At 46.3% G+C, this 45840-nt stretch carries 43 protein-coding genes; 36 read left to right on the top strand and 7 right to left on the bottom strand.

What is annotated here, in order from left to right; translation table 11 throughout:
* Positions 1-129: 129 nt before the first annotated feature.
* The 3 genes from K8R76_09065 to K8R76_09055 all read right to left on the bottom strand — a co-directional run bounded on the left by K8R76_09065 (position 130) and on the right by K8R76_09055 (position 3944).
* Positions 130-2241, bottom strand: coding sequence for an adenylate/guanylate cyclase domain-containing protein (locus K8R76_09065; protein MCD4848328.1), 2112 nt, complete (start codon positions 2239-2241; stop codon positions 130-132).
* A complete protein-coding gene (locus tag K8R76_09060) occupies positions 2231-3370 on the bottom strand; it encodes an HD domain-containing protein (GenBank protein ID MCD4848327.1) in 1140 nt (379 codons plus the stop codon). Before K8R76_09060 ends, K8R76_09065 begins: the two co-directional genes overlap by 11 nt.
* 85 nt (positions 3371-3455) lie before the next feature.
* Positions 3456-3944, bottom strand: a complete 489-nt coding sequence (locus tag K8R76_09055; protein MCD4848326.1) for a hypothetical protein — start codon at positions 3942-3944, stop codon at positions 3456-3458.
* 70 nt (positions 3945-4014) lie between these two features.
* Between K8R76_09055 and der the strand changes: the two genes are divergently transcribed.
* From der to K8R76_08875, 36 genes are all read left to right on the top strand, one after another.
* The gene (der, locus tag K8R76_09050) at positions 4015-5316 is read left to right on the top strand and encodes a ribosome biogenesis GTPase Der (protein ID MCD4848325.1); all 1302 of its coding nucleotides are present in this window, start codon (positions 4015-4017) and stop codon (positions 5314-5316) included.
* A gap of 7 nt (positions 5317-5323) precedes the next feature.
* Positions 5324-5947 carry a glycerol-3-phosphate 1-O-acyltransferase PlsY gene (gene plsY / locus K8R76_09045; GenBank protein MCD4848324.1) on the top strand — a complete coding sequence of 208 codons (624 nt, stop codon included), beginning with the start codon at positions 5324-5326 and terminating at the stop codon, positions 5945-5947.
* Positions 5944-6738, top strand: coding sequence for an ABC transporter permease (locus K8R76_09040; GenBank protein ID MCD4848323.1), 795 nt, complete (start codon positions 5944-5946; stop codon positions 6736-6738). The genes plsY and K8R76_09040 overlap by 4 nt, the downstream gene beginning before the upstream one ends.
* 4 nt (positions 6739-6742) lie before the next feature.
* Positions 6743-7939 carry an ABC transporter ATP-binding protein gene (locus K8R76_09035; GenBank protein ID MCD4848322.1) on the top strand — a complete coding sequence of 399 codons (1197 nt, stop codon included), beginning with the start codon at positions 6743-6745 and terminating at the stop codon, positions 7937-7939.
* Between the two features lie 8 nt (positions 7940-7947).
* The gene (locus K8R76_09030) at positions 7948-9246 is read left to right on the top strand and encodes a glycosyltransferase family 39 protein (protein MCD4848321.1); all 1299 of its coding nucleotides are present in this window, start codon (positions 7948-7950) and stop codon (positions 9244-9246) included.
* Positions 9230-10603, top strand: a complete 1374-nt coding sequence (locus tag K8R76_09025; GenBank protein ID MCD4848320.1) for a B12-binding domain-containing radical SAM protein — start codon at positions 9230-9232, stop codon at positions 10601-10603. The genes K8R76_09030 and K8R76_09025 overlap by 17 nt, the downstream gene beginning before the upstream one ends.
* Positions 10600-11325: a ChbG/HpnK family deacetylase gene (locus K8R76_09020; GenBank protein MCD4848319.1), complete on the top strand. Its 726-nt coding sequence runs from the start codon at positions 10600-10602 to the stop codon at positions 11323-11325. Before K8R76_09025 ends, K8R76_09020 begins: the two co-directional genes overlap by 4 nt.
* Positions 11307-12749 carry a glycosyltransferase family 39 protein gene (locus tag K8R76_09015; GenBank protein MCD4848318.1) on the top strand — a complete coding sequence of 481 codons (1443 nt, stop codon included), beginning with the start codon at positions 11307-11309 and terminating at the stop codon, positions 12747-12749. Before K8R76_09020 ends, K8R76_09015 begins: the two co-directional genes overlap by 19 nt.
* Positions 12742-13770 carry a glycosyltransferase family 9 protein gene (locus K8R76_09010; GenBank protein MCD4848317.1) on the top strand — a complete coding sequence of 343 codons (1029 nt, stop codon included), beginning with the start codon at positions 12742-12744 and terminating at the stop codon, positions 13768-13770. Before K8R76_09015 ends, K8R76_09010 begins: the two co-directional genes overlap by 8 nt.
* A complete protein-coding gene (locus tag K8R76_09005) occupies positions 13751-15202 on the top strand; it encodes a B12-binding domain-containing radical SAM protein (GenBank protein ID MCD4848316.1) in 1452 nt (483 codons plus the stop codon). Before K8R76_09010 ends, K8R76_09005 begins: the two co-directional genes overlap by 20 nt.
* Entirely contained in the window at positions 15199-16179 is a 981-nt protein-coding gene (locus tag K8R76_09000; GenBank protein MCD4848315.1) for a glycosyltransferase, read from the top strand. The genes K8R76_09005 and K8R76_09000 overlap by 4 nt, the downstream gene beginning before the upstream one ends.
* Positions 16176-17567 carry a sugar transferase gene (locus tag K8R76_08995; protein ID MCD4848314.1) on the top strand — a complete coding sequence of 464 codons (1392 nt, stop codon included), beginning with the start codon at positions 16176-16178 and terminating at the stop codon, positions 17565-17567. Before K8R76_09000 ends, K8R76_08995 begins: the two co-directional genes overlap by 4 nt.
* Positions 17564-18337, top strand: coding sequence for a hypothetical protein (locus K8R76_08990; GenBank protein ID MCD4848313.1), 774 nt, complete (start codon positions 17564-17566; stop codon positions 18335-18337). The genes K8R76_08995 and K8R76_08990 overlap by 4 nt, the downstream gene beginning before the upstream one ends.
* A complete protein-coding gene (locus K8R76_08985) occupies positions 18337-19599 on the top strand; it encodes a hypothetical protein (GenBank protein MCD4848312.1) in 1263 nt (420 codons plus the stop codon). The genes K8R76_08990 and K8R76_08985 overlap by 1 nt, the downstream gene beginning before the upstream one ends.
* A complete protein-coding gene (locus K8R76_08980) occupies positions 19596-19979 on the top strand; it encodes a hypothetical protein (protein MCD4848311.1) in 384 nt (127 codons plus the stop codon). Before K8R76_08985 ends, K8R76_08980 begins: the two co-directional genes overlap by 4 nt.
* 23 nt (positions 19980-20002) lie before the next feature.
* Entirely contained in the window at positions 20003-21064 is a 1062-nt protein-coding gene (ugpC, locus tag K8R76_08975; GenBank protein MCD4848310.1) for a sn-glycerol-3-phosphate ABC transporter ATP-binding protein UgpC, read from the top strand.
* Between the two features lie 199 nt (positions 21065-21263).
* Positions 21264-22337: an undecaprenyl/decaprenyl-phosphate alpha-N-acetylglucosaminyl 1-phosphate transferase gene (locus K8R76_08970; protein MCD4848309.1), complete on the top strand. Its 1074-nt coding sequence runs from the start codon at positions 21264-21266 to the stop codon at positions 22335-22337.
* On the top strand, positions 22334-25363 hold the full coding sequence (locus tag K8R76_08965; protein ID MCD4848308.1) for an O-antigen ligase family protein: 3030 nt from the start codon (positions 22334-22336) through the stop codon (positions 25361-25363). The genes K8R76_08970 and K8R76_08965 overlap by 4 nt, the downstream gene beginning before the upstream one ends.
* A 319-nt stretch (positions 25364-25682) precedes the next feature.
* Positions 25683-26108 carry a hypothetical protein gene (locus K8R76_08960; GenBank protein ID MCD4848307.1) on the top strand — a complete coding sequence of 142 codons (426 nt, stop codon included), beginning with the start codon at positions 25683-25685 and terminating at the stop codon, positions 26106-26108.
* Positions 26109-26142: 34 nt separating this feature from the next.
* The gene (gene nusA, locus K8R76_08955) at positions 26143-27528 is read left to right on the top strand and encodes a transcription termination factor NusA (protein ID MCD4848306.1); all 1386 of its coding nucleotides are present in this window, start codon (positions 26143-26145) and stop codon (positions 27526-27528) included.
* A gap of 114 nt (positions 27529-27642) precedes the next feature.
* Entirely contained in the window at positions 27643-29781 is a 2139-nt protein-coding gene (infB, locus tag K8R76_08950; protein ID MCD4848305.1) for a translation initiation factor IF-2, read from the top strand.
* A 16-nt stretch (positions 29782-29797) separates the two neighbouring features.
* On the top strand, positions 29798-30142 hold the full coding sequence (gene rbfA / locus K8R76_08945; protein ID MCD4848304.1) for a 30S ribosome-binding factor RbfA: 345 nt from the start codon (positions 29798-29800) through the stop codon (positions 30140-30142).
* A complete protein-coding gene (gene truB / locus K8R76_08940; GenBank protein ID MCD4848303.1) occupies positions 30139-30999 on the top strand; it encodes a tRNA pseudouridine(55) synthase TruB in 861 nt (286 codons plus the stop codon). Before rbfA ends, truB begins: the two co-directional genes overlap by 4 nt.
* 4 nt (positions 31000-31003) lie before the next feature.
* Positions 31004-31885: a hypothetical protein gene (locus K8R76_08935; GenBank protein ID MCD4848302.1), complete on the top strand. Its 882-nt coding sequence runs from the start codon at positions 31004-31006 to the stop codon at positions 31883-31885.
* Positions 31882-32151: a 30S ribosomal protein S15 gene (rpsO, locus tag K8R76_08930; protein ID MCD4848301.1), complete on the top strand. Its 270-nt coding sequence runs from the start codon at positions 31882-31884 to the stop codon at positions 32149-32151. The genes K8R76_08935 and rpsO overlap by 4 nt, the downstream gene beginning before the upstream one ends.
* 120 nt (positions 32152-32271) lie before the next feature.
* Positions 32272-34371, top strand: a complete 2100-nt coding sequence (gene pnp / locus K8R76_08925) for a polyribonucleotide nucleotidyltransferase (protein ID MCD4848300.1) — start codon at positions 32272-32274, stop codon at positions 34369-34371.
* Between the two features lie 46 nt (positions 34372-34417).
* Positions 34418-34864 carry a dUTP diphosphatase gene (gene dut, locus K8R76_08920; protein ID MCD4848299.1) on the top strand — a complete coding sequence of 149 codons (447 nt, stop codon included), beginning with the start codon at positions 34418-34420 and terminating at the stop codon, positions 34862-34864.
* A gap of 4 nt (positions 34865-34868) precedes the next feature.
* Positions 34869-35351: a hypothetical protein gene (locus tag K8R76_08915; GenBank protein ID MCD4848298.1), complete on the top strand. Its 483-nt coding sequence runs from the start codon at positions 34869-34871 to the stop codon at positions 35349-35351.
* A gap of 6 nt (positions 35352-35357) precedes the next feature.
* Entirely contained in the window at positions 35358-35732 is a 375-nt protein-coding gene (locus K8R76_08910) for a hypothetical protein (GenBank protein MCD4848297.1), read from the top strand.
* Positions 35733-35737: 5 nt separating this feature from the next.
* Positions 35738-35923, top strand: coding sequence for a hypothetical protein (locus K8R76_08905; protein MCD4848296.1), 186 nt, complete (start codon positions 35738-35740; stop codon positions 35921-35923).
* Positions 35920-36768, top strand: a complete 849-nt coding sequence (locus K8R76_08900; GenBank protein ID MCD4848295.1) for a membrane dipeptidase — start codon at positions 35920-35922, stop codon at positions 36766-36768. Before K8R76_08905 ends, K8R76_08900 begins: the two co-directional genes overlap by 4 nt.
* 13 nt (positions 36769-36781) lie before the next feature.
* Positions 36782-37567 carry a hypothetical protein gene (locus K8R76_08895; protein ID MCD4848294.1) on the top strand — a complete coding sequence of 262 codons (786 nt, stop codon included), beginning with the start codon at positions 36782-36784 and terminating at the stop codon, positions 37565-37567.
* 75 nt (positions 37568-37642) lie between these two features.
* Entirely contained in the window at positions 37643-37939 is a 297-nt protein-coding gene (locus K8R76_08890; protein ID MCD4848293.1) for a hypothetical protein, read from the top strand.
* Positions 37939-38946, top strand: coding sequence for an FAD:protein FMN transferase (locus K8R76_08885; protein MCD4848292.1), 1008 nt, complete (start codon positions 37939-37941; stop codon positions 38944-38946). Before K8R76_08890 ends, K8R76_08885 begins: the two co-directional genes overlap by 1 nt.
* The gene (gene amrS / locus K8R76_08880) at positions 38943-39947 is read left to right on the top strand and encodes an AmmeMemoRadiSam system radical SAM enzyme (protein ID MCD4848291.1); all 1005 of its coding nucleotides are present in this window, start codon (positions 38943-38945) and stop codon (positions 39945-39947) included. Before K8R76_08885 ends, amrS begins: the two co-directional genes overlap by 4 nt.
* Positions 39931-40326 (top strand): NusG domain II-containing protein, encoded by a 396-nt coding sequence (locus K8R76_08875; protein MCD4848290.1) that lies wholly within the window; start codon positions 39931-39933, stop codon positions 40324-40326. The genes amrS and K8R76_08875 overlap by 17 nt, the downstream gene beginning before the upstream one ends.
* Positions 40327-40370: 44 nt before the next feature.
* Here the strand turns inward: K8R76_08875 and K8R76_08870 are convergent, their stop codons facing one another.
* From K8R76_08870 to K8R76_08855, 4 genes are all read right to left on the bottom strand, one after another.
* Positions 40371-40583, bottom strand: coding sequence for a transcriptional regulator (locus K8R76_08870; protein MCD4848289.1), 213 nt, complete (start codon positions 40581-40583; stop codon positions 40371-40373).
* Between the two features lie 492 nt (positions 40584-41075).
* Positions 41076-41810, bottom strand: a complete 735-nt coding sequence (locus K8R76_08865) for a glycosyltransferase family 2 protein (GenBank protein ID MCD4848288.1) — start codon at positions 41808-41810, stop codon at positions 41076-41078.
* A gap of 49 nt (positions 41811-41859) precedes the next feature.
* Positions 41860-43461 carry a hypothetical protein gene (locus tag K8R76_08860; GenBank protein MCD4848287.1) on the bottom strand — a complete coding sequence of 534 codons (1602 nt, stop codon included), beginning with the start codon at positions 43459-43461 and terminating at the stop codon, positions 41860-41862.
* A 298-nt stretch (positions 43462-43759) separates the two neighbouring features.
* On the bottom strand, positions 43760-45589 hold the full coding sequence (locus K8R76_08855) for a T9SS type A sorting domain-containing protein (GenBank protein ID MCD4848286.1): 1830 nt from the start codon (positions 45587-45589) through the stop codon (positions 43760-43762).
* Positions 45590-45840 lie beyond the last annotated feature (251 nt).

Raw genomic sequence — 45840 nt, 5'->3', positions numbered from 1 at the left:
CTTTTGTCCATACCTGTGTTTTTATCGGTTCAGTTAATGGGGACACGCAGCAGAGCCTGCATGTCCCCATGGTGGTGTTTGAGCCTGCATGTCCCCATGGTGGTGTTTGAGCCTGCATGTCCCCGAGTCCTATTTGGATGACAGATTGAAAATTCCGTCCCAGTCCTCATCACTGTTTCTGTATTCTTCCTTCAGATGCCTGCATCTTTCAGCCATCACGATGGAAGGCTCATCATCTATTATTGAGAATTTCTGTTCCGCATCTTCGAATCTGCCTGCTCTGTAGAGTTTCAGCGCTTCAGAATAGCATTCGAGAATCTTCTTCTGCGAATCGGAGAGATCGGTTCTTGCGCAGACAAGTTCAAACACATCCACCGGTATCTTCTGGCCTACAACGCGAATCGTATCGAGTTCACGGAAGACGAAATTATCTGAGGCTTTTATACAGGTTTTCTCCGGAACCATTATGGATGTTCCGTAGACCTTGTTCGCGCCCTCAAGCCTTGAACCAAGGTTGACCGTGCTTCCCATTACAGTGTAATCAAAGCGTTTGGAGGAGCCCATATTCCCAACAACCATTTCGCCTGTACTCAGACCGATTCTTGTTATCAGTTCCGGATACCCCTCTGCTGTAAGCTGAAGATTCATTTCAATATGTTCATTCTGGCACTGAAGGGCGGCGGAACAAGCTCTTTCAGCGTGATCGTCAAGTTCTATGGGAGCTCCCCAGAAAGCTACTATCGCGTCACCTTCGAATTTATCGACAGTTCCGCCCGTTTCAAGGATAATGTCGGTCATTGCAGTGAGGTAGCGATTCAGAAGAGAGACCAGCTCTTCCGGAGAGAGTTTCTCTGAAATACCTGTAAATCCCCTTATATCCGAGAAGAAGGTTGTCATCACTCTTCTGTCCCCACCAAGTACCAGAGTCTCCGGATGTTCGGTCACCCTGGCGACAACATCCGGTGAAAGGTACTGTGAGAAAGCTGTTCTGATCTCCTGCTTTCTCCGGTTCTCCGAGCTGAAGAGAAAAATTCCCCCTGAGAGAATGGTCAGCAATCCGGAAGAAACAGGCCAGACCGTGTCGATCCAGATTCCATTGCGGAACAGCAGAAGTGATATAACCAGGAGAAAAAGAGGCGGGAGTACCGCTAAGGATGCTCCAAGGGGGATTTTTTTGACAGCTGACAGAAAGAGGGCCGCAAACAGGGATACAAGCAATGCAGTGATTACTGAAATCCATCCCCGGATATGATACAGGCAGTCACCGTTCAGAAGATTATCAAGTGCTGTGGCGAGCACCTCAACCCCCGGACACTTGGCAGAATATGGTGTAGGTTTGAGGTCGTACAAAGCAGGGGCGGCGTAACCTATCAGGACGAGTGCTCCATTGAAGAGAGATGAATCGACCGGGCATGGCGAACCTGTCGCTCTGGCGTTAAGAGCAGCAACAAGATCGGCCAGAGGAAGGCTTCTGTAGGTTCCTGCCGGGCCATGATATTTCAACTGCAGTCTGCAGCCGTCTTCAATCGGGAAACTGTTCTCACCAAGGGTAAATCGATCATTATCAACAGACATCTCAGGTTTATCGAGAGCAAGCCATGCAAGTGCTACCGGCAGTGATGCTGCAATGCCGTCCGGTGTTGCCGAAAGGAGTCGGATATTTCGAAAGACTCCGTCCGGATCCTGTCTGTCGTTGCTGCTTCCAAGCAGAGGAACGCCCTGTGCTATCATCTGGCAGGGGGGTATACAGGAAAAGGCGGAATCCAGTTCGGAATAATCACCTGAAATGTCGATGATCGCGTTCTCCGGAACAGGGCTGCCGTCTTCGCGCTGCAGCAGAGACATGACGAATACAGTTCTTCCATCAGACGCGACAGAACCGAAAATACTGTCCTCTGTTACAGAATAGATTGATGGAAGATCGAAGAGGATATCAAAACCGACTGCGTTAGCTCCCCAGTCCTGAAGAATCGCAAGAACATCGGAGTAAAGCTGACGTGGAACGGGAAATGGCAGCTGATCCATGGAACCGCCGTCAAGCAGAATAAGTACAATGCCGCTGTCTGCCTTTTCCGGAGCAGGGGAGAGTCGGAAGCGCAGATCAAGAGTACTTCTTTCAAGACTGTCCGCGAATTCGAGGTTCGAGAAACTCCATGAAATAATAGTTGATAACAGAGCTATCAGAAGAACCTGAAATATCCTTCTTGTTCTGCTGCCGGGCACAAAAGGGTTAGAGAACATCTCTGGTTTTCTCCAGAAGCGGCACTTTCTCCGGTTCGATCTTGCCGATGTCAATGAAATACTGTCTCAGGGCGAGAACGGCATCTCTGTCAAACTGAGTGTCAATACCTTCAATAAGAATATTGAGCGTTTTCTCGAGGGTGAACGGCTCACGGTAATGCCTTTTAGCTGTAAGCGCCTCGAATACATCAGCGACAGCGATGATTTTTCCACCTATCGAGATATCATCACCCTTGAGGCCATCAGGATATCCTTTTCCATCGATTCTTTCATGGTGCTGCGACGCGAATACCGGTATCTGTTCAAGCCTCTCTTCAAATTCAATTGGGGAGAGTATTATTCGAGTATGCTGGACATGTTTTCTGAGTATGGAGAACTCCTCCGTGGAGAGCGTACCGGGTTTTTTCAGAATGCTGTCAGGAACAGCGATTTTTCCATAGTCATGGAGAAGTGCCGCGTAGTAGATCGCCTCGCTTGTGTCACTGTCCAATTTTAGATACTCGGCGATCTTACCTGCGAGAAATGTAACATCAAAGCTGTGCCCCGCTGTAAGTGGATCGCGCGCTTCTATTGAAATTACGAGAGCCTTGATAAGGCTGTCGAACATCCGTTTTCGACTCTCAAGCAGTCTTACATTCTCAATGGTTACTGCTGCTTCCGCGGCGACGATCTGCAGGAATTCAGCATCGTCATTCCTGAAGTTCCCGCCTTCTTTGTTGATGACCTGAAAAACACCGATGCAGTGACCGGAAGGATTGATAATCGGCGATGTAATCATATTTCTTGTTATGAATCCGGTGGTGTCATCTATATCTTTATTGAATCTTTCATCATCGGAGACATTGTTCAGGATAATTGTCTCTGTAGTTTGAAAAACGGAACCGGCGATGCCCTGATCGGCACTGAAGCGGATTTCGTTCGGTTCACCTTCAGCCACGTAGGACCAGAGTTCATCCGTTTTTCTGCTATAGAGGAAAACAGTGGAACGCTCCACATTAAGGACTTTGCTTGTTTCAGACGCAAGAAGAGTTATCAGTGTGTGAAGATCGTGTACTGTACTGACAGCTCTAGTAATTCTGATAATCGATTGGAGCCTAGTCGTATCCCTGTTTGTACTGCTGAAAAGCATAATTCAATCTCCTGAGGGTAATACAATTGTATACTCAATTATACAATACCCATTGTTCAAGGATATCACCAGTTCATATCGTATTCTATGAACCCCTTCCAGAGGGGATTACCTCAAAATAGTCATTGATCTTCCACTGTTCGTTTTCAGAAACTATCTCAATGAACAAGGTGTCTCTGGAGCCCGGGAGACCCCAGTCAACAGGGATAAATGTTCTTTCTCCGGATGAGATCGGATCTCCGGAGGATACTCCCATAAGCATTACCATGCCTGCAACTGATGGATCTGATAGAATATCAGTCAGTATCTGTCTTGCATCTGCGCTACCCTCATCAGGGAGAGCAAGTTCGATTCCGAAATAGGATACGATCCGGGCAATCTGCCCCGGATCATGTGCAAGCACCGAATCTACAACATAAACTGCGTGTTCCGATATCATTTCAACAGCGCCTGATCCATTACCCCTGATGATCGAGTCTCTGAAAGCCGGCAGGATATCGCCTATATCAGAAGGTGTTGAAAAAAGAACCATGGTTAACAGCCAGGAATAAAGCATATAATCTCCAAACTTCAATTGTTGAGACTCCCTCATCAAGTCTTCAATAACGTATAATCATGGTTAATCTAGAGAAAGGGTGTGAAGCTTGTCCAGTATACCGGCGGTAGCTATCGTGGGAAGAATCAACGTAGGCAAATCCACTCTTTTCAACAGAATCGCCGGTGGTAGAATCGCCATAGTTGATGACCTTCCAGGAGTTACCAGAGATAGAAACATGACTCTGGCTAACTGGACCGGATACGATTTTTTCGTAATCGATACGGGTGGTCTTGCTCCTGGAAGCGAGGATGCTTTTCAGGAGAGCATAAGGGAGCAGGTGCAGCTGGCTCTGGAGGAAGCAGACGCAGTAATACTCGTTGTTGATGTTACGTCGGGAATTCATCCGTTCGATATTGAAGCTGCCGAGCTTGTCAGGAAATCAGGCTTACCTGCCTTTCTGGCTGTGAACAAGGTCGATAACGACCAGCGTATTCCGCTGGTCCCGGAGTTTTTCAAACTGGGCCTGGGAGAGCCATGGCCGATCAGCGCTCAGCACGGACTTGGTTCCGGTGATCTGCTTGACGCAGTGGTAGATGTTCTTCCAGCAGTTGAACAGAGTGAAGAATATGAGATATCTCTTGCTGTTGTCGGAAGACCGAACGTCGGAAAGAGTTCAATAGTAAACAGGATCTGCAGAGAAGACCGGAATATTGTTACAGATGTTCCGGGAACTACAAGGGATTCCATAGATACGCTGGTATCATGGAATGACAACGATATCAGAATCGTTGATACGGCAGGACTTCGCAGAAGAACAAGAAAAATGGATAACGTTGAGTTCTACAGCACTGTCAGGGCATGGAAATCCATATCCAGAGGTGATGTTGTCCTGGTTCTTATGGATGCTGCCGAGTATCCGGTTCAACAGGATATCAGGATTGCCGGCAAAGCCTGGGAGATGGGCAAGGGCGTTGTTATCGGTGTTAACAAGATCGATCTGGGAATTGACAAACAACTCTGGATTGACAGTATTATTCAAAGATTTCATCCGGCAAGATGGATCCCGATAATATTCTTCTCAGCGATCACCGGTGAGGGCGTCGGCAGAATACTTTCCACTGTGGTTGAAGTTGCGCGAACAAGAGAGAAGGATCTCTCGACCTCAGAGATAAACAGGAAACTCATGCAGGCAGTCGAGGAAGTGCAGCCGCCAACACCAAGAGGAAAGCCTGTCAGGCTGTTTTACGCCACACAGATCGGTCAGCGCCCTCCTAAAATAATGATATTCTCTAATCGTCCTGAGGATATACCCGAGAATTACCGTCGTTATATTGAGAACAATCTAAGGGAATGTCTTGGTATGAGAGGGGTTCAGATGAAGGTCATTTACAGGAAGAGAAAACACTGATATGACGATGTGGCCCGTTTTATTCTATCTGCTTCTGGGGTTCTTATCCGGTTCCGTACCATGGTCATGGCTGCTTGGAAGATTGAAAGGTGTTGATATTCAGAGCGAGGGTTCGGGCAATGCCGGGGCAACGAACCTCATGCGGGTATGCGGTACCGGATACGGTATCGCCGGTCTTTTTCTTGACGCTGTGAAAGGAGCGTTTCCCGTACTTGTTGCAGCAAATGGAATGCTGAATATTCCCCCGGTCAGTGCTACTGTAGTTGCGATGGTGGCGATTTGCGCTGTTCTCGGTCATGTATTCACTCCATGGCTTGGTTTTCGAGGAGGTAAGGGGGTAGCTACTGCTCTGGGAGTCCTGCTTGTATTATCCCCACTGGCTATAGCAACAGGTGTTGGCGTATTCATATTGACATTATTCTTAACCAGATATGTCTCACTGGGTTCTATCTGTGCTGCTGTCTGCATGATTCCAGCGGTATTTCTGTTCGATCCAGGGGAAGTGCCTGTGCAGGTGGTCATGATTCTCGTTGCGGTTCTGATAATTCTGCGGCACAGACCAAACATCAGGAGACTTCTGCGGGGAGAAGAGAGCAGATTCAGTTTCCAAAGGAGACAGGTGTCAGATTGAGTGATTGGAATTTCGGCAGACTGAGACTTCTTATGGAAAGCCTTGTCTCCAAGGATTTGAAAGTGCGATATAAGCGTTCTGTTCTTGGTTTTGGATGGTTTCTTCTGAAACCTCTTTTCAGCATGATCGTTTATTACTTCGTATTCACGAGAATTTTAAGATTCGGCGGTGCGATTCCCCATTTTTCTCTTTTTCTTCTCACGGGGTTGCTTCCATGGAATTTCTTCTCATCTTCTCTTTCTGCTTCAACATCCACTCTTCTTGACAATCACAGGCTTATCCGGAGTATATATTTCCCAAGAATGTCTCTTCCCGTTGCCGAGGTTCTGGCTAATCTGGTTCACCTTGTCCTGGCTCTGATAGTACTGGAAGCTGTGCTTATAATTTTTGGACATACCCCTGGATTATCAATTATTCTTCTGATTCCCGCTATACTTCTTTTTACAGTAATGACAATCGGTGCTGGAATGCTTCTATCTGTAGGAAATGTCTTTTACCGTGATGTAAAACAGTTTGTGGAAGTTCTGCTTCTTGCATGGTTCTATGCTTCTCCAATAATCTATCCGCTTGATTCTATCGGAGTTAACATTATTGAATCTCCCAGACTGCTTCAGGTTCTGAGATTCAATCCGGTTGCCGGATTCATGGAGATAATGCACTCCATACTCTACGCTGGAACCTGGCCGGCTGCATGGTGCTGGATCTCACTGAGTACATGGTCTGTGGTATTTCTGATATTGGGTTCAGCTGTGTTCAGAAAAGCCGAACCTGTCGTCGTCAAGGAGTTGTAGGCAAATGAAACCAGGCGCAATTCTCATGGATAATGTTTCGCTTGCATACAGGCTGTATCACGACAGGGCGGTAACACTGCGGGAGACGATGCTGAACGTTTTTAATCGCAGCACGAAAATGGAATTATTCACAGCGCTGGATGGGGTGACATTCGATGTTGAACCGGGTGAGGCTCTGGCGATAATAGGTGCAAACGGTGCGGGAAAATCAACTACGCTGAAACTTCTGGCCGGGATCTACGAACCTTCGTCAGGAATTGCGGAAACCGGGGGAAGAATAGCCTCTCTGCTTGACCTTGGTGTTGGTTTTCATCCTGATCTTACAGGCGAGGAAAATCTGATGTTGAACGGATCACTCATTGGTTTAAATAGAAATACCATGAAAGATCTGATCCCTGAGATAGCAGACTTCGCTGAACTGACCCGGTTCATGGATACTCCAGTTAAATACTACTCCAGCGGGATGTTCATGCGTCTTGGCTTCAGTCTTGCAACAGCGGTCGATCCGGATATTCTTCTGATTGATGAAGTCCTTGCTGTCGGAGACGCGAGCTTTCAGGCGAAATGCTACGAACGCATCTGGAGTTTCCGGAAGAGTGGAAAGACAATAATCTTCGTATCACATGATATGAATGCGGTTACCAGACTGTGCACCAGAGCTGTCTGGCTGAATGACGGCAGGATACAGAAGGATGGGGAAGTTGAGGATATTCTTTCAGAATATCTGGATGGTATTCGTTCGCAACATGTTGCCGCGGCAGTCTCACCGAAAGAATGGGGCAACCGTGAAGTGTGGTTCGATTCCGTTACTCTTAGAGACGTGTCGGGTACACCCGCAGGATTATTCCGAAAGGGCGAGAAAATCGTTATCGATGCTGTTATTAAAACCCGTCTTTCAGGAACTGTTGATAACGTGGTGTTCGGATTCTCACTTCACAGACCGGATGGTGAGACTATTATCGGAACAAATAATCTGGAGATGAATGAACCACTGCTTTCTTTCAGCGAATCGGTTGAGGCAAGTATTGAGATAATGCTCGATGTTGAAGAGCCCGGCTCCTACATACTGGGGCTCGCGCTTACAGATCCACTCGCACGAAAGGATTATCACTGGCAGGAATTCTTCTATCCAATTACTCTTCTTGATGTCAGGATCGATCCTCCGCTTCGGCTTTCAAATGTTACATGGAAACAATGCTGAACTGTCTGATGAAGCATAAAAACATCGTGATTGTGATGGCTGTCCTGCTGCCGAGGATCGCGTGGTTCATATATCTGGGAGGCTACTTCCCGGAACCGGAGCGGGATCAGGGTATTTATCTAAGGCTGGCTGGAAGAATCGCATCATCTGAAGGGATGTCCTTCAGTGAAGATCTGGGATGGCTGAAGAATCTAAGAGCTGGAGAAACAAGCCTTGAGGCCGCATGGAACGCTGATCCTGATTATGTATTTGGAATGGTGCCCGTTGAAACTCCAACAGCCTCCCTGGAAATGGGATATCCGGTCATTCTTGCGCTGATGTTCATTATTGCGGGTCCTACCACCGGAGCCGTGTTTCTGTTGAACTGTGTTTTCGCGCTGCTTGGCGCTTGGGCTCTATGGAGAATGGTGGAGGAGAACTGGGGAAAGAAACAGGCATTTCTTGCTGCGCTTATCTGGTCTATTTACCCTTATTACGTTTATTACAGCGCGTATGCAATGACAGATTCCATCCATATCTCCATGCTTCCTCTGATTATGTGGCTGACCATTCGTTCTGTGAAAACGATGAAGGCAGGTTTTCCTGCCGGAATTGTGACGGGATTTCTTTTCCTGATCAGAAGCACAGCCGTGTTTCTGCTTCCACTGCAGCTGTTCTATCTGTTACTCAGGAAAAAATGGAAAACCTCCCTTTTTCTTCTTGCGGGTTTTACTGTCTGCTGCGTTCCCTGGGTTGTGAGAAATCAGATTGAACTGGGCAGTCCTGTATTCCTGCCAACCAAAGGAGCCCTTAATCTGTGGATGCGGAATAATCCTGAGATCATTGCGATGGAAGGGATAGTAGTACCGGGGTGGATCGAGGATGGAATAAACAGGAGGGACTTACTGAAGTATCCGTCCATGGAAGGATTAAACAGCGAACTGGAGAGAAGCAGCGTTCTCTCGGAAAGAGCGAATCAGTTCATATTCGCGAATCCGGTACTTTTTCTCTATTTGTCCGTTATTCGATTCGGTCTGTTCATTTCTCCTGTAGGAGGAACGATTAGCAATCCGATATTTATTCTTGTCGGATTATTCCTGTACCTGCCTTTACTGGTGCTCGGTACAATAGAAATAATCCGGCGGCGTAAAGATGGCAAAATTCTGTTTCTGGCATCATTTTTCCTGGTATATCTTCTCATGCATTCGCTTGCGCACGGTGGAATCCGTTACAGACTTCCGGTAGAGACCGTTCTTATCATCGCTTCGGTTCTGTTTGTATCGAGAAAACTCAGATGGGTTGAGGAGAATAATGCCTGCATTCAATAGGATTCTGTTTGTTTTCCCGGAAACACGATACCCGTCCGGTCAGCCGCCTCTCGGGATAGCGAGCCTGTCCGCTCTGGCAAAATTATCCGGATGCGAAGTGGAACTGTGTGACATGTCTTTTCTGAAAGATCCGTTCAATTCTTTCAAAAGCATGATGCTGAATTACAAGCCTGATCTTATCGCAATATCCATTGTTACTCCACAATTGAAAGCCGCGGTAAGAGTAGCGGAGATTATCCGGAGTTCAGAAATTAATGCAGTTTTTACAGCGGGAGGACCGCATGCGACAGTACTGCCGGAGGATACTCTCAGAAGGATGAAATCAGATTTCGTCTATTCCGGTGAAGGAGAGATAGCATTTTCACGAATTCTTGAAACCGGACGGTGGGATGATGTTCCAGGAGCCTGCTGGATGTCGGGTGATGAAACAAGAAGAAATCCAGGTTTGCTTCTTACGGAGAATCTTGATTCCCTTCCATTTCCGGACAGGTCAATTTTTAATATGGAAAAGTACTTCTCAAGCTGGTATTCGATGGACAGGATTGATTCGTCTCTGCGCGGAACCTCTGTGATGGCTACAAGAGGATGCCCGTTCAAATGCACATTCTGTCAGCCAACGCTGTCCGAAATATTCGGAAAGAAAATTCGGAAGAGATCACCGTCCAATATCGTTGATGAACTTGAGTATCTTAAAGAAAAATTCGGAATTAATGCATTCATGTTCGAGGATTCCACCTTCATACTGGATCATGACTGGGTACATGCCATATGCGATGAGATGCTTTCGCGGGGTGTTGAATTGAAATGGTGCTGCAATGTACGGGCGGATCTTCTGAGTGGTGAATTGCTTGATCATATGAAGGAAGCCGGACTCGCGAAAATCAACATGGGTGTGGAATCCGCCTCTCAGAGAGTTCTGGATGATATCTACAACAAGGGTATAACTGTGGAGGGTGTACAGAAGGCTTTGCGCCTTGCGAATGACAGGGGAATAGTCGTGCAGGGGTATTTTATGCTTGGTGCTCCGGGAGAGACTATCGAAGAGATGAAGAGAACAATTGATTTTGCCGCGAAACAGCCTTTTGACGATGCTGTGTTTGACATCACTACTCCTTTTCCTCATACCATGTTATGGGATATGACGAAAGAGCTTATTAACAGAGATTACAGCGAATTTGACTGTTTTCATACATCTGTCTATTCTCTTGATGGAATTGAACCGGGTTCGATCGAAAAGATGAAGAAAATGGCGTTCCTGAAATTTTATCTTCAACCGAGCAGAATATTCAGAACCATCAGAACGGTTCTGGGTCCGCGAAACCTTAAAAGGACTCTTCTGAAAGCGAGAAGGGTATGATGAAAATTCAAGTGACAATTGATGACATGGGGCTTTCAACATCGGTGAACAAAGCGGCGAAAATACTGCTGAACGCAGGTCGGGTTAACTGCCTGAGCATATTCGTAACAGGCACAGCTCTCGATGAGGCGCTTGATATTGCAAACAGCCCGGGTTTAAGGATATCTGCCCATTTGAACTGCTCGGAGCCTCCATTTCTGACAGGAGTCGAGTTTCCGGACTCTTTCCATACTTGGTTCAGAAGCGGATCTGTTCTGGCCGGGAAAGTCAAAGATGAATGGAGAGTCCAGATTGAAAGAGTTCTCTCAGCAGGCGTGATGATAACCGGACTGGACAGCCATCATCACCTGCATAATCTGTCCGGATTGAGAGAAGTAATACTTGATCTGGCAAAGGAATACGGAATCGGGACGGTCAGAGCAGCTGTTCTGCCTGACAAATTTCGACGCCCATCCGGGATTGTGCTTAATAGTCTTGGCAGGAAACTGAAGAAAATGGCAAAAAAGAGGGGTGTAGTGACACCTGATTTGATGCTTGGATTCTCCAGAAGCGGGAATGTTACAAGGAAGTACCTTGAAAGACTTTCCGGGAGCCTTAAGCGTGAAGGTCTGGCTGAACTCGTGACGCATCCGGCTATTTCTCCAGTATGGGCTTCAACACAACCTGATGAATTGGAGTTGATGCGATCAGAATGGTTCAACGAATGGCTGAAGCGAAGTTAACCAGGAGAATACTTCTCCTTGCGCTTGTTGCTCGAATTATAGTGTTTGGAGCAGCATCTCAGGGAGTATTTCTTATCGGTGAGGGCAGAACCCAGTCCAATCTGGCTGAAAACCTTCTCAGCGGAAATGGTTTCATGCTTTCAGGATCAATGCTTTATCCTGAAAGGGAAGCCGAAGCAAACCCCATGTTTCAGAAAACATTTGAGTTCTACAGAAGAGTTAATGCGTACTACGGGGGATTAAGACCTGACAGGCCTACGACGTTTCTTGTCCCTGGATATGCTGTTTTCATGGCCTCCATATATGCGATATTCGGATCGGGAAATTTCCTGGCCGTACGTGGTATACAGCTGTTTCTGGGACTTTTTACCGTGTTGATCGGGATGAGGATTGCCGGAAGATTTCTTTCGGGGAAATACCTTGCGTTAGCCGGGATATTCATGGCTCTTGACCCTTTCGAACTCTATTACGAAGCGATTCCCGCAACACAGGCGCTGTTTTCTCTGTTATTCCTGATTTCAGTGCTTCTATCATTGAAACTCCTTGAAGGCTCTCATTCGACCGGGAAAATGATATTGATAGCAGCAGTAACCGGGCTTGCATGGGCATGTTCATTCTATGTCCGCCCCGTTTCTCTCCCCTTGATGATATGGATAACTCTTCTGCTTCCGTTCGCGCCGAAGATCAGGCAGATCTTGTCTGTGAGACGGAAGGCGGAAATCTCTACATTCAAAGCCGAAGTATTTTCCTTAAAAGGATTTTCTTATGGCATGGTTGTTCTCGGGGTTTTCATGTTGCTTATGCTTCCATGGGGATTGAGGAACAGGGAAATTTGCGGATCTTTCCGGATTATGCCCACTCAGGGCGGTGTGAATCTGTGGGAATACAATGGAAGGATATTCACAGAACATTTTGTGAATGAGGTTGAAGGGGCAAAACTGCTATATGGAGATATCCGGAGAGAATACATTAATAAGCTGAATTCGCCCGAGCTTGCGGAATTCCCGGAATTCAGAGATGAATCCGAATGGGAAAGAGATAGAATCCTGTTCGAAAGGAACACAGCTTTCATGTTTCGGAATCCAGTACTGACACTTAGATTGATCTCTTTGCGATTCATTGAGTTTTTCAAGCCTTTTCCTTTGAATTCCTTCTCTGTTCTGTATACTCTGGCTGGGCTTCTGTTCTTTTTCTGGATACTGTTCTTTGTGTGGGGCGGAGCTGTCAGATGCTGTTTCAGCAAAGGTGTCGGCGGATTCTACATTGCTACAGGAGTGGTCGGGTATGCACTGATGCACCTGCTCACCGCCTCAGGAACTCCTCACCGGGTCGCGATTGATTATCCCATGGCAATACTCGCGATGATCGGGGTGCAGTATTCGCTGGAGAGATATCAGTCATGGAGGGCAACCGGGAATGCCTGAAGCGCCAGTACTCTTTGTAAAGACACACGCCTTCGGAGACTCGATGATCTGTACACCTGTTGTACAGGCTCTCATAAAGGAGAAAAAGGGAATCTGCTGGGTTCTTACAGGTCCCTCTGCTGCAGATGTATGGGAGCGTGTTCCCGGCATTGACAGAATATTTACAGCACCGGTTCCGCCATCGGGCAGATCCGGTTACACAGGATTCCTTAAATGGACTATCCGGAATAGAAAACATCTGAGAGGTGTTGCCGAGTCATTTGTATTTCAGGGTTCTCCCGCAGTAAGAAGGTGGGTGAGGTTTCTGACCGGAGCGCCAATGAGATCCGGAGGAGGTTCAGCTCTCGGAAACTGGGAAGAGGTGTTTCCGATGAAGGAGACGGACTACGCAGGATATTCCTATTCAAAAACTGCCGGGGTCCAACCCTCTGACTGGAGACCGCTTTTTTCGCTCAAAAATTCAGAGCGTGAATGGGTTGACAAACTTGGAATAAGCGGTTCGTATTTTGCCATTGCGCCGGGTGGAGGAAGAAATCCGCGAGATAACGTCCTGGAGAAGAGATGGCAGCCTTCGAAATACGCGACCATCGCGAACAGGCTGGGAAAGATGGGCATCAGGGTGCTTCTTGTAGGAGGAATCGGTGACAGTGACGCTGCAGAAGAAATGATTTCCATGGTTACTTCAGAGGTGTTAAACATGACCGGAAAAACAACATGGGGTCAGACAGCCGCCCTGTTTGATAGATGTATTGGATTTCTGGGCGCTGACAGCGGGACGGCACACCTGGCTGTTGCCAGAAAATTGCCATCCGTTGTACTGTTCGGTCCGACTTCACCCTGTACTCTGTACGCTGAGGGTCTTATTACTCCCGTTGTCGCGGATGTTCCATGTTCGCCGTGCTATTCAAACAGTCTTTTCCCCGGTTGTTCGCAGAAAAGAGCGATCTGCATGGATTCACTGGGAACTGACGATACATGGTTTTCGATTCAGAAGGTGATGCATGAGAATTACAGCTGTTAACCCGCCGTTTCTTCCCGATTACAGCAGAGGACAGAGAAGCCCGGCAGTTACAAAGAGCGGGACACTTTACTACCCGATATGGCTTGCTTACGCTGCCGGTGCTCTTGAACAGAGCGGGAATGAACTGGATCTGATTGATGCCCCCGCTGACGGGCTTGATATTGCGAAGACCGCGATCAGAATTGACGAATTCAATCCCTCACTTGTAATAGTGGAGACTTCCACGCCATCCATTGAATCGGATGTCAGGTTCGCGGACAGTCTCTGTAAGCCGGGAAGGACTGTTATGCTTGTGGGGACTCATCCATCTGCTCTCCCGGAGGAGACACTCCAGCTGGGCAGCAGATTTGACGGGATTGTTGTGGGAGAGTATGAGATACCTCTTGTTAAGCTTGCTCAAGCAATTGAAGTAAGCGGAAATCCAGCTGAAATACCGGGTCTGTTTCTGAGGGGTCCGAAAGGAGAAGGTTATTCTACGGGGCATTCAGAAAGACTGGATGATCTTGATTCTCTTCCATTTGTCAGTACAGTGTATGCGAAACACCTCAATATCAAAAACTATAACAATCCTAATGCTCTTTATCCGCAGGTTATGATCATGGGTGGCAGGGGCTGTCCTTATGAATGTACGTTCTGCGTATTTCCCCAGGTTCTTCAGGGAAGAAAATTTCGATATCGATCGATAGATAATATCATCCGGGAAATGCTCTGGGTGCAGGATAATCTTCCCGATGCCAGAGCGGTATTCTTTGAAGACGATACTATTTCCGTTGACAAAAAGAGACTGCGTGAATTGGCTGAAGCGATGATCAGAGCAGATGTGTCAATTTCCTGGACATCCAACATTCGTGCGAATGTCGATTACGAGACGCTTTCAATTTGCAGGAGAGCAGGGCTTCGATCGGTCTGCGTAGGTTTCGAGAGCGGCAGCGACGAAATGCTCAGAAATATGAAGAAGGGTATAACAACTGAGATGTCCAGGGCATTCATGCGGAACGCTGCTAAGGCGGGTGTTCTGGTGCATGGGTGTTTTATGGTTGGAACAAGAGGGGAAACCGGTAAAACAATGGAGGAGACCCTTGAATTCGCGCTGGAGATCAATCCTGATACAGCGCAGTTCTATCCAATGATGGTTTATCCAGGCACAGAAGCATACCGGCAGGCGGATGAATCGGGAAATCTTACCGCTACTGAATGGAGGGACTGGCTGACGGAGGACGGACTTCACAACTGTGTTGTCAGCACGGATGAGCTTACATCAGAACAGCTCGTTGATTTCTGTGACCATGCGCGCAGGAAATTCTACCTCAGGCCGCTTTATATTTTCAGGAAAATGCGTGCATGCCTGCTGGATGCTGACGAACGAAAGAGGACATTCAGGGCTTTCTCAACCTTCCGGAAATATATACTCAGAAATTCGAGAAAAAAATGAACGATCTCACGAATTCATCTGTTCGGGCAAGTGTAATCATACCCAGTTACAATGATTCAGATCAGCTTGTCAGATGTCTGGATGCTCTCGATTGTCAGACAGTCAGAAACAGTCTTGAAATCATTGTTTCTCTTGACGGCGGGAATCCGCTTCCTCCACGAATACAGGAAAAAGCTGACATGATAGTGGAGGGATCGCACTCCGGTCCCGCTTCAGCAAGGAACAGAGGGTGGAGAGCCTCCAGTGGTGAGTACATACTCTTTACGGATTCGGATTGCGAACCTGAAAAAGACTGGGCTGAACGATTGCTCAGTGTACTGAAAGCAGGAGCTGATGCTGTAAAAGGAGCTTACTCAAGCGGAGGATCGATAATCATTCAGAGACTTGCGCAGATAGAATTTGAGGAAAGGTATCAGCTCTTAATAAAACACGGAGATACAGATCTTGTTGATACATATTCTGCAGGTTTTAAAAGAGAAGCTCTGGAGCGTGCAGCAGGATTTGATGAGTCGTTTCCAATGCCTGATCATGAGGATGTGGATCTTTCTTATCGAATGAAAGCCATGGGCATGAATCTTATGTTTGAACCGGATGCTCTGGTCGCCCATACACACAGAGAGAGCTGGGGAGAGTACTTCCGGATGAAAGTATCCAGGGGAAGATGGAGAATGAAAGTTCTCAGAAAGTTTCCGGATAAGGCTGGAGGAGGATCTTATACTCCATTCGCGCTGAAACTGCAGATCATCATGTGTATGCTTCTTCCTCTCATTTTTGTACTGTCAATAACGGGATATCCATCATTTGCTGGTATGTGGGCCGGATGCATCATCATCTCTTCAATTCCTCTTATGCTGATAGCTGCGGGGAATGAGCCATTTCTGATTCCCATTCTTCCTCTTTTTGTAGTATGGCGCGGGTGTGCGCTTTTTTCTGGAATCCTGTTGGGTATATTTACCGCCGGAAAGGCGGGAGAATGAAATTCGTTCCTGTTAGAAAAGCAGATCGTGTTCTCAGCGTGCTGCTGGTTATTTCGGATGCGATTGCAATTCCTGCATCATTCATTCTGACCTGGTTTCTGAGGACTTCTGTTCTCAGATCCTTGCTGCCGGGATTTTACCATTCCATCCAGACTTACATCACGGTTCTGCCGGTTGTTGCTATACTGTGGCTGATTTCCTTTGCCGGAGTCGGGCTCTACAAACCAAAGCGTTATCTGGGAAGTCTTGGTGAACTGCAGAAGCTCATGAAAGCCCTTTTGTATCTTGCTGTTGCGCTGATGGCAGCAAGCTATCTTGTACGGATGGACTATTCGAGAATAATGCTTCTCATGTTTATCGGAATCTCAATTCCCGTGGCTGCTGCCACTCGATCTGTCGGGAGAAGGATTGCGCATATCATAGCGCCCATTGCAGAAGTACCGAGGATTATTGTTGTTGGCACAGGAGAAGTAGCTTCGAGGATTATATCAGCTCTTTTAAATCTGCCAGGGAAGCCCCCGGAGATAATCGGTATCGTATCTCCCGGAGATATCGAAAATGATGAATTTGAGGGTATACCAATTGTAGCATCACTTGCAGACATAGTTGAACAGATAAAAACTTTAAAGGTTGATGAGGTATTTTTCGCTGCGCCTGAGCTTGATAGATCCGAGATGCTGTCGATTATATCGAATGTTACCGGAAACGAGGTTCATTTTCGACTTGTAACCGATCTGTTTGAGATCGCCATAGGCGGAACAGATCTGGATGATATGGTTAAACTGCCAATTATTGAAATCGGTTATGGTGAGCCTGGAACCCTGCACAGAATTACAAAGAGAATTACGGATGTTCTTATTTCTATTTTCATGGCAGTGCTTCTTTTCCCATTGATGGCTGTTCTGTATCTGATTCTTCTGGTTACAGGTAAGGGATCACCGATCTTTAAACAGAGAAGGGTTGGATTGAAAGGGAAGGAATTCACTCTGCTGAAATTCAGAACAATGAAACCTGATTCGCATGAATATGAGGTTGCTCCGGTATCCATGGATGATACAAGAGTTACCCGGACCGGGAAATTCCTCAGAAGAACCAGTCTGGATGAACTTCCGCAGCTGTTCAACGTCATCCGTGGCGAAATGAGCCTTGTTGGACCAAGACCCGAGATGACTTTTATCGTAAAGGAGTATAACGCCTGGCAGCGTCACAGACTGGATGTTAAACCGGGCCTTACCGGAATGTGGCAGATAATGGGAAGAAAAGAGCTTCCCCTGCACGACAACCTGGAATATGATTACTACTACATCAGAAATCAGTCATTGATGCTTGATTTTACTATTCTGATGAAAACGCTGATCACGATTTTCAGGGGAAGGGGAGCATATTGATTTTATTTCTTATTGCGTCATTGGTTTCTTTTGCTCCCGGACCCGGAGTATCCGGTTGTACTTGCTATCCATACGCATTTGCTGACGATGCTGCTTCCTGTCTGTATGCTCCTGCAGGACTTGTCCGGATTATTGGGACTGAATATGCTGTATACGCGGCTGCCAGTGATGAGAATAACAATGGTATCTATGCTGCTGCAGCCACAGAATCAGGCTCGATTCACTGTGGAGCCGGACTGGGGTGGACTCGATCCGGATCAGATCCTGATACACTTGACGCATCTGTGAGTATCGCCAGAACACTTCGAGGAGATCCTGTGGGATTCATGGAAGGAGTCTTTGGACCAAGTATTTCTGTTGGAGCGTCACTTGGATTTGCCTTAACTGATGAAACCGAACCTCTGAATATGCTTTCAGCTTCTTTGGGATTTCAATTCTCGATCTTTCCAACAGTAGCCATCGGTGTGAATTTCTCAAACCTGAGAATATTCGGCGATAAACTTCGTGATCGAGAGATCGGTTACGGTATTTCAACTGTATTTCACAGAGGATTCCGAGGACATTTCTCAGTCACGGAAAGCAGACCTTCATTCGGCTTTGATCTTTCCGTCAATGACTGGCTTTCTGTAAGAACCGGTTCAGACGGATTATCGTGGAATGCCGGTCTTTCTGCTTATTACCGTTCCTTAAGAGTTGACTGGGCAGTCATGCTTGATAATCATGATAATCGACAGGTTCTTGGTATATCATTCTCTCCCGGAGGATTCTGATGAGCGCTCTCGCTTCTGTCCTGCTGATCCTGCTGGCGGCGGTTCCCGATTCCACGGATGTCGATCTGATACCTGAAGGCTGGACTATGGGCTGGAAATGCCTTGTGTCGGCAACCGGGAATGGAATGTGGGCTGGAAACCATCCAGTAATTGATAGCACCGATGTGGATGCTGCACTCAGTATAATGGCGGAATCACAGGAAGTAGATTTCCTTGCAACCGGAGCACTCATGAGTGACTCTTCAGATACATTTATTTTTCGCAGAGCCAGAGCAGTTGTGAAATGGCCAGGCACTCCATGGGTTGGAGCGGGTCTGTATCTGCACGACAGGCAGCCATTTATTCCGGGTCTCAGTAATCCGCTGGTTGAATGGGGCTGGATCGATATTGATTCACTGCAGGGATACGGTTTCTCAATTGGTGGAATTCTGGGATTTAATGGTGAATACATGATTCAGCAGACAGGTTCTGATACCCTGACTCAATTGAATATCAGTTCACCATGGATGGGCTTTGCAGGTTTTTCGTACTCACGGGTACACTATCATTCCGCGGAATCTCCGCTGGATGATAACATTGTATTGAATGCTCTATCAATCAGAAGTGATTTCAGATATTTCAAACCATGGTTTTTAATCGCGGGAGCGGAAGGTGAGAAGGGCAGATGGGCAGTAGCAGGGGAGATTCGTGATTTCAGAAACTTCACAACAGCTCTGGGAGAAATTGAAGTTGTTCCTGGTATCGCTTTTGCCGGAGAGGAATTCTCAGCTCCTGGAGATGCCTTTGTACCGGGTCAGAGATTACTCAAACTGGGAGCATACCTCAGATCTGTAAGGTACATTGCCAGTGCGGGAATTATCGGTATGCTTGATCTTGAAAGTGATAGTCTCAGCGGGGTATCAGTAACCGCAGCAATGGTATCCGAATCGTCCGTCTTCTGGGATATTGAATTTGACGTTTATGCTGATGGAGATTACAGAGCAGTTTTTGGAGCTGGTACAGCAGATTCCTTTGCTTCTGCGGGATTAAGTGCTGAAATTCTGGAAGACAGTACGAGATTAACCGGTATGGCTTCCTGCACTCCAAGGGAGGATGTATCTGCGGCATTGACAATTTCAGCTGATGTTGACGGCAGCCTTGATCCCGCATGCGGATTGGATATCTCGACAGCTCTCGGACCTGTGTCAGGTCTGATTGGAATACACTGGGAACATGGTAGTGACGTGACTCTTTCAATAAACCTGAGAGGGCTTCTGCATTGATAAAAAAACGAATGGCGTTGCTGATTACGATACTTCCGGTTCTTATTTCAGGATGTTCCTTAATCGTTCCGATTGAAAAACCACAGAAACAGGGGGAGCAGCTCTTATTCTGGATGCCGGAAGCCATCTCTGTACAGGTTCTTTCAGACTGGAACGAATGGGGAGGATCTGAAAGCGCCGGAGGTATAATCGATCCGTTGATCGGCAGAATGAAAAAACAGGAGAATGGATTCTGGGCTTTGGATATCAGTGAATTAGACGCTGGCTCATACAGGTATGCATTCTTCATTAACGGGTACAGGTGGATCAGGGACCTCGATAATCCCGAAACTGCAGTTTTCAGAGATAAGGTCGTTTCTGTTATTCTGATCTCTGACTGAGCAGTCTTGAAAGGAAGTAGCTTTTGGCATCTGTGAGATTTGAGGGGATTAGTAAGATCTATCAGAAAGATATCCTTGCACTCGCGAAATTTACTCTGGAAGTTGAAGATGGCGAATTACTTGCTCTTGTAGGACCCAGCGGGTGCGGCAAATCAACAACTCTCAGATTACTTGCAGGACTGGAAGAGCCCACAACAGGAGAGCTTTTCATAGATGATCAGCCAATCACAGATAAGAAGCCGCAGGATAGGGATATTGCGATGGTTTTCCAGAATTATGCTCTGTATCCTCACATGACGGTATTTGACAATATGGCTTTTTCTCTGAGAATGAAGAAGATGCCGAAAGAACTTATCAATAAGAATGTTCAGGAAACAGCGGAAATACTTGGTATTTCAGATTATCTTAATCGGAGACCCAGAGAGCTTTCAGGTGGTCAGCGCCAGAGAGTTGCGGTTGGCAGAGCAATTGTCAGACATCCATCCGTATTTCTTTTTGATGAACCTCTTTCCAACCTTGATGCTAAACTCAGGGTGCAGATGCGAAACGAATTAAGCCGGCTCCACACCAGGCTTCAGGCAACGATGATTTACGTAACACATGATCAGGCAGAAGCAATGACTCTCGGGGACAGGATAGTTGTCCTGAAGGATGGCTATATTCAGCAGATCGCTTCACCTCTTGATTTATATGATTTCCCTGAGAACAGCTTTGTCGCAGGATTCATAGGCAGCCCCGCAATGAATTTCCTTCCTGTAAGCCTTGAGGGTTCAGTGCTGCGTTCAGGTGATAATCTGATACAGGCTTCCATTTATTCTGGTGTGCCTGATGGGGAATATACATTTGGAATCAGACCTGAGGATATTCATCCTGCTGCTGACGCTCCACTTGAGGGTCGTGTGGAGGTTCTTGAAACTCTTGGAAATGAAAATATTATTTACATGAAATTCGCCGGAAGGCAGTTCACAGTCAGATGCGGTCCTCAAGTTCAGATTGTTCCTGGAGAGACCCTCAGATTTTCGATTGATATCAGTAGAAGTCATTTATTTGATCCTGACGGCATCCGAGTAAAGGTTGATGTATGATCTGTATCTTTTTCAGGCAACTTTGCCGGAGGCAAAGTATTTTGAGGGGCACGCAGCAGAGAGTCATGTTCTTTGGGGACACGCACCAGAGAGTCATGTTCTTTGGGGACACGCACCAGAGAGTGCATGTCCCCGAGTACTGTTGTATAAATGAGTGTAAGTGTGTCGATTCCGGTTATTCTATGAGAGCTGGTGAAATATGCATGTCAGTATAATCGGTATTGCATTCCTTGGAACTCTCACTTTAAGTGCGATTTTCACTCCCGCTGTACGGCGTATCGCTTTAAGAACCAATGTTGTTGACAGACCCGGATCCAGGAAAAGGCATCTGCTTACTACACCCCTGCTCGGAGGTCTTTCGATTTATCTCGCATTCGGCATTGTTCTTTTGGCGGGTATGATTATCTTGAAAGATCCATCCGGTAATATGACTTCTCTTGGCTGGAAACCACTCTGCCTGCTTGTAATTCTTGGCGGTGGATTGATGGCGTTGGTTGGCCTTGTGGATGATATACTCGGATTATCTCCTGTTCTCAAGCTTGTATTTCACACTTTTGCCACGCTTGTTGTAGGGTTCATTTTTGTTGTTAAAGGAACCCTGCTCAATATTTTTCTGACAGGCAGCAGTCTTGCCTGGCTTGCAGCTCCACTCACGGTGTTATGGCTTGTCGGAATTACGAATTCTCTGAATCTTCTTGATCATGCGGATGGCCTTGCAGCCGGATCGAGTGCCGTTGCCGCGATATTTTTCATGATTATCAATCTCCTGTCAGGTAATTATCCTGTAGCCTTAATTAGTGCTGCGCTTGCCGGAGCTTCAGCCGGTTTCCTGATTTTCAACTATAATCCTGCGTCCATTTTTATGGGTGATTGCGGAAGTAATATGCTGGGTTTTGTGCTGGGTATCATTGCTGTTCTCGGTGTTTACACGCCTGAGGGTTCCATTCGTGAGATAGCTGTGCTCGCTCCACTGCTTGTGCTTTCCATTCCTCTGGTTGATACAGTGTTTGTACTGAACTACAGAAGGAAGACAGGCAAGCCTCTCTTTAGCGGAGACAGAAATCATCTTGCTCACCGTCTGATGAGAATCGGACTCTCTCATAGCCAGGCTGTAAAGGTTTTGATTGTGATTGCTATACTTATGGGAATCCTTGCCCTTCTTCTGCCTACACTTAAACCTTATCAGGCTGTATTGGTACTGGCTCACGCTCTCGGGCTTATCAGCCTCCTGTCATTCTTCATCAGCCGCGCAGAGAAGGTAAAAAAAGAATGAAGGATATTCCAAGATCAGTTATAACAGTAATCGTAGGCCTGATTATTCTGGGATCCATATTCTTGATTTACACGAACAGCAGAAGCAGTATTCTTATAAAGGAACAGTTTGCAGTTGCCGGGTCGGCTCTTGTTTTGTTTGTCACTGCGATTATTCTGATCTCCGGAAGAAAAATAGCGGCGAACAGACTTACTCTTCCATTATGTCTTTCCTACATCCTTCTGATCGGATGGGTGATATTTCGATTTTACACAGGATCCAGATCCGTAAACGCCATGAAGATGATATACAGTCTTATCGCCCTTGGCGGACTGGCTGCTGTAATCTCGATGACGTTTACCAGATCCAGCAGGGATATGATTCTATGGATTCTCGTGAGTGCTTCCGTTCTCCTGTCAGTATACGCTATGGTGCAATCTCTCGGTTTCATGATATTTCCATGGGACAGCGGATTGACTATGCAGGCAAGAAGCTCTGGAACCCTGGGCAACGCAAACCTGCTGGGAAGTTTTGCTGTAGCAATGCTTCCTGTTGGCGCTGGATTCCTTCTCGGCAGAGAAAGACTCGCTAAGATCCGAATTCCCGTTGTGCTTATTTTTGTTGTACTATGTTCTGGTGCCCTGATTGCAAGCAAGACCCGCGGAAGCCTGATAGGTTTGTTTGCCGTTGCCGCATTTGCGCCATTTGCACCGTTCATAAGGAAGAACAAACGTCGATTGATACTTGTCAGTCTAATGCTTCTTGTACTGATAGTCGGTTCTATCTTCTTCATGCAGAACAGGATGGAAGAATTAACAGATACAGAAAGCGGTGGAACCTTACAGGTTCGAAAACTCATCTGGTCCGGTTCTCTATCCCTGATTGCCATGAATCCTGTATTCGGCCTTGGACCGGGGTCTTTTCAGATAATGTTTCCACAATTCAGGGATCCTGAATATTTTACTCTTGGTGTTAGTCATAATACACTGCATTCACATTGCGAGTATCTGGAAATCCTTGTGGATATTGGTATTATCGGTTTTCTATTATGCGTAACGGTTGCCTTTTTCTTTATCAGAATACTACATCGAAAAAGGAAAACCCTCATCCAACCTTCGGAGAACATAACTTCGTACAGTGAGGACTGGACAGTACTCGGACTTTACGGAGGTGTTATAGCTCTGCTGTCGGAAGCAGCTGTTTCTGTTGCTCTTCGGTGGCCACCGTCCGCGATTCTGCTTGCCATACTGCTCGGGCTTATTCTTGCGTCTATCCCGGCAAGGTGGAATCTGATGAAAGGGAAAGTAAAAGCTGGCGCTGTTATGGTTCTATCCATTACTGCTGTCATTCTGGGTTGTGTTGCTTTTCCATATTACGTCGCATCAATGAGATCCGGAAGACAGCTGTTCATAGGCAAGGATATGTATCTGACGAAGATCCAACCGATAATGAACGATATTGTGAATACTGCTTCAGCCTGGAACATCTCCAGAAATGATGAGGACGCAGGAAGGGCTCTGTATTACTATGATACTGCCGTTCAGCTGGCGGACAGTTCAATTTCATGGTGTTCGAAATGTGTTGAGACTAATCCTGATGAACTCGGCGGGTGGTATGCTCTCGGAAGCTCTTATGTCACCAGAGCTTTACTGTGCAAACCGCTATCAACTCCGATGATAAACATTATGCATATGAGCGGAAGAGTTCCTTTTGATCTTGAAGAGGCGGATCGATATGTGAATCTTGGACTTGCCGCCTACGATTCTCTGATGAAAAGAGCACCGAATTATGCTGAGGTACATCATAATATCGTACTGATCCGGACAAATCTTGGCGACACGAACGGCGCTCTGGCTTCAATGAGAACCGCATGGAGACTTCATGCTCACAACAGAGATAAATACATAAGACAGTCATTCCTTCTGGCTCCGCTTACTGAAGAGACAGGTGCATGTCATCTCCAATGGCTTGGAATGATCGGAGATGAAGATCTGTTCAGTACAATGACAGATTTCAAAAGAACAAGATACATTCAGATATTGCTGTTTTATACCGGAAATACTTTTCTGAAACATCCGGATTCAGCTGACAGCTTGTTTCATGCGTTCTCAAGCATCTCTGACAGTCTCGTACCGTCTGTCACGAATGAACTTAGAAGCGGAATGGAATTTCAGCTGAGAGAGCTGGAAAATGGACTGGAAATAATACAGAGAATGAATTCAGGTGATACTTCAGGTTTGATGGATGAACTCAGTCAATTTGCTCGGGAAGATATTGAAATACTCCCCGCACAGTTCACTGCTATGGGTCTGCTTCTTGCGGAGAAAGGAGAAATGGAGGGAGCAAGAATACTGGAGAACATATTACGGGATTATATTATCTATGGCAATTATAATAATATGATCGTCTGGCCTGGTGGCCCCGTAGATCTCTTCATAGCGCTTAACAGTATGCTGCTCTCTTCCGATCTGGAAACGCCCGAACAGAGAGAGCTGTTTTTAGATAGTGAAAGCCTGGCTCTTATCCTGGACAGATATGTGTTCGATACAGTGAGTTTTGTTAACTCAACCCCTGGCTTCAAAGAAAATGTTCCATCTTATTTACAGGATTTCTTCAGCAGCATCTGGAAAGAAACAGGTGGCCCTTTGTATTGCTATTCGAACAGTATGCTGCACGATGATTCATTATCTGTTGTAATCAGAGACGGATCACTTCTGGAAGGAGCATATTCCGGGTTAACGCAACTGGAATTGGAAAACCCGGATAATCCTGAAATACAGAAGCTTAAGATAGCATGGCTCTATATTCTGTTTGTTTCATTCTACTACGAGAATCCAACCTTCTCATCCGAACAGACAAAATATATCGCAGATGGTTTAAGGAGTTCAAGGGGCAATCTTGTGGAACTGATTGGTGAGACGGAAACAAGGTATCAGATAGGAAGTATGCTCGACGGTATGGATGCGGTTGTGAACAGCCTGCACAATCCGTTATACGGTCAAGTCATTGAAATACTTAAAACAGATCTTGTGATGGGCCGGATCTAGCCCGCATAAATCACCAGCCATCTGCTGCAACACCACATATGCAGGCGTCTACTTCGTTATGTTCATACATCCGTCCTCAATGCTTTTCGGGGACACGCAGCAGAGCCTGCATGTCCCCGAGCCTCCGCGCAAGCCTCGTATCCACCAGCATCTGTGGCGTTTCGCTACGAAGGCTGGTGATTTTATGCAGACTAACTGCCGCTACTTGCCACAGATGCATATCCAAGCTAGATTTAACTACCGAGTTCTCGCTTATGAATTTGAAGATTCACAAGGCGGTTGCATCCGCCTTTTATTTTTATATGTGGCTGGGGTATGAATGGAAACTGCGAATCTTGATGGGGTTCTTAGAAAACTGGTTGCCGGGGAAGAACTTATGCTTGTTGATCTGACCCTGACTAAAGTTGGCAGAAGTCACATAATCAGAATTCTTGTTGATTGTCAGGGCCGCGTTACTATCAGCCAATGCGCGAGATTATCCAGGAAAATTAAGGATACTATTGACACGGATATGCTTCTAAAAGGAGAAAACTACCGACTTGAGGTCAGTTCTCCCGGTGTGGGAAGACTTCTTCACACAGAGGTCGATTGGAATAGAACAATCGGCAGGAAGCTGGGTATTGAACTGGACGATGAAGTAATCGTTGACTGGCTCGAGCATTACGATGATGGAATACTGACTTTCAGAAGCGGGAGAGTAGTTGCTGTTGATGCAATCAGGAAGGCTCTTGAGGTTCTGGAATAAACAATACATTAGATAAGAGAGCAAGGAGTAAAAAGTGCCAGATAACTACCAGAGAATAGAAGCCCTGGCCGCAGTGATCAGGGAGAGCAGGGGAGCAAATCAGGAACTCCTGCTGGAATGGTTAAAAAGAGCTCTGGTTGAAGCCACAGAGCTGGAATACGGTTCTCCTCAAAATATAAGTGTAACCTGGAATCAGAGAACAGGTGATGTAAACGTTGTTACTCTGAAAGTTGTGGTAAAGGAAGTTGAGGAGAACAAAGAGCATTTACAGATCACAAGGAGACAAGCAAGAAAGTACCAGCCAGATGCTGAACAGGGCGATACGGTTGAGGTGCCGGTAGATTTCGACAATTTCAGCCGCTCCTCCGTTAATGTTTTCAGGCAGCAATTCCATACACTCGAACGCTCTGCTGAGCGGGAACAGGTGTATAAGGAGTATTCCAGCCGTATCGGACAGCTGATTCCAAGATGCGTTGTACAGCAGGTTTACAGGAACAGAGTCAATGTTCGCGTTGCAGGACAGATTGAAGCTGTAATCCCACCAGAGGAAAGAGCAAGAGGTGAGCGATTTGAACATGGGGATACAGTTCTCCCTGTTCTGGTAGAAGTACAAAGCCCGGAAAGCAGCGAACCTCAGCTTGTCCTGTCAAGAGCAACGCCTCTGCTGATCAAGAGATTATTTGAACGAGAAGCTCCGGAGATTGACGAAGGTATTGCTGAGATCAAGGCCATTGCGAGGGAAGCCGGGGTTAGAACAAAGATTGCTGTTACGAGCAATGATATTAGAGTTGACGCAGTGGGCACCTTTGTAGGAATGAAGGGGATGAGAGTCCAGTCTGTTATGCGGGAACTGAACAGTGAGCGTATTGACATCATTCCATGGACGATTGATAAAAAACTGCTTGTTACAAATGCGCTTCTTCCGGCAACTGTTCTTCGTGTCGAGATGAGAGATCGGCTCAATGAAGATACCGGAGAGAATGAAAAAGTAATGGTTGCTACTGTTCCGGATGATGAGGTCGGCAGAGCTAAAGGCAAGGGCGGTCACAATGTCCGGCTTGCAGGACAGCTTGTGGGTTACAGGATCGAGATTGAGGAAAAATCGTTGTGGGAGGATCAGAAACGTTGGGATGATATGCTCATAATCGATATCTCTGAACTCACATGCGTGAATGATAAACTAGCCGAGAGATTAACGAGAGCCGGTTTTGATTCTGCAGCAAGGCTTATCGAAGGCGTTGAGAAAAGGATACTCGAAGTCGAGGGAGTAGGTCCTGTCAAGCTGAAATCCATGCTGAAAGAAGCGAAAATACTTGTTAAGAAAAGACATGAATTTGTGAAAATTGAGAAAGAGAAGAGTGAAATACTTGAGGCTGAAAAAGAATTCATTGATGAAGATAAGAAAGAATTTAAAGAATAATAGCCTGAAGGAGAATTAGGAAGATACAGGCAGATTCACTGAAGCGTAATATATTTTAGTTATTTCCTCTTAAGGAATTTTTGATATTGACCAATGATGGAAGCGGGTGATCCCTTGGCTGAGAAAAGCAGCGGGAATAAGATGAGAGTGTATGAGCTGGCAAGGGAACTTAACCTGTCAAGTGAAGCCCTCCTGAAGGTTCTTGAAGAGATGAAAGTATCTGTTAAGAGTCATATGAGTTCAATGACTACTGAAGATATTAATAGAATACGGGTCAGGTTTGATAAAGAAAAAATCGAAGCTCGTTCAAAAACCGCTTTGAAGAAACGCAAGAAGAAAAAAAGGCGTAAACCTCGCATAACTGCGGAAGCAGTGAAAACGGTGCGTGATACTCTCGCCAAGATTGACTCTGGCACAGGAAAAGCAAGGCAGAAAAAAAGAAAGAAATACAGAGAGGAAAAGCAGGAACGCCAGATAACTGAGGATACCGGTCCAGAGGAGACCGTACTAATACGAATAACAGAGTATACAAGCCCTTCTGAACTGGCCGAAATGATGGATCTTCCTTTGAGCAAGGTTATCGGTAAATTCATGGAACTCGGTGTGATGGCTACAGCAAATCAGAGGCTTGACGTTGAGACCATTTCGCTTGTGGCTGATGAATTCGGATTCGAAGTGGAAATGGTTGAGAGTTTTGGCGCAGAGGAGATTGAGAAGAAGCGCGTAAGCACAGATGGAACAGAAGTACCCAGATCACCGATTGTCACCGTTATGGGACATGTTGACCATGGCAAGACAGCTCTTCTGGACAGGATAAGATCCACAAATGTTCTTTCAACGGAATCAGGTGGAATAACACAGCACATTGGTGCGTATATCACAAATCTTGCTGATGATCGAAGGATTACATTCATCGATACTCCCGGACATGAGGCTTTCACAGCCATGAGAACAAGGGGCGCCAGAGTTACTGATATTGTAATACTTGTAATCGCCGCCGACAGTCGGGTCATGCCTCAGACGGAAGAGGCCATTGATCACGCAAGAGCAGCAGGAGTTCCAATTGTAGTAGCGATCACCAAGGTTGATCTGTCGACAGCGAATACTGATTTCATTAAGAAAGATCTGGCTGCTCACAAGATACTTGTTGAAGAATGGGGCGGTGATATCCTCTGCTCCGAGGTTTCTTCAATCACAGGTGAAAATATTGATGATCTGCTTGAGAAGTTGATGCTTCAGACAGATATGCTTGAGCTGACCGCATGTCCTGACAGACCTGCGAAAGGTACAGTTCTGGAAGGTGAGATCGATCCCCGAAGTGGAATTGTTGCCAATATTATCGTTCAGGACGGTACACTCAGGCTTGAGGATTATTTCATAGCAGGGCGCTTCAGCGGTAGAGTCCGAGCGATGTATGATGAAAACAATAATGAGATTGAAGAAGCAGGCCCCGGTGTTCCCGTACAGATTCTAGGATGTTCATTCGTTCCGGACGCAGGAGAATCGATTGTGGTGGTTGATTCCGAACATGAGGCCAGGAAAGTCACCCGAATACGTCAGCTGGTTCAGCGTGAAAGAGATCTTCATGCAGGCAGAAAGGTTTCACTTAAGGATTTCTGGCAGAAATCCGAAGAAACAGAGGGTGTACTCAATCTGATTATCAAGGCAGATGTTCAGGGGACAGCGGAAGCCATAGTCGATACACTGTCAGGGCTCGGTAACGACGAAGTATCCGTTAACATCATCAGAAGCGGAGCAGGTGGAATATCAGGGAATGATGTCAATCTTGCCGCGGCCTCAAACGCGGTGATAATCGGTTTCAGAGTTCGTCCGGATGCAAGAGCGCGTGAAGAAGCTTCAGCTCTGGATATTGAGATTGCTACATTCAGTGTGATTCATCAGGTGGAGGATACTGTGACCAAAGCTCTCTCCGGTCTTCTAAAACCTGAAGAGAAAGAAGAATTTCTTGGTTCAGCGGAAGTCAGAGATCTCTTTAAAGTTCCCAAAATTGGTGTTATTGCCGGATCATATGTTGTCAATGGCGTTATCAGAAGAAATGCGCGAGTTCGCCTTGTCAGGAATGGTGTTGATTTATGGTCAGGCAGTATCAGCTCTCTGAAGCGATTCAAAGAAGATCGCAAGGAGGTTAAAGCAGGTTTTGAATGTGGTATCGGTCTTTCGGGATACAACGATATCAAAGTTGGCGATGTTATCGAGTCTTTCGAGATATTATCGGTATCCCGGGAACTCTGAATGGCGGGAAGTTGAAATGAACGAGAGAAAAATAAGAAGGCTCTCCGGTGATATCCGACGGATACTTGAGGAAACAATTATTCGGGATGTTTCTGACGATAGACTCCAGAATATACTGATAACAAGAGTGAAACTTGCTCGTGACGGATCACATGCTACAGTGTTTTTCGAGACAACAGGTTCAGAAAATGATTCAGAAGATGCCTGTAAGGCAATGAAGTCAGCTGCCGGATTTCTCAGATCCAGGCTGGCGGATGGAATCAGGATGCGGACTGTGCCAGTACTTTCCTTTGTGCATGATTCATCCGGGAAAGACGGAGATAAAGTCCTTGGTATCATGAAGGAACTGGACAACGATTGACATTTTCTGACATCTGCGGTGCAGCATACCTGCTGGATAAATCAAGCGGTATTACTTCAAGAATGGCAACCTCGTCAGTGGCCAGTGCCTGGGGTTTCAGAAAGTACGGGCACGCTGGAACTCTCGATCCTGATGCTACAGGACTTCTGATAGTACTTATGGGGAAAGCCACAAAATTATCCAGGTTTATCACATCAGAAGAGAAGCGATACAGCTTCGGAATTGAGTTCGGAATCAGAACGGATACAGATGATACAACCGGGAATATTCTCGAAAGGAAATCTGCAGAGCATATAAGTCGGAAGGATATTCAGAGTATTCTTAAGAGATATACGGGAAACATCACCCAGAAAGTACCCAGTTATTCCGCTGTGAAAGTAGATGGTGTCAGAGCTTATAAGACAGCAAGGAAAGGTTTGCTTCCTGATACGCCGGAGAAGAGAGTTTGCGTAACTGACTGGGAACTGATGAAATATGAGAACAGTAAAGTACACCTTGCGGTTACAGTCAGTTCAGGGACCTATGTAAGAGCCCTTGCAAGGGACATCGGGTACGATCTCGATTCCTGTGGGGCCGCGTTCGATATCAGAAGGCTTTCCATCGGGAGCTTTGATATCGAGAGAGCGTCACGCGAACCGGATAATCCTGAGTCAATGCTTTCTATGACTGCTCTTCTGAATGCATATGAGAGCGTTGTTCTGAGCGATTCGGATAAGCGCCTTGTATCCCATGGCGCAAGGCTTTACAGTACGCTCACAGGTACAGTTGTTCTGCTTGATAAGCAGGACAGACTGGTGGCAATGGCAGAGGGGGATGGCTCTTCATTGAGACCTCTCTGCGTATTTATAGCGGATTGAAGATATGACACTGGCAATCGGCAGTTTCGATGGGATACATATGGGTCATGAAGTGGTGATAAGGGCAGCGCTGCTGAAAGACCGAAACGCGGGTGTTGTCTGTTTCGAGCCGGTGCCTCGTCAGTATTTCGGAAAAGGATCGTGGTCAAGACGTCTTACAACTTCATTTGAGAGAGCAAAAATATTACGCGAGTTGGGAATAAAGAAGATTCTCCTGTATCCTTTTGATAATATTACGGTAAATATGGAGCCTGAGGTCTTTCTTGAGGATCTTTATGCAAGGGAGCAGTTTTCACGACTTGTTGTTGGTTACGATTTCCATTTTGGCAGAGAGCGGAAAGGCACGGAGCATTTTCTCAAGCAATGGTGTACTTCAAGAAGAATTGATACTATTATTGTACCTCCGCTGAAGACCGGAGATGTACCTGTTAAAAGCGAAAGAATCAGAAATCTTCTCGAAAACGGTGATGTTCGTCAGGCTGAATTGCTGCTTGGCAGAAAATATTCAGTTACCGGGGTCGTATCGAGAGGCAAAGGAGTGGGACGCAGATTAGGTTTTCCCACTGTAAATGTCAGGGTTCCATTCTGTAAATTGCTTCCGGAACGCGGAAGCTATGCCGGAATTGTAACCCTTGATGAAAGTGACAGGCGAATGCCTGCAGCCGTATTTGTTCCGGGAAACGCCACCGGTCCGGTTGAAGCTCATCTGATCAACCGGATAGAGAATATGTATGGCTGCGGTATGACCGTCAGCTTCTGCTCGAGGCTGAGAGGTATAGCATCACCTGATTCCATGGGTGAGTTATCAGACCTTATAGCAGAGGATGTCAGAGATGTTAAGAAACTTGCTGAAGAAGAAAAATGGATGGAGGATCCAGAAAGATGAGTATCACCGCCGATAAAAAGGCAGAACTTGTAAAAAAATTCGGAGAAAAAGAACAGGATACAGGTAAGTCTGAAGTTCAGATAGCGATTCTGACAGAAAAGCTTAAGAACCTTACCGAACACTGTAAGATTCACAAAGATGACCATCACAGCAGAAGGGGACTTTTGAAGATGGTCGGTAAGAGGAGAAAACTGCTCAATTACTTGAGTAAAAAGGATATTGAGCGGTACAGGACAATAATAAAAGAACTCGGATTGAGAAGATAGCAACTCAACCGAATTACCGGCACACTGAAAACACATTTGAAACTCAAACAAAGTGATGCCTGTAAGAATAATTTCTGCAAAACCGCAGGGATTAAGAAAAGAAGAGATGGTAAAAGAAAAATGTCAAATGTAGTGAAATGTGAAATAGCCGGAAGAACGCTTTCGATCGAGACAGGTCGTATGGCAAAACAGGCCCATGGTTCAGTGTACGTTACATATGGAGGTTCTTCTGTTCTTGTAGCGGCAACTTCAGGTGGATTGAGAGATCTGCCTTTCTTCCCGCTTACGATAGAGTACCGCGAACGAACCTATGCCGCGGGCAAGATCCCGGGCGGCTTCTTCAGAAGAGAAGGTCAGCCACAGGCAAAGGAAATTCTTACAGCCAGACTGATAGACAGACCCCTCAGACCTCTGTTTCCATCGGAATACATGGAGGAGACCCAGGTTTACTGTCTGGTGCTGAGTTCAGATGGTCAGAACGATCCGAGTCTGCTGGCGATGGTTGGAGCTTCCGCCTCATTGCTGATATCAGATATTCCCTGGGATGGACCCGTATCATCAGTGAAAATCGGAAGAATCGATGGAGAGTTCGTAATAAATCCCACAATGGAGGAACAGGAGAAAAGCGAGCTGGATCTTATTGTAGCCGTGAAAGGCAACGATGTAGTTATGCTTGAGGGCTCTACGGACCAGCTTTCTGAAGAACTGGTCATGGAGGCAATCAAACGAGCCGCTGAAGCAGCAGCCAGGATAAATGAGCTGCAGGCTGAACTTCAGGGTCTTGCAGGCAGGGAAAAACGTAAGCCTGAAATCGCAACTGCTATTCCTGAGGATCTGCAGGGAATAATTAATGAAATTGCTTTTCCGGAGTTCGAGAAAGTATATGGAAACGGTGTAAAGAACGTTCTTTCAGAAGTAGGAGAGCTTGCTGTAGATAGTGCTCTTGAAAAACTTGCAGGCAAATACGAGCAACTGGATGATGAAGTACAGCTTCGAAAAATTATTTCAAATGCCGTTCATGACGCGGAGAAGGCATTTGTTCGACAGAAACTGCTTGTTGACCGCAAGCGCCCTGATGGTCGTGCCGAGAGCGATGTACGCAAGATTACATGTGAGGTCGGTGTACTGCCGCGTCCTCACGGTTCCGCACTGTTCACCAGAGGAGAAACTCAAGCGCTCGTCGCTGTCACTCTTGGCGGCGCGAGAGATGTACAGCGAATCGATGCCTTAATGGGCGAATACACCAAGGATTTCATGCTTCATTACAATTTCCCTTCATTCAGTGTTGGTGAAGTCAGACCGGCTCGTGGACCCAGCAGACGGGAAATCGGTCATGGTCATCTTGCTGAGATGGCGCTTTCTCATGTGATGCCGAAGGAAAAGGAAAAATTCAATTACACGGTAAGAGTGGTATCGGATATTCTGGAATCGAATGGTTCTTCCAGTCAGGCCACGATTTGCGGAGGCTCACTCAGCCTGATGGATGCCGGAGTCCCGGTATCAGATTCTGTAGCAGGTGTCGCGCTTGGTCTTGTAACTGATGGGAATGATTACATTATTCTCTCAGACATCGCAGGTGTCGAAGATCATCTCGGTGATATGGATCTGAAAATAGCGGGAACAAGAACCGGTGTCACAGCGATACAGATGGATCTCAAAGTTGAAGGAATATCGCTTGGTGTTCTTGGGGAGGCTATGCAAAGAGCCAGAGAGAACAGGATCTTCATTCTTGATGAAATGGACTCAGTCATCAGTGAACCGCGTGATGCTTTGAGTGAGTATGCTCCAAGAGTATACACGATTTCGATCGAAAAGGATATGATCGGTAAACTGATAGGTCCGGGTGGGAAGAATATCCGTGCGATAACGGAAGAAACCGGCGCGGATATTAATATTGAAGATGACGGTACGGTCGTTATCCTGTCGGATGACGCCGAAGCTGCTAACAGAACTCTGGAATTGATCGAACTCTCAACAGGGAAACCAAAGCTTGGTCAGATATACGACGGTGTTGTTGTTAATATCCTGAATTTCGGAGCATTTGTTGAAATAATGCCTGGAACTGACGGACTGGTTCATATCAGTCAGATCAGCAAAGATAGAGTTGAGAACGTGGATGATGTTCTCAAACGGGGACAGCAAGTAAAAGTCAAGGTTACCGCTATCAAAGATAACGGCAAGATTGATTTGACAATGAAAGATGTTGATCAGAAAAACTGAAACATCTTCGCCTGAGTGATGGATTGTTCTGCAGGATGGGGAACATATGGGAATAGAAGTATTGCTTGAAGTACTTGAGCATGCGCGCGATCTTCCCCTTCCTGCGAGAGCGACTCGAGGATCAAGCGGTGTGGACATGATGGCTGCCATTTATTCACCACTCGTAATAGATCCGGGAAAGAGAGTTCTCATCCCGACCGGTCTCAAGGTGTCGATACCCCGCGGGTATGAATGGCAGATCAGACCCAGAAGCGGCAACGCCTTGAAATACGGCGTAACTGTGCTGAATTCTCCAGGTACGATTGATTCGGATTACAGAGGTGAGGTTCAGATCATTCTGGCTAATCTGTCGGATGAACCTTTTCTGGTGGAACGCGGTGACAGAATAGCCCAGGCAGTTCTTGCTCCTGTCGCCTGTCCTGTACTCAAAGCTATTGAGAAATTGCCTGACACTGAAAGGGGTGACGGAGGGTTTGGCCATTCCGGGAAATAAGAACATGCAATTCCTGATTATCCCAGTTATACTGCTGCTGATACTCGGTGCGGCGTGCAGCTATGGTTTTCGAGGAAGCCTTCCGGAACACATTCAATCCGTTAAGATCACTCCGATCAGAAGCAGGGTGACGCAGTACGGTCTTGAACAGGATATAACGTCCAGAGTGATTGAAATGATGGTAAGGGATGGAAGGCTTGCCGTAGTTCTGGATGGACAGGATTCAGAGATAGAGGGAACCGTTGCGGCATATTCAAGAACACCTTATTCCTACACATCCTCTGAAGAGGTGGAGGAGTACAAACTTGAAATAAGAGTTGAAATAACTTTCATTGATCTTCTGAGGGAAACGGATATAATCAGTAATGAGAGTATAACAACATGGCTGGTTTATAACCCCGATACAGAGACAGAGACCGATGCAAGAAACAGACTTCTGGAAGAGGCAGCGAAAGATATAGTCAGACGATGCCTTTCAGGATGGTAGGGAATTATGCTGGAATTATTGAAACGTAGGAACAACCTGTACGCTATTCTTCTGACGATTCTGATTCTTGTGGTCAGCGTCGCGATCAAATACGCTGATGTGTTATTCATGACTCCATCAAGAGTTCAGAGCGAGCTAAATGAAGTATATGAGGAAGTCGCAAATATTTATCCACGACCCCGCCGGCCAGCGGAATTCCTTATAAAGTGGGGAGAGTACCGGAGTTCAGATGAGTGTTCTAATGCGGTATATCAATCAATCCTATACAGTGGAACCGGATTCGATGGTAACATATACGTTGTATGCTATCCTGATTCAATTGAATTTCCAGGGCTTCCCACGTTTCGCCGTCAATTCAGGATAGAAAAGCTCATGGAGTAGCAGAAATGGGAATTATCGGTGACTGGCAGGAAAAACATCCTCGGAAAAGCGGGAATGCCAGAACATTTTTTTACCTTCTTCTACTCCTGCTTGTTATCTTTTTGATATTCAAAGCTGAAACATTTGTAGGCGGGTTTTCCCGAATATTTTTCCCGCCGGATTCTACATCATTTGAGAATGGCAGCGAGTGAACCCGTCAGTATTCGATGCCCATGTTGATACACTTCTTAAACTTCCGAATGCTGTGAGTTTTATTCAAGGGAATGAAGTAACACATGTTGATCAGCCCAGAGCGAAGCGCGCCGGTGTTACTCAACTTCTGACCGCGGTCTGTGCTGAAGCTGCAAAAAACCAGATGACCGCCTTTCACTATGGGATTTCTCTTTACAGAGAGGTTAAGGAGATATCCTCAATAGAGCTTCTGCTGTTGCTGGAGGGCTGTCAACCCCTGATGGAGATTGAGAACAGAGAAGAAATAATTCAATTATTATCTTTTGCTTCTCTTACCTGGAATGGCGCGAATTCTCTAGGGGGTGGAATCGGCACGGATACAGGGCTCTCAGCAGCGGGGAAGAACATGGCTTTGCAGCTTCATGATGCAGGAGTCATTCTGGATGTATCACATCTTTGTGATCAGTCGAGAATGGATCTGCTCTCGCTTGGCATCAGAACTGTTGCCACACATTGCAATTGCAGAAGTATTCTGGATATTCCAAGGAATCTTCCTGATGACGATATTCGGGAAATAGCCAGCTCCGGCGGAGTTATAGGAGTAACATTTGTTCCTGATTTTCTCGGGAAGGATGCTTCAATTGGGACTATTGCGGATCATCTTGAGCATATTATTAAGATCACCGACATTTCGCACGCAGGTATGGGAAGCGATTTTGACGGTACAATAAATCTTCCTGCAGGAGTGCGTGACTGTTCGGTATGGCCTGAAATATTTGAGCTTCTGGATAAAAGAGGATGGGATCAGAAAAGCATAGAAGCTGTTGCCGGTGATAACTGGCGCAGAATAACGATGGAAAACTGAAGAGGAGACCCGGATGCGAATCATTATACTGAATCTACTGATACTTGCTTCTTTAGCCGTCGCGCAGACTCCATTTGAGTTCGCGGTAGTTCAGGATCTCATACAGGGAGAACCTTTTGTAAGCGTACTTAGAATTCAGATCACCAGAGGAGTGCCTGAAACAGGGAGAACTCAGCTCGAACTGACTACCAGGGCAGGAATGACACTGGAAGGCGAGAACAGTGTATATCCTGATTCGTTGAGCGCTGTAAATCTGGAATTCTCAGGACTTCTTGAATACTCCGCCAGTATTCCACTATCCACCATCGATAGAGTATTCAGTGTGATCCAGGACTGTCTGAATCGTTTTCCCGGAATGAGGATTACGGATCTGGCCCTTGATGTAGTTGGTGTGGATGACATGAGCTGGATCGGAATAAGATGTTCCATCTCAAGCATTGATAGTGTTCTTAACGGTTCTCTGGACCAGCTGGACTTATGGCGGTCAGCTGAACTCAGGGAGTTTGAAGTTGGAACTGCAGGATTTCCAACGTTACTCCGAAGACCGGGAATCCCTGATTACTATTTGAATGAGGATGTACCTGATCCGGCTCCGGTACTCGATGTATCCGATTCCGTTCATCCATGGAAATCACTTCTGCTTCCGGGGTGGGGACAGATTGACAGCGGAAGAGGTTTCGGCTGGCTGAATATTGCCGTGGAAGCAGGCGGAATCGCTCTGCTGGTATCGGGCGAGAAGGAAACCGGGATTGCAGTTCTTGGAGTTAATCACATTATCAGTTTCATTGATCTTTTATAGGAGTCTGTCCAAAATTATCGGATACACTCTAGCATATAAGAAAGGAATAATCCATTGAGGAGACTCAGAACGATATTGAAAATCTGTCTTATCGCCAGTATCCTGATCTGGACTCTGGGCTTTCTTCTGGGCAGTTCCAGGGGATTCACCTGGGCTCTGGCAGGCCTTTCTTCGTTCCTGATACCTGTTTCCGGTGTTGGATTGATATTTATGCAAATATCCGGCATCGGCGCGCCGCCTCAGGAAATTCGCCGTAAAGCAGGTGACACACTTAAGTGTATCGAGTGCGGTCGTCCTTCAGTGCCAGGTTCCAAATACTGCAGATATCATCTGGATATCAAGAAAGAGGAGGAGCGGCGGGGACAATTTTAATGCCCCGGAGCAGGAAGCTATCGTCGTATGTTCTAATGGTTATTCTGATGCTGACTGTTCTGATTGCCGTACTGATTCGTGCGATTACTATACAGAAGCAAACTGAACTTGTTGAGATGCGCAGAAGAACTCCGGTTCTGGGTACATATGCGACGTACGTAGTTATTGCGCAGGAAGAATCAGCAGACAATATCCTGGGCGCAATGGATTCACTTGCCAGGCATCTTGATTTTGAGCTGGGTGTGTTCAGTCAGGGAGAAGTATCTTTATTTAACAAACGCGGTTATGCATGCATCTCTGAAATGTCCACTGATCTCCGGCATCTTCTGGAAGTCTCATTCCTTATTGCCTCTGTAACGGATTCACTTTTTGATCCCTCAATTGGAGCTCTCGTAAACGTGTGGGGATTTCCGAATGATCCGCATATTCCGGACAGTCTTTCAATTGAAAATGCCCTTTTCGTATCCGGCCTGAAAAATCTCGCAACCTCCGGAGATACAATCCGACTGAATCCAGGGACACTCCTGGATTTTGGCGCTATAGCGAAAGGATATACGGCGGATCGAGTCTTTGATCTTGCTGTGAAGCGTGGCGCATATGCTGTTCTGGTTGAGATCGGAGGGGAGATTCGCTGTGGAGGTGATCCTGAAACTGGAAGGATCTGGAGGCTTGCCGTAAGAAATCCAAGACTGAATGAGATTCAGGAAATGATCATGCTTGAAAATGGCGCGGTCGCCACTTCAGGAGACTATGAAAGCTGTATATTCGAAAATGAAAGACGGTTCTGTCACATTCTTGATCCCCGTACCGGATATCCGGAAACAGGAGTGGCTTCGGTGACCGTTGTTGCCGACAGATCCGTGATTGCAGACGCGCTGGCTACAGCTATTGCGGTAGGGGGAACAGATATTGCATCCTCAGTACCTGATTCGCTCTTCAGTTTGATTATTGTAATTATGGAAGATGAAGCCGGGAATCTGCTGGAATGGAAAAGGGGGGAAGTGTGAGAAAGCCCGAGTGGTTCGAGAAGGACGGGGAAAAGTGGAGATGCCTGCTCTGTCCCAGAGGGTGTACCTGGGACGCTGATTCTACTTCGATCGGGTTCTGCAGAGTCCGGGGCGTTAAAAACGGAGTTCCATACCTTCCCGGATATGGGGGATGCGTATCACTTTCGATCGATCCGATTGAGAAAAAACCGCTGTACCATTTTCTTCCCGGTTCATCAATTTTTTCAACCGGTCCGGCCGGATGCAACATGAGCTGTGATTTCTGTCAGAACTGGTCGATCTCCCAGAAAAATAACGTACCTGTAAGATATGTTTCCCCGCCTGATCTTGCTTTAATGGCTATGAGCAGCGGGAGTGTCGGAATAGCCTATACATATACAGAGCCTTCAATATGGTACGAATACATTTACGATTCAGCACCACTTGTCCGGGAAAAGGGCGGTGTCTCGGTCATGGTCTCAAATGGAATGATCAATCCGGAGCCTCTCAGGGAGCTGATCGGAATAATCGATGCCTGGAATATCGATCTTAAATCCTGGTCGGATGAGTTTTACACAGAACACTGTGCCGGATCACTGCCGACTGTTCTCAATACATTAAAAATTCTGGCTGACTCCGAATGTCATCTGGAGGTCACATTTCTTGTTATTCCGGGTGAAAATGATATTCCTGATGAATGGAAAAAAATGGCTGACTGGCTCGCGCATGAATGCGGTGACGATACAGTGCTTCATATTTCAAGATATTTTCCCAGGTACAAGCTGAAGAGCCATCCTACTCCCGTTGAGACACTAATCCACGCAAAGGAAGTATTCTCTGAGAAACTCAATTTTGTCTATCTCGGGAACGTGGGGCTGGACAGCGGGAATATTATTTGTCCATCCTGCTCCAATCTATGCGTGAGCAGAGCCGGTATTGAAGTAAATACTGACGGCATGAACAAAGGCTTATGCAGGGTGTGCGGTCGCGACCTGAATCTTATTTATGAAATCATCAGATAAGGATATCCCGTTCTTCCGCCTGACAGATCTTCTCATACTGTTGATCGCGGGTCTGGTTCTTCTAGTGCTGCATTTATCAAACAGCGCTCAGGATTCAGACGGACTTCTGCTGGTGATTCACACCGCCGGAAACACTGAATATCTGCCGCTTGACCGGGATACTTCCTTCAGAGTGAATGGAAACATGGGACAGCTGGAGATACAGATTGACAGCAGCAGAGCCAGAATATCGGAATCTCCATGCCCCGGACAGGACTGCGTCAGAAAGGGGTGGCTGACATCAGCCGGGGATCTGGCAATATGTGTCCCTTCAGGTGTATTCATCTGCATTGAAAATGAATCCTCTGAAGGAGAATCCCCTGACGCGATTACATACTAATCTGTACCATATTCACTAATATTAAATGTGATACCGGATATTTTTCAGCTGGCCCAGCCTGATCCGTTGCAGCCACCGCATTTTCCGTGTTCCTCAAGAACTTCGTTGTAAATTTTGCCGGTTCCCTTGCATCTTCCGCAGGGTGTCGCAGGTTCCGGCACATTGATGTGGCCATCGCCTCCGCAAACATCGCAAGGGGAATCTCCGATGCCATCAATGCCTGTGCCTTTGCACCAGGCGCACTTAACAAGTGCCATTAAAAGCTCCCTTCATCTCTTGCATTATTCACTGTTCTATCTTATGCGGTGAATGCCAGTTAGGGAATATCACCGGGCTTCAGGCAGATAAATTCCGACGTATCGTCAGACTGTAATTATGTCCTGAAGAACGTTCCAGAGCCTTCCAACCGATAGAATTGTTACCAGAGCTGACAATAACAAGAGCAGACCGGGAATGTCAAGCAAATGAAGGGCTGATAAACTCACAAAACTGCTTACTGATGCATATATATATCCCTCGAAGAGTGCATGAAAGTATGTGTTGTGAGCAGATCAAAGCAAGGCTTGAAATCGAATTTCTTATTGTTAGCTGAAACCTTCTACGCCCTTAGACATAATGGTTGGACCACACAACCAAACGGTTATATATCGTTAGTAGTTGCTAAACGATAACCGTACAGAAGGGTGGTCCAACCATTATGTCTAATTTCATAGCGGAGGCAATAAGGCCGCCGGATTTGAGTCAGCCGGTTACATCAATGAAGAATTCCTGTGCCTGTATCTGACCTGAAGTATATTGAAAAACATTCTCATAGAATCCCACAATAATCTGACCTTTCCTCCATCAACATGATGCCATGAAACGGGACACTCCTTAATTTTGTATCCCATCATCCGGGCCAGGTAGAGGAACTCCAGATCAAAGCCGAATCCTTCAATCTGCACTCTTGAAAATACAGGTTGGATCACTTCGCGTTTGAATATTTTGAATCCGCACTGGGTATCGCAGATATCCCTGAAAAGGAACAATCGAACAAAAAAATTGAAGACAGAACCAATATATTCTCTGTACCATCGTGTAACCAGAACCTGATCGGAATCATGTAACACCCTTGAACCGATGAAGATATCGTAGCCTTCGTTACGGATATAATCCAGGTTCTTCTCAATCTCATCCGGCTCTACAGATCCGTCTGCATCCATGAACAGGCAGAAATTACCCTGAGCCTTAAGCAGTCCCTTCTTTACGCTGTAACCTTTGCCTCTGTTCATCTTTGATTTAAGCACATGGAAGTATTCGAACTGATCTTCATATTGAGCCGTGATACCGATCGTGTCATCGGTAGAACAGTCATCCACAACGATTACTTCATAAGTAAGTCTGCTGTTTCTGCAGTACGTGGCGAGTTTATCAAGGAAAATACCCAAACGGTATTCCTCATTGTAAGCCGGGATGATTACCGAGACATCTATGCTGTTGATCATACTCTCTTCTCTGGAATTCTATCAGCTAATACAGCAATATACAACTGTTCTATGGAGTGCGAGTCCTGTCAAGTATCCAGACTGAATCGTCCTCAGTGAATCCGGGGAAATATTGAGTATAAATACTGTCATAGAAATCTCTGTCTGTACCTTCGAAAAGCCATCTATGGTAGATGATCACATCGGTATTGTCCGGTATCTCCGGGAACTCCGGTATATCCGCCAGAAAATCCGGCAATCGCGATAGATGAGCGTATTGACGTGAATAGCCTGATGCAGTCTGGAAGAGTGCGTATCGTCGTACATTTCTATCACACGGAACCTCAAGAATTGTGCTCTCACAAGATATATCGTAACATACTTCGGGTATCTCCGGTAGTAGACAGGGTAGTGTCAGCACTGTCAATTCAAACAGAAGAAGAAACATGAGAAGAGCTCTCAATCGATCTTTCATCATTGAAAATGCCATTCCCGCGCCTACAGCGGCAAAAATACCGCCAAGAATTGCGAACCGCGAAGGGGCTCGTATTCCGTTGAGAACAGGGATACTCTGCATCAGTCGAAACGGCAGCGGAATTCCCAGCGGTCTGCCGAATATGCGAAGCTCAGGGCCAAGGCTCAGGAGGAACAGTACAAGAACGACAGCAGCGAACCTCCAGCGTTTCTTCTTCCAGATTATGATCGCGAAGGCTGCAAGTATAACAAGACCCGGTGTAACCACACCTTCATAAGTATTCGGCATCCATGATACTTTCTGTTGAAGTCCGGTAACTTTTCCCAACAGACCGAATGGAGATGGAAGAATAAATGATTGAGGTTCAGCTGACCAGTAAATAGCATTTCTCCAGTGCATTACTGGAGATCCGGCGTCACCTGGTGAGGTTACGACAAATGCTCCGAAAAGAATCATTACCGTGATCACCACAAGGACGAGCATAGAGGTTCTTCTCCAGTCCGCACGGATGATGAATACTGTCGCGATTACTCCGATGGCAACGAACACTGCATGAAATGGACTCTGAAACGCTGCTGCCAGCATAGCTGCCGCAAATCCGAGGAAATATCTCCGTTTCCTGTCCTTAAGGTATTCTCGGCAAAGCCACAGTGCGGCGATTAATGCCCAGCAGTTGGAGATCTGATAGTGCTGCAGGAGGTGAGCCGTTCGGGAAGGAAGCCAGACCAGCGCAAGAGCTGAAAAGAGAGCGCCGTATATGTCAGCGCCCCATGATCTGGCAAGCAGCCAGCCGAACAGCCCTGTGAGGAGAGTGCCAAGAAGAAGCGAGAGATTTAATGAGAGAACCGGATCATAGTTGCTTATTCCTGTGGCAGCGAAAAGATAAGTATCAAACCATCCGATATGGTGGTAAACCAGGGAAATTCCGGTGGGAGGATATATCAGATCGCAGTATCTGGGATCAATCCCCTTATCAAGCGCATTAGAAACCCACCAGAAATGCCATACATGGTCATAAACGTCTGAATCGTTCTTTACAGACGCATCGGGCATAGGATCACCGATGATCCACTGCTGATGATGCAGGAATACCCTTCCGTAGGGGAGAAGAAGCAGGAAAAGTGAAATAAGAATGATAGCAGCAAACGAGAATTTTGATGCTGAACCGGGTGTTGTATTCTCATCCTCAATAAACAATGATTCTCAGCCCCTTTCCCGAATAGTGCATGTGATCCCTTTTTCATGCCGAAAGCGAAAATACCAACGAATATCAGTTCTGTCAAAGCTAACCCGCTTATTAAGGATATATGGGTACATGACAATGGTTCGGATGTAACGGTTTATGCTGCTACCTGCGGTGCGGCAGTGTTTCATATTTAGTTGAGCGAGCTGGGAATTGAGATTGAGGATGACTATCATAATCCGATAGATCCAACGGGTTTCGCTCTGTACGAATCGCGGCCTAATCCCGCAGCTTCAGACGCAACCATTCGCGCTACCTGTAGAGAACGAATTTTCCGGTCTGTGAGAATTCATCCCCGACATGGAAATCACAGAGATAGACTCCTGAGGCTATATCCTGATCGGACATATCAGAGGATTCCCAGGTCACCGAATGATCTCCAGCTGCCTGAGTCTCATTCACTACTGTATCAACAAGACGACCACACAAATCAAAGACACGAAGCACTACAACTTCATTCTCTGTAATTCTGTAAGTGAATGCTGCTCCCGCAGTGAACGGGTTCGGGTAATACAGATAAGAACCATTGCTCCGACCAAGTGTTTCTTCGATCCCGAGGGGATACAGCGTGATATCAGCCGGCGCTGTCAGACTGTCCTCAGTGCTACTGTACAGAGTAAGTTGAAGGTCGTACTCACCCTCGTTCATTCCTGATGTATTCCATGTGGCAATGATCTCATTGTACGCCTGACTATTCGATTCCACGATCACTGTCCAGTCCGAACTACCATTTTCAGCCCAGGAGACAGTGTATCTGTCGAATACCACAGGATTGTATTCTCCTGTATCCATCCATGCGGAGCCTGTAATATCAATACTGTCGTCAATCTGTCCGGATAATGGCCCGTCTATCGAGGTTACCATTACAAGAGCGGTATCCAGCGCATAAGGTTCGTATTCAAAATATGAGTTGACTGCCAGGATAGCAGAATGATCATGAGCGATATTTGTAGACTGATAAGGCCACATGGGTGTAACGGAGGAGTTCGTAAGCAGCATTGTTCCCCTCTCGAAGGAAGATATGAAAGCAAGGCTGGTTCCATCTGCAAACGAGACAAAGGCGCTGTCCGTTACGCTCAGGCATATCGTAGCACCGTCATGAACGCAATTCGTGGCATAGGTTTCAGAAACGCCTCTTCCAATCAATTCACCGAAGATACTGGAATCAATATTGAATATTGTGTTTTCCATCGGATACCAGTTCCACCAGTAAACGTAAGTGTTGTTGTATTCAAGCAGTCTGTCTTCCAGAGGAACCAGCAGATGTGAGAAATAACTGTTGTTCTCAATATTCTGAATATTGACTGTATTGGAACCTGGTATTCTGACGCATGAGCCTCTTATTACAGAGTTGTTTATCGTAACTGAGGAACCAGGCTGAGATTCTAGAGACCACCAGCACCTGCTGCACTGATCGACAATGAACGTAAAACCTATCCCGTCAACACCTGGTGTGCTTTCGGAGAATTCGAAATGCTCGACATAATCCGGATCCGGAAACTCGATATCAATAATGGAACCGTCACAGGTTTCCAGCCATGGCATGAGTGTATCGCAACTCGTGAAATGAACAAGGCAGGAATCGTCAACCATAATATCCCCAACGTGATCCACATCTTCCAGTATCAGTGTTGCCCTGTCGAAAACCTTTCTGAATGTCCAATCCGGGAAATCCGTGCGTACGGCTGTATAGATGCAATCGTCATGCAGCTGAGCGTAGTGCATTACACCGTTTGCGTCCACGGTTGCGTCAGAAGCTTCGAACTCGGAACTGCCGATAAGAAATACATAATACTGACCCACATAGAACTGATTGAAGTGAAGCCAGGCGTTGTTTCTGAAAACAGCCTTCCCCTGATCCTGAGCCCAGACATGTCCGGAAATAGTCAGCTTTGCGTCATCAACAATAAGAACTCCATCTCCGTAAATGATGATATTTCCATCCTGCGTGAAATCCTCATCGATGAGCAAAGTGTCCTGCCCCGGCCCTATATAGATGTCTCCTCTCAGAATGAAATATTCCTGAACTCCTCCATGCGCAAGTGAAACCACAATGACTGACAGGAATAATAACTGCTGCATTTCAATTCCTCCCTGCAAACGATAGGAAAAGGACTTAAACAAATTCGGGCATAAGTATCTGAAACCTATTTATTTATACTATATGAATTGAGTATTAACAATTCGTAACATTTTGTAACTGTGCTGAATGATGCAGAACGAATGTGATGGCGAGAGCTTTGATATTTTAACAATATCAGGCAGAATTCTGACATGAAACCCATACCACACAATCCTGTGCATGGTATGGGTTTTCTTACTGTTCGTGAATT

Origin of the sequence: Candidatus Aegiribacteria sp. (assembly GCA_021108435.1) — a bacterium.
Taxonomy (GTDB): Bacteria; Fermentibacterota; Fermentibacteria; order Fermentibacterales; family JCC-6; genus Aegiribacteria.
This window is presented reverse-complemented; position numbering and strand designations above follow the sequence as displayed.

Excerpts from the sequence above, each read along its gene's own strand:
- K8R76_09065 (MCD4848328.1), bottom strand. The coding sequence starts at position 2,241 with ATGTTCTCTAACCCTTTTGTGCCCGGCAGCAGAACAAGAAGGATATTT.
- K8R76_09060 (MCD4848327.1), bottom strand. The coding sequence starts at position 3,370 with ATGCTTTTCAGCAGTACAAACAGGGATACGACTAGGCTCCAATCGATT.
- plsY (MCD4848324.1), top strand. The coding sequence starts at position 5,324 with ATGTGGCCCGTTTTATTCTATCTGCTTCTGGGGTTCTTATCCGGTTCC.
- K8R76_09035 (MCD4848322.1), top strand. The coding sequence starts at position 6,743 with ATGAAACCAGGCGCAATTCTCATGGATAATGTTTCGCTTGCATACAGG.
- K8R76_09030 (MCD4848321.1), top strand. The coding sequence starts at position 7,948 with ATGAAGCATAAAAACATCGTGATTGTGATGGCTGTCCTGCTGCCGAGG.
- K8R76_09025 (MCD4848320.1), top strand. The coding sequence starts at position 9,230 with ATGCCTGCATTCAATAGGATTCTGTTTGTTTTCCCGGAAACACGATAC.
- K8R76_09020 (MCD4848319.1), top strand. The coding sequence starts at position 10,600 with ATGATGAAAATTCAAGTGACAATTGATGACATGGGGCTTTCAACATCG.
- K8R76_09015 (MCD4848318.1), top strand. The coding sequence starts at position 11,307 with ATGGCTGAAGCGAAGTTAACCAGGAGAATACTTCTCCTTGCGCTTGTT.
- K8R76_09010 (MCD4848317.1), top strand. The coding sequence starts at position 12,742 with ATGCCTGAAGCGCCAGTACTCTTTGTAAAGACACACGCCTTCGGAGAC.
- K8R76_09005 (MCD4848316.1), top strand. The coding sequence starts at position 13,751 with ATGAGAATTACAGCTGTTAACCCGCCGTTTCTTCCCGATTACAGCAGA.
- K8R76_09000 (MCD4848315.1), top strand. The coding sequence starts at position 15,199 with ATGAACGATCTCACGAATTCATCTGTTCGGGCAAGTGTAATCATACCC.
- K8R76_08995 (MCD4848314.1), top strand. The coding sequence starts at position 16,176 with ATGAAATTCGTTCCTGTTAGAAAAGCAGATCGTGTTCTCAGCGTGCTG.
- K8R76_08985 (MCD4848312.1), top strand. The coding sequence starts at position 18,337 with ATGAGCGCTCTCGCTTCTGTCCTGCTGATCCTGCTGGCGGCGGTTCCC.
- K8R76_08970 (MCD4848309.1), top strand. The coding sequence starts at position 21,264 with ATGCATGTCAGTATAATCGGTATTGCATTCCTTGGAACTCTCACTTTA.
- K8R76_08965 (MCD4848308.1), top strand. The coding sequence starts at position 22,334 with ATGAAGGATATTCCAAGATCAGTTATAACAGTAATCGTAGGCCTGATT.
- K8R76_08960 (MCD4848307.1), top strand. The coding sequence starts at position 25,683 with ATGGAAACTGCGAATCTTGATGGGGTTCTTAGAAAACTGGTTGCCGGG.
- rbfA (MCD4848304.1), top strand. The coding sequence starts at position 29,798 with ATGAACGAGAGAAAAATAAGAAGGCTCTCCGGTGATATCCGACGGATA.
- K8R76_08935 (MCD4848302.1), top strand. The coding sequence starts at position 31,004 with ATGACACTGGCAATCGGCAGTTTCGATGGGATACATATGGGTCATGAA.
- rpsO (MCD4848301.1), top strand. The coding sequence starts at position 31,882 with ATGAGTATCACCGCCGATAAAAAGGCAGAACTTGTAAAAAAATTCGGA.
- pnp (MCD4848300.1), top strand. The coding sequence starts at position 32,272 with ATGTCAAATGTAGTGAAATGTGAAATAGCCGGAAGAACGCTTTCGATC.
- dut (MCD4848299.1), top strand. The coding sequence starts at position 34,418 with ATGGGAATAGAAGTATTGCTTGAAGTACTTGAGCATGCGCGCGATCTT.
- K8R76_08915 (MCD4848298.1), top strand. The coding sequence starts at position 34,869 with ATGCAATTCCTGATTATCCCAGTTATACTGCTGCTGATACTCGGTGCG.
- K8R76_08910 (MCD4848297.1), top strand. The coding sequence starts at position 35,358 with ATGCTGGAATTATTGAAACGTAGGAACAACCTGTACGCTATTCTTCTG.
- K8R76_08905 (MCD4848296.1), top strand. The coding sequence starts at position 35,738 with ATGGGAATTATCGGTGACTGGCAGGAAAAACATCCTCGGAAAAGCGGG.
- K8R76_08895 (MCD4848294.1), top strand. The coding sequence starts at position 36,782 with ATGCGAATCATTATACTGAATCTACTGATACTTGCTTCTTTAGCCGTC.
- K8R76_08885 (MCD4848292.1), top strand. The coding sequence starts at position 37,939 with ATGCCCCGGAGCAGGAAGCTATCGTCGTATGTTCTAATGGTTATTCTG.
- K8R76_08875 (MCD4848290.1), top strand. The coding sequence starts at position 39,931 with ATGAAATCATCAGATAAGGATATCCCGTTCTTCCGCCTGACAGATCTT.
- K8R76_08870 (MCD4848289.1), bottom strand. The coding sequence starts at position 40,583 with ATGGCACTTGTTAAGTGCGCCTGGTGCAAAGGCACAGGCATTGATGGC.
- K8R76_08865 (MCD4848288.1), bottom strand. The coding sequence starts at position 41,810 with ATGATCAACAGCATAGATGTCTCGGTAATCATCCCGGCTTACAATGAG.
- K8R76_08855 (MCD4848286.1), bottom strand. The coding sequence starts at position 45,589 with ATGCAGCAGTTATTATTCCTGTCAGTCATTGTGGTTTCACTTGCGCAT.